Below are 57,671 nucleotides of genomic sequence, written 5' to 3' on the forward strand. Positions count from 1 at the left end.
ATCGGCGGTGGATTGGTTTCAAGTTAATTATGTGCAGGATATCTGCCAGGGTAATGTTATGGTCAATAACCTGAATATCAACCCGGTCGCCGTTTGATAATGGCGTTTCCCCCGGCACCTTCCGGCCGTTTAGTGTATAATTTACTTCCTTAACAGGAAAAGTGGTGATTTTTTCATTAACAGATATTTCAATGGTTCGAGGCCTGTGTTCCGTCAACGTGGAGACGGTGGGATAAGTGCCGTCATCGGTTATTTCCAGCACATCCCCGTCGGATACATCGCTTTGGGGAACAGCAGGCTTACCGTTTATACGAAGCACACGGGGGCCAAAGGGGATTTGTTTTTCCTTCTGGTTGACCGTCACCTGAATGGAACCACCGGAAAAACTCTCCGTCATGCCCAACTCCTCCAGCACCCAGGACAAGGGCATGGTTTTCAGCACCCGCACTTTATCCCGGTCGCCCAGTTCAGTCTCAGGAGTTAGCCGCTCCTGGCCACGGAAAACAGGGGGCTGCAGCCTGTGCTGCGTGCCGTTGACCGTTACACTAAAGGGTGAGCTCCGAGCCAAAAGTGAAGCTACAGTGGCCCTTGCATCTTCACCTGCTTTAGCGGCAACAAAGGTAATGCGGTCGCCTTCTTCAATCTGAGCCTCCAGGCTTACCGTTTCACCGTTGACCCGGATTTCTGCCATCTCCCCCATGTCTCCGGCAATTACCGTAACCTGTCCGTTTACTTCCACACTTAACCCTTTACCCGGCGGCCCCACCAGTTCCCTGGAGCCAATGCCGGCGGCAAGCAGAGCATCGGAGACACGGCTGCAGCCTAAATCCATGACATCCACAGGCTGCTTGTTAACTTCCACTCGGTAAAATTTCAATGCATCTCCGGAAATGGCGGTATGGGCAATGCCCAGCGGAGTTACCAGTTCCGGGCCCTGATATTTTTTGCTCTTATTCGGTAACAGGCCCAGCATTTCTTTGCCCTTTATAGCTACTCTGGCCGAATCCATAGCTAATTTTTCGGCCAATGCATCGGTGAGTTCCGGGGTAAGGCTTCCACCCCCTACACAAAATACGGCCTGCGGTGCTCCACCGTTATTATTGAGAATTGCCCGGGAAATTTTTTCGACAAGCATTTCCACCGCCGGTTTTGCCACTGAGCGCAGTTCGATAGCGGGTTGCGTCACCTTTTCACCCAGAATGTTTTTATAAGCTACCTGGCCTTTTTTGTTTAGTTTTCTTTTAACATCTTCTGCGGTCATAAAATCCAGCAGCAGCTGCTCGGTTAAAGCCTCTGAAATTTCGTCTCCGGCCACCGGGACCATATCGTAGGCAACAATTGTGCCGTCACGGGTAATGGCAATGTCTGAGGTGCCTGCCCCAATATCCACAAGGGCCACGTTTAGACGGCGCATACTTTCCGGCACCACCATACGTAATGCGGCAATGGGCTCCAGGGTCAGGGACTGTAATTTTAACCCAGCCAGCTCCAGAACACCGCGCAGCGAGTCCACCACCACCCGGGGCAAAAAGGTAGCAATCACTTCACAGGAAACCGTACTGCCGCGCTGCCCCACCGGATTTCCGATGGCGGATCCGTCCAACTCGTAGTGCACCACGCTGTAGCCAACACAATTATACTGCTCGGCAAAACGGGCCCGCCCTGCGGGACCGGAAAGCAGACGCTGCTGCGCCTGATGTACTGCGGCATATTCCAGGCGAAGCACACTTTCCTTTGTTATCCGCTGCGAAGAGAAAAGCGGAATCTGTGAGCTTCCCCGGTATGTACATAACGACCGCCCCGCCGCAGCCACTGCGGCACTATGGATTTTGCACTCCGTTTTTTCTTCCAGGCTGCGGCGCACCTCGCTGACAACCTCAGCCACTTTGGGAATATCATGTATTTGTCCGTCCAGCATGGCTCTGGTCCGGTGCTCCATGGTTTCCGCGGCGCAAACGGTATAGCCGTTTTCAGATTGCTCCAACAGAATACCGGTTACCTTACGCGTACCCACATCAAGAGCCAGTAAATGCTTATGTTCTTTCATCATTTCACCCCGCCTGCCTATTGTCTACATTATTCGACTTGCAGGCAACGTTTTCCTTTTTTGACTAGAGCGTATACTGCTTGTCTGCCACAGCCAGTTCTGTGTTTGCAAAAATTTCCCTGGCTTCCTGCAGCGAGTGCTCCTGATTGCGGTCCGGGTGGTGATGGGTAAGAACCAAACGCTTTACCTCTCCTTCCAGGGCGGCGTTGGCCGCCTGATATGCTGCCAGATGATTCACATGTCCTTTTTGGATATCCTCCCGGAGATAATTTGCTTCGCACAAAAACAAATCAGCGCCTTTAATCCGCTGTGACATTTCCGGAAAATATTCCGTATCTCCGGAATAAACCAGTTTCTTTTCACCTGACTGGATGGTAATAAGATGTGACAAAACAGGATGAGCGCCTTTAGAGAAGGTAATCTCCATATTACCCAGCCTTAAACACGTATCTTCTGTAACCGGGTAGGTAGCGACAAAATCTTTATACGCGAGGCGGTCGTACTCAGATTGAGGATCAGCTGGAGCATAAACCTTAAGTGCAGGACCGGGTTCTTGATATCTCTTTACCATTATGGCATAGCGGATAATCATCATATCACTTACATGGTCGCTGTGTAAGTGGCTGAGGACCACCGCATCCAGGTTCCAGGGCTCAATGTAATAGCGCAGTCGGCTCAACACACCGTTTCCGCAGTCCAGCAAAACTGCAGAGTCACCCTCCTGCACCAAATAACCGGAGCAGCTCTGCCCGGCCCTTGGGTAAGGCCCAAAACAGCCCAAAACAGTTAATTGCAAAGATTTCCCCCCTTTACCTTATTGTCTTTTTTTATCTTACCTCATTTTCAATAAATCCATCTTAACCTGTTATTAAAAGGCACTCTTTTGTATAATTCCCAACTGCAAAAACAATACTAAAACAGCTAATTATACGAGGAGGGAAAGAAATGCATCATTTAACACAGCGGGAACTCATGTATCTGGAGGACTTTCTCAAGGCAGAACAACTGGCTTACAAGTCTATGAGTTTTATGGCGGAGCAGTGCACAGACCAGTCCATCAAGCAGCTTTGCCAGGATTGTGCCCAGTCCCACAAACAAAATTATCAGACCATGGTGAAACATCTTAACCATGGGAATCTACAGTAAGGAGGAAAACCCATGCAAAAGCTGACAGATCAGGATATCGCTCAATGCTTGTTAAAAGATGAGAAATTCAGCTGCAATTTGATTAACAGCTGCATACAGGAAGCAGCGGATAATAATTTGCGTCGTGACTGGCAAAACTGCCTGCAAAATTCCCAGCAAATGCAAAAGCAGGTTTTTGATGCCATGAACCAAAAAGGTTGGTATTCTCCGGCCAAAGCCGACATGCAGCAAATGAGCCAGGCGCAAAACCAGTTTTCCCAAAATCAGATGCAATAAATTTAAAGAAATGAATTATAACGCTTCGCAGATAGCGAAGCTGTTAATGGGAGCAGTACGGAAAAGCGCGCGCTGAGGAAACCGAAAGAGCGCGCTTTTTCTGTTACATTCTTTGTTTTAACATAACTACCAATGATTTTTTCGCAATTTTTTTCCCTGTCGGTTAATACTAAAAAAGCAACAGCGAATTTCAATCAAGGGGGTGTAATCAGAATGGCATTTTATCCTGAGCCCTGGAAAAAAGATTTAAATCAAGACGTTGAAATCGCAGAAGATATGTCCGCCATGGAAGCACTGGACCCACCTTATGAGCCGGAAGGGAACGCCCATACTTCATTATTCCGGCGTTATTGGGAAAAACTCCTCCGTCAAAACAGGTGAAGAAAATGCAAAATGTCTGCATAGCTGTTCATGATAGTATGCTGGCCGCAGCGCTTGCGGTACCCTCACAATTGCAACCGCTCAGCCCGCAGGATACCTTGCAGGCACAACACGAGAGGTACCAGGCCGGGAATAAAAACCTTTACCCCGCCTGGTATCTTTTCGGGTGCAAGGAAAAAAATGTGGAAGGTTTAGTAAGTGCTTACACCCGGCAAGGAGCAAAGGTCTTTCTTTGCCCTGAGAGCAAACTCTCTGTGTTACTGGATATGGATATTGTAGATACTCAGTTTTGCTCCGTGTCCGATGATTTATACAACAAGCTGGCATCCAGAAATATAAAAGTCATCGGGTTTCTTCCTGAAACGTTTTCTTCCAAGGCAGCTCTGGCTCAACTTCTGGCTCAAAATGGCGGCGAAACATTTCTCCCTATCCAAAAAAGCTATCATCGTGACTCACAACCACTGTTACCGCAAAGTTCAGGCACTGCCTGGATTGTTAAAACTCCTTACGGTTCAGCGGGAAAAAACAGCACCGGTGAGCCATATACCGTCTGGGATGATACACTTCTGCGTCAAAAATTGCCGTCGTTAGTGCAGGATTTAAAACACCACCAGCAAATTATCTGCAGCGAATTTATTACCACCTGTGATCCCTATGCCGCCGATGCGGATCATGTGGTTCACAAACTGCATTTTTTGGGGAAAGAGCCGCATGCAGGTGTTGAACCTTACGGCACAACCTGCCAACGATTCATCCATCGCTGTAACTGGCAACTTTTGCAGGCCCGCAAAATTATGCCGCTGCCGGATTTTATCGGTGAACCGGAGATTACAGTGGGTAATATAGAATCGGTGGACAGCTTATCCCATTTTATTAAGACCCTGGACTTTCACAGAGGCCGTATCATGTTATCCGTTGATTTCATGATACCCACCGACGGAAAACCGCGTTATCTGGAAAGCAATAAACTGGCAGCAACCTTTGCCGAACGCTTTGACCCCGGTCTTCCTCCCATAATTGACACATACGGTAATCTTCCACTTTGAAGTCAAAAATGGCCGGCCCTAAAAGGGCCGGCCGGTCTTAGGAAGTGCTGCCTTCCTCGGACTATTTATTTTGGTTCAGCTTCTTCTCCTTCTCCATATCCCGCAGCTCAATCCGGCGGATTTTACCGCTTACAGTCTTGGGCAGGCTTTCGACAAATTCGATTTCGCGCGGATATTTATATGGAGCAGTCAGATTCTTAACAAAGTTTTGCAGTTCCTTAACCAGTTCGGGCGTACCCTCATAGCCGGGGGCCAAAATAACAAAGGCCTTTACAATTTCTCCCCGCACTTCATCGGGGCTGGCAACCACCGCTGATTCAGCAACGGCATCGTGCTCAATTAAGGCACTTTCCACTTCAAATGGGCCGATACGGTAGCCGGAACTTAGGATAAGATCATCTGCCCGACCCACAAACCAGACATAGCCGTCCTCATCACGGATACCACGATCACCGGTTACATACCAGTCACCCCGTACTGTGGCTGCAGTACGCTCCGGCTCATTATAATATTCCTTAAAGAGGCCAACGGGACGCTCAGGCTTAATTCTTACGGCAATGTCACCTTCCTGGCCGGCGGGTACCTCTTTACCGTCCTCATCAATCATAGCCACATAGAAACCGGGTGAAGTTTTACCCATGGAACCCACCTTAACTTCATTACAGGGGAAGTTAGCTACCAATAACACCGTTTCTGTCTGGCCATACCCATCATAAATTGTAGTTCCTGTGGCTTCTTTCCAGACGTTAATAACTTCCGGATTTAGAGGTTCACCGGCGGCCACACAGTGACGCAGGCTCTTAAAATTATATTTACTCAGATCATCCTGAACAAATACCCTGTATGCTGTGGGCGGCCCGCAGAGAGTGGTAATGGGATAGTCGCTCAACATCTCAAGGATGCGTTTTCCGTCAAATTTACCGGTACTGTCATGTGCAAATATCGTCGCTCCGCAGTTCCACGGTCCAAAGAAGCTGCTCCAGGCAGCTTTTGCCCAACCTGTATCAGACAAGTTCCAGTGCACATCATTTTCTGTTAAGTCAAGCCAAAACTTTCCGGTAATACGATGGCCGATACCATAAGATGCATGGGTATGTACTGTCATTTTCGGCATGCCGGTAGTACCGGAGGTAAAGTATAAAATAGCGTTATCGTCCGCTTTAGTCTTAGTGGCTTCAAAGTTCCCGTCGGCACGGCTAATTTCATCATCAAAGGAAAGCCAGCCGTCACGCTTGCCCACCACGATTTTGGTTTTAAGTGTGGGGCAATCTGCGGCAACTGCATCTACCTTAGCCGCCATTTCCTCATCAACGATTATGGCCACCGCACCGGAGGCATCAAAACGGTACTGAATATCTTTGGCAGTTAACTGACCTGTACCGGGAGATACCACAACGCCGGAACGAAGAGAAGCCAACATAGTAACCCAGAATGATGGAATTTTACCCAAAATAGTAATAATCTTATCGCCTTCCTGAATATTGTTGGCACGGAAAACGTTTGCCAGTTTACAGGAAAGCTTAGTTAATTCTGCAAAAGTCAGCTTAGTTTCGTTACCGAAGTCGTCCACTACCCAAAGACCCAATTTATCCGGATCTTTTCCCCAACGGTCAAACTCGTCGGTGGCCCAGTTAAAATATTCCGGAACTTCCAGCTTAAAGTTTTGGTAGGTTTCTTCATAGTTTTTCATATTAGCCATTTTTCGGTCCCTCCTCATTGGTTTTGTCTATTCAGAATCAGGCTCCCCGCTTCCTGATTACTTCCTCACCTCCGAAGTTGTTCTCTTGGGTCAGGAAAGCCTTCAAAACAAATCAGATGCAACCGCGCATAATGTTGAAAATTATCTATGTTTGAAATTCTATAAATTTTCTAAAAATTAAAGCCCAAAAAAATTTTCGCTGCCAGTTTTTATAATATTTTACATGGAAATTATAACATATGGAAAATAAAAAAAGCAATACCGTTTAATATAACTATTCTCGGCTCTCCATAAAAATCCTTCCCTTAGAAAATAAAAGTGATGCATGAAATCATCTATATAACGCAAATTACTAAAAAGGATCTTACAAATGAACTCATTATCGGGAGGTGTATTCATGAGTGATGTTCGCAATCTTGTAGAGGATTCCATCAAGAAGTGTCAAAGCTCTGCGGCAGACTTGCGGTCTGCAGCGGAACAAGCACAAAACAACGCAGCTAAAAACTCATTTGAACAAGCCGCTAAAGAGCTGGAAAACTGTGTGCAAAAATGCCAGACAGCCTTAAATCAATTATATTAAAATAATCCCTGCGGATTACCGCAGGGATTATTATTTTGAGTCTTATAAACGTCTTACTGGTTCCAGGGCTCTGCTCCCACGAAAGTGGTTTTGCCTTGAGCTTCTAATTCATCTAAGCGCCAGGGCCAAATTGCCTGCCAGCCATCTTGCTCACTTTCATCTCCATCATCCTTCAGTACCCAAGTGTACTGCTCGGGAGACAAGCCGTATACTAAGCCGTCCTCGTTAAAGTTAAACAAATGCTGCTTAGTGCCTCCACGGCCGGCTTCTGTGCCCCAGGCGCCAAACGCTCCTGCTTCCCAACCGCGGGAACCGTCAAAAGCCTCGGCTGCATCGAAGTCATGACAATCGGTGCAGGACTGCACATCGTCTCTCAACCGCAGGTTGTCTGGATTTACGCCCACACCATGCGGAGTGTGGCAGTCAAAGCAAACCTGGTCGGCATGGTATCCCACACCCAGGAAACGGGAAAGTCTCATGTCCATATTCTGCTGGTGGCCACGGCGGCCTTTGCCGTCAAGGGAAACGTTCCGGCTGCCGGTTCCCCAGCTGGGGCTAATCTGTACACGGTAATCATCCAGATTTTGACCTACCACAAAACCACGGGCATCGTTGGCATCGGCGGATCTCATGCTTCTGGAGTTACGGTCATGACACTGTTCACAGGTCATCATTCTGTCTTCATAAGCTGTGAAGTTAGCAGGATTAATGATATCTTCTGCGGAACGGGTTTCGTTATGAACACTGCCGGGACCATGGCAGGCTTCACAACCCACGCGTAAATCGGCAACAAAGATATCCTTCAGGTCTTCGCGCTCTCCGGCCATAAAGTCCTCTTTGGCCTCATCCCAGGCATCGGCGTCAAATCCGGTGGTATGGCAGGCAATACAGCGTTCCTGCCAGGAACGGTGTTCACCGTACTTGTTAGGGTTTTCCGTTTCGTTGGGACGTGTCTCGATGAAGAGGAAATTGTAACCGGCACGTTCTTTGTTGCCGGCAAACTCAACGGTTTCATCGGTATTTAGCGTCCAGGAAATCCCGCCGTCTTCGGTGGTGGCCAAAAACGCTTCTCTGGGACCACCATCATAATAAGCAGTATAGCGCTGTTTGTACACTTGTCCCACAACATAAGCAACTTCTTCTACAGGAGTTCTTTCCGCGGCAACATAAAGGGTATTACTGTCAGCTTGGTCCAAAATCATGTACGTGGTAAGGTTATCCCAGTCATTACGGACCCACTCGTAAATGTTTGCTTCATTCTCGGCACCAAAGTACGGCCCCTCTAAAGCCTTTACTGTGTGCCAGCTGTCCTCCCACTCACCATAAATTCCACTGTGACAGCCTTTGCAGGAATCAGATCCCACAAACTCGGCCACTGCAGGAGAAACATCGTCTGCATCGTTGTCATTGTTTGGCTGATTATTGGCATCATTGTTGCCACAGCCGGCTGCAAGTACCAATACCAAGCCGAGTACCAGTACAAGCAAGACTTTTTTCGACATCTTTCTCTTCCCCCTAAAATGTTATCAGCTTGGGGCATGGCTGCTGCCGCGGTTGTGACCAGAGTCACATTAGCATCCAATGCCTTCTCTGTAGATTAAATATACACCCGGGATAAGAAAAAAGCTCTCATTCCTATGTACTATTTGCACAGGACATATGTCCCATTATTCAACCTTTCATCAAAGTTTTGTCAAAGTAAATACTTCACACCTAACGGCCATAATTATTCTACAACCGCTGAAATAGCTTATTTTCGTCAATAAACACAAAAAAAGACGCTCGAAAAGCGTCATTTTTTGTGGTCTGTCATTTTTTCGATCACGCTGCGTCTTGCCATAAAGGCAGCAGCCTGTGATCTGTTAGAAACACCAAGTTTATCGAGAATGCGGCTGACGTGGTTGCGAACCGTCTTTTCACTCAAGAAAAGTTCACGGCCGATTTCTTTATTGGTCTTCCCTTCTCCCACCAAATGCAAAATTTCTTCTTCCCGTTTACTCAGCCCGCTGATTTGCGACGCAGCTTTTTCTCCGCGAATCAGGCTCATAACCTGTTCTGTAATCTCCGGATCAATAAACGACTCTCCCTGCATCACAGCCTTAATAGCCTTAATAACATTGCCACTGGTAATATTTTTAAGGACGTATGCTGAAGCACCGGCAGTAAATGCGGCCTGGACTTCTTCCGGTTCGGCAAAAGATGACAGCATCACAACCTTGATGCCGGGCACGGCGGAAGTGATTAAGCGACAGGTATCCGCGCCGTGAATACCCTGGAGACGGACATCCAGAAGAACCACATCGGGCTTGATAACAGGTACAACCTGCACCGCTTCCTCACCGGAAGCAGCTTCGCCTACTATTTCCAGCTCCTCATATCTGGCAAACAAGCCTTGCAGCCCCAAGCGCACCACTTCGTGGTCATCAACTATAAATATTTTTATTTTTTCCATTATCTCACTTCCTCAATGATGTATGTATTGCAATGCCATTCTGTGAACAACAAATTATAATTATTCTACCATAAATTACGGAAAATTTCCAAAAACGACATAATATTTAAATGTGATATAATATTTAAGACTAAGGGGTGAAGCAATTGCAGATTATCAGCATTCCGGCAGAGGCCACAATTAAATACGGAGCCGCATGGGACGGTTTTTCCGACTCACTGTCCGGCCCCGGATCAATCCATTATAACAATAGTTTAATTTCAGACTCACCGGCCATACGCAGCGCCGTTTTAGACTATACAAAACACACTGTTATGCCGGCCCTGATAGATTGTCATGTCCATCTAAATCTTCCCACCAAAAACAATGATACACCTGTTAACAGGGCAAATAAATTCCTGCAATCAGGGATTGCCGCCGTTCGCGAAGCAGGTTCGCCGCCAGGCACAAAAGCGCCACTCTCTCCCTTAAAGGTAATTAACACCATCCAGGCAATCTACCGGTCCGGCTGCTACGGCTCCAATCTTGGAACTTCTGTAGAGGATGTCTCCGCTGCGCTGCATACCATAGACAGGCTGGCCGATTCCGGCGCCGGCCAGATAAAAATAATAGCTTCGGGAATCTTTAGCTTTACCAACTACGGAGAAACGGGAGCTGTACCTTTTACTACAAACGAGCTGACCCGCATGGTTACCCATGCCAAAGCAGCCGGGTTAAAAGTAATGGCCCATGCCACCGGGGATGAAGCTGTACAACGCTGCCTGGAAGCCGGCGTAGATACAATAGAACACGGATATTTTATATCTGAGGAAACTTTGCATAAAATGGCTGAGAATGATACAGCCTGGATTCCCACCCTCATCCCCGCAGCGATTCATCTGCTTGAGCCAAAGCTGTCAAAGAACTTATCTGCGCACCAGCGTGAAACCCTCAGACGTACCCTGGAGCGCCACCGGCAGCTTGTAGCCAAAGCAGCCGGGCTTAATGTCTGTATCGGAGCAGGCACCGATGCGGGAGCTGTGGGGGTACCTCACGGACCCTCCCTCCTATGGGAAATAACACAGCTAATCAGCTGCGGACTTACAAACGTAGCCGCCTTAAAGAGTGCCACATCACACGCAGCCCGAATCTGTGGCTTTTCAGGATATGGCAAACTGACTCCGGGGCAAAGATCTCCGGTACTGGTCTTAGAGAAAAACCCTTTGAAGCAAATCACCACACTACAGGAGCCGGTTGCGTTGCTGATTCCTTCATAATAACAAGCTACCGGGAGAAAACTAAACGCAAAAAGAAAGCGGGTTTTTCTAAATGAAGCAAATCTGCCGGTACTGTAACGGCCTTGAAGCTCTGGAAATCTGCTGCCCGGCATGTGACGGACAGCTTCAGGACTGCGGCACACTGCAGGAAGCTTTGGGCCCGTATGCACCCTATGAAGAAAACAGCATGGTACACGCCCAGTTTGACTGCGCACATCAGGTTTATTGCCCCAACTGCAACATAGAATACCTCTATTCAGTCCCGGATTGAGCGGGGCTGTTTTCTTTTCGGTGGAATATGGCATATAGCAGCGGCACAATGACCAGGGTCAACATGGTGGAACTTAAGAGTCCCCCAATAACGGTCCTGGCCAGCGGGGCCTGCAGCTCGGCGCCGTCCCCCAAACTGGCCGCCAGAGGTAAAAGCCCCAGAATGGTTGTAAAAGCCGTCATCAATACCGGCCGTGTGCGTTGGTGAACCGCTTCTGTAACGGCTTCAGACATTGATGCTCCCTGCCGTCTTTTTCTTTGCATAAAATCCACCAGAACAATGCCGTTATTGACCACAATACCGCCCAATACAATCAGACCAATATAAGCGGTAATACCAAAGGAGGTGTTGGTTAAAAGCAGTGCCGCCACCACACCGATTACCGCCAGCGGGGCCGTAAACAAAATTACCAGAGGTGCTTTTAATGATTCAAACTGGGCTGCCATAACCAGATAGATTAACGCCAGAGACAGAATAAACGCTGTTTGCAGGGAAGCAAACCCTTCCTGCATCAACTGTGCCGTTCCCGCCGCCTGCACCTCATAACCTTCAGCCAAATCCAGTTCATCTGCCCGCTTTAGGGCATCTGCCAGAACAGAACCAATGTCCCTGTTTTCCACCTGCCCCGAAACGTCCACAGTAAGCTTTTGTTCTTCGCGAATAATGGCCGCAGGCCCAAAGCCTTCCTCTACAGCGGCAATTTCCTGCAAGGGAATCAGGCCATTTTGGGCCTGCAGAGGTATCTGACGGATAGCTTCTATTCCATCGGTATCTTCCCTTTGTAATCTGACCCGAACATTTAGCAAATCTTGTGTGCCGGGAATCCGACCAACAATCCGGCCCTGAATGGCAGCTCTTACTTCATCGCCTACATATTGGGGCACAAGCCCACTCCTTAAAGCAGCACCGTTATCCAGAACAACCCTAATCTCCGGCAGCCTGTCGTCTGCAGCACTCTCTGTTCCGGTCAGACCTTTTACATCGGCCAGCGAATCAACCAATTCCGCTGCATAAGAGCGCAGTTGAGCAAATTCAGGTCCGGTTAGAGTTAGTTGCAACAAATTAGCGCTGCTGCCCGGCGCAAAAAAGAGGGACGAGTGAAGGTTAAAGGCCAACTCTTCGTCATCGTTTTTCTGCTTCATGAACTTCTCACGCACATCATGCATTACAGCCAAGGTAGGAGGGGCATCTTCCTTAAGTGCCACTATCAATTGCCCTGAATTTTCCCGCGTACCCTGCAGTGCGGACCTGGCCCGGGAAAAACCTGCACCTCCGCCCACCAGAGCCGTAACCTGCCTGACTTCCGGCATGGCCAACAATTGCGCCTCAAACTCCCGAACCCGCTCTGCTGTTTGGTCTAGGGGTGTTTCCACCGGCAGCTGCAAATCCACCGTAAAAACCTGTTCATCCACAGCAGGCAAAAACTCAGTACCGATGCGGGATATCCCCAGGGTGGAAAGAGCCAACAGGAGAACAACCATTCCCAGCACCAGCCATTTATGCCGCAGGGAATAGTGCAGCAGACGACCAAAAAAAGACTCCCGCTTCTTAAAGCGCCTGCCCCCCTCGCCTGCAGAAAACTTACGCAACCATCTGGACGCCAACATGGGAATAACGGTCAGAGACACCACCAAAGAACTAAGCAAAGCAAAAGTTACGGTTAGCGCCAGTTCCTGAAACAAAGTCCCTGTCAATCCTCCCACAAAGATTACCGGCAAAAATACTACAATTGTAGTCAAAGTAGCTGCAGTAATAGCACCGGCCACTTCTCCGCTGCCGTCCCGGGCCGCTTCCGCCGGCCCTTTGTCTTCCTGCAAATGACGGTAAATATTTTCTATAACCACAATGGAATTGTCCACAAACATGCCAACGCCCAATGCCAGCCCACCCAGCGTCATGATATTTAGGCTCATGCCGCCGGCAAACATTAAAATGAAGGTGGCTATTATTGAAAAAGGAATGGCCACAGCAATAATCAAGGTACTAAGCAAGCTTCCCAAAAAGGCCAGCAGAACCGCCATGGCAAAAAAACCCCCGGCTATCAGACTGACTGCGCTGGACTGCAGCGATTCCTCAATAAAAAGGCCCTGATCCAGAGCCACCGCCAAATCCATGCCGCCATCCTCTTCCCTGATATCCTCCAACTCCTGCCGCACAGCCCGGGCAACCGCCGCAGTATTTCCTGTCCCGTCTTTTTGAATCTGTATTCCCACCGCCGGATTGGCATTTAAACGGGTTACAGACCCCCCTTCAACAAGCGTCTCTTCAACACGGCCTAACTGCTCCAGTTCAACCGGTTCACCAAGCCCCGCTTCGGAGGGCACAAAACTTACCGGCAGCTGCCGCAGCTGGTCAATATTGTTAAAGGCTGCCGGCAGACGAAGGTGTTTTCTGGCACCGCTGTCGGTAACCACCCCCAATGGCAGGGCCGTTGAACTTCCGGCTACCATTCCGGCAATCCTTGATACACCCAGCTGGTGGGCATACAATTGGTCAATGTCCAACTCTACCCGCACCTCACGGGAGATGCCGCCCACAATCCGCACTTCCGCCACACCGGGAACCGCTTCCAGACGCGGCTTAACATTTTGGGCCACATGTTCTGAGATATCCTCAATGGAGGTTTGGTCACCGGCGGTGGCAAAAACCTGCAAGAGCGGCATCTGGGTGGGATCAAAGCGGATAATCTGTGGCCGCCCCGCGTCTTCCGGCAAAGGTAACATATCCAGCTTCTCTGCCAGTTCCGTCCTAACCTCAGACAACTCCACATCCCAGTCAAACTGCAGGATTACAACAGAATTTCCTTCCCGGGAAATTGAGCGCAGGGTTTCAATTCCTGAGACGGTGGCCGCCACCCCTTCCAGCGGTTCGGTAATCAGGGTCAGCACTTCTTCGGCCGTAGCTCCCGGCAGCTCTGTAATCACTGTCATCACAGGTGGATTTATTTTAGGCAGTATGTCCAGTTGCAGGTTTGCCAGTGATACTGCACCCAGCATCATTACTGCCAGCATTAAAGTCAAAGTTGCCACAGGCCGGTTAATGGCCCAACGGGATAAAAACACGCAGTTTGGCCTCCACTACAGTTTATGGAAATTAAGAAAGGCACGCTTATTCAGTTCCCTTAACGCGTGCTTTTCGATACCGGGTTCCTTAGCAGCTTCGCAAACTGCGAAGCGTTATAATTTCCGGTATAAAAAAGACACCGACAAAATGCCGGTGCCTTTATGGTTCCCCATCTGAGGCAAACTTTACGCGCCTTTGCTTTTCTTTTTCTTGCGCAGAAATTCTTCATAAATATACATTAATTCTTTGTCAAACAGCGTCCTTTTCAGATCCACTGCAGCGGAACGCACCATGGACAGCATCTCGCTGGCTTCCGCATCGGTAAGCATAATACCGTACTCCTGAAACTTTAGCACAATGGAGCGACTGCCGGAGTGTTTACCCAAAATAATCTGGCGCTCCAGACCAACCTCTTCCGGATGGAATACTTCATAAGTGGCGGGATGTTTAATTACTCCGTCGGCATGAATCCCGGATTCATGGGCAAACATATTGCTGCCTACGATGGGCTTGCATACCGGCAGTGAACGGCCGGAGGCCAGCGCCACATATTCGGACAGCTCACGCAGTTCCCGCGGCTTTACATTGACATCAATGTTATATAAATACTTAAGAGCCATGGCCACTTCCGCCAGCACCGCGTTACCGGCCCTCTCACCCAAGCCGTTTACGGTAACACCAATCATGGTGGCTCCCGCTTTTACGCCGGCCAGGGAGTTGGCTGTGGCCATTCCGAAATCATTATGGGTGTGCATTTCCACATCCATGCCCGTTTCCCTGATTACCTGAGCAATGATATCAAAGGTCCTAAAGGGCTCAAGAATCCCCACCGTATCGCAGAAACGGACACGGTCAGCTCCACATTCCTTGGCGCGCAGAGCAAACTGAATCATAAACTCCAGGTCGCTTCTGGAAGCATCTTCAGCGTTCACCGAAACATACTTATCATGCTTTTTAGCAAACTCCACCGCTTTGGACATGTTATCCAGAACCCATTCCCGGGAAGTCTGCAATTTATGAGTAATATGGATATCGGATGTGGAGATGGAAATAGCCAAAGCATCCACGCCGCAGTCCAGCGATTCCTGAATATCGGCAATGTTGGCCCGGTTCCAGGCCATAATGCTGGCATCCAAGTCCAAATCAACAATACCGCGGATGGCATCCTTCTCATCGCCTCCCATTACCGGAATACCCACTTCCAATTGGTGTACTCCCAATGAGTCCAGCATCTGAGCAATACGAATTTTTTCTTTGTTTGAAAATACAACACCGGCGGTTTGCTCTCCGTCACGCAGGGTGGTGTCCACCAGCATAACTTGCTTGTCTTTTAGCCCATCATAAAACCTTTTCATTCTAGCCCTCCTCCTCATAATCAGGTTAAAAAGAACTCTGCCATAAAGGTAGAGTTCAAAAATCTTCTTTTTATTCCAAGGCAGCTTTTTTCTTTTTCTCGTTCTATAATTTTACACCAGAAACAGGAAATATGTCAACCAGTCCGACCTAACGGATCTGGCCGTCTCCATTGATAATGAACTTGGTGGAAGTTAATGCGGTAAGACCCATGGGTCCTCTGGCATGCAGCTTTTGTGTGGAAATACCCATCTCCGCACCCAAGCCAAATTCTCCGCCGTCGGTAAAACGGGTAGATGCATTTACATAAACGGCAGCCGCATCCACATGTGACTGAAATACCCGGGCATTATGGTACTCAGAAGTTACTATAGCTTCCGAATGCTTTGACCCATATTTATTGATATGCAAAATGGCCTCATCCAATGAGTCCACCACCCTAATTGCCAAAACCATATCCAGGTACTCGGTGTACCAGTCCTCTTCTGTGGCCGCCACCACGTTATCCGCAGAGCGCTGCGTTTTTTCACAACCCCGCACTTCCACTCCCGCAACAGTCAGCCTTTCCACCATACCGGGCAGAAAATCTTCCGCCACATCCTGATGCACCAACAGAGTTTCCATGGCGTTGCATACACCGGGACGATGGGTCTTGGCGTTAAAAGCTATCTCTTCTGCCATCTGCAAATCAGCACTCCGGTCCACAAAGGTATGACAGTTGCCTGTACCTGTCTCAATAACCGGTACACTGGCATTTTCCACCACAGATTTGATAAGCGAAGCTCCACCGCGGGGGATCAGCACATCCAGATAAGTATTAAGACGCATCATTTCCATAACCGCACTGCGGTCTGTTTCTTCCACCAGTGTAATGGTTCCTGCCGGCAGGCCCACAGCAGCTACTGCCTGTCGCAGCACTTTAACCAGCGCTTTATTGGAATTAATGGCTTCAGAACTACCCCGCAACAATACAGCATTGCCGGCTTTAAGAGCCAGTCCCGAAGCATCTGCCGTTACATTGGGTCTGGCCTCATAAATAATACCCACCACACCCAAAGGCACCCGTACCCGGCCAACCTGCAGCCCGTTTGGACGCGTCTGCATACCCATCACTTCACCAATGGGGTCCGGAAGCCCCACCAATTCGCGCAAACCTTCCACCATACCCAGAACCCGGTCACCGGTGAGCTTAAGGCGATCGTAAAACGCCTTATTATACCCTTCCTTCTTGGTTAGGTTGTCTAAATCAATGGCATTTGCTGCCAGGATTTCTTCCTGGTTGTTCTGTAAGGCCTCAGCCATAGACAGCAGTGCATCATTTTTTTGCTTAGTGGAAGCGGTGGCCAGCATCACCGACGCCTCTTTGGCCTCCGCCGCTTTCTTAATTACTTCGCTCATACAAACCTCCCTTTCCCGGCCCGCTTTTAGGAATTAACAACCATATTATTTCTGTGTACCGCCTCACTGCAGGTTCTCTGCAGCACCTCAGCAGCTTTTTCCGTCCGCAGCCCCTTAATCCTTTGCAATTCACCGGAGTTGTAATTAACCAGTCCCCGTGCAAATTCGTTACCGCAATGGTCCTCAATGGCCACCATTTCTCCCTGCTCAAAATCCCCCATTACCTCCAGGATCCCACTGGGGAGCAAACTCTTGCCGTATTCCAATAGCGCCTTTTTCGCCCCACTATCCACAATCAGGCGACCGTGTGCCGTCTGCCCATATGCAATCCAGCGTTTACGGCTCTCCAGGCATTTGTCCCGGGCACAAAACAGCGTCCCCACATCTTCCCCGTCCAGAATCCGCGGCAAGACATCTGCCTCAGAGCCGTTGGCAATAACCATGGGGATGCCGGACTTTGCCGCCATCTCCCCGGCCATCAGCTTGGTAACCATACCACCGGTGGCCAGTGACTCACATGTCTCCCCGGCCAACTGGCGTATTTCCGGAGTAATTTGCTCCACCACACTTAAACGCTGTGCATTATCATCCAGCTTGGGATTTGCCGAGTACAAACCACCGGTATCGGTTAACAGCACCAGCAGGTCCGCACCAATAATACTGGCCACCAGCGCCGACAAACTGTCATTATCCCCAAACTCAATCTCTTCCACAGCCACCGTGTCATTTTCATTAATTACAGGCACCACGCCAAACTTCAGCAAGGCCAGCAAAGCGTTGCGCGAGTTCAGATAACGCTTGCGGTCATTAAAATCATCCCGCGTCAGAAGCACCTGAGCCACCACAAGCCCATATTCGGCAAACAGCTTCTCATACATCTGAATTAAAAGGCCTTGCCCCACAGCGGCCACAGCCTGCTTTTCCGGAATACTCTGCGGCTTTTGCTCCAACCCCAGCTTGCCGATTCCCGCACCCACAGCGCCGGAGGAGACCAGCACCACATGCCGGCCCTGGTTGGCCAAATCGGCCAACTCCCGCACCAGCTTTTCCATATAACGCAGATTAAGCTTGCCCGTGGCATGGGTCAAGGTACGGGTTCCCACCTTCACCACCACGGTCTGCGCTTTCTTTAAACTCTCCCGCTGGTCCATTTACTTTCCCAGCTCCTTCGACTTTTGGGCCGCAGCGCTGACAGCTTTCTGCACCGCAGCGGGGAAGCCGTTATCTTCCAGGGTAAACAAAGCTTGCGCGGTGGTCCCGCCGGGAGAGGTAACCATCTCCCGCAGAACAGCCGGATGCTCACCCGTCTCCATCACCATTCTGGCCGCACCTAAAACGGTCTGTGCCGCCAATTCCAAAGCCATGGCCCTGGGCAGCCCGTTTAGCACTCCACCATCAGCCAAAGCTTCAATCATTAAGTACACATATGCAGGACCGCTGCCGCTCACACCGGTGACGGCATCCATCAACTTCTCCGGCACAGTCCGGACAATACCCAAAGTCTCCAACCAGGAGACCACCATATGTAAATCATCATCACTTACATACTTACCACCGCTGGCCGCCATGGCTCCTTCACCCACCAAACACGGTGTATTAGGCATCACCCGGATAACGCCCACTTCCCGGTCGAAGCGCTTCTCAATATCATGAATGGAAACGCCGGCCGCCACAGACACCACAACCTGTCCGTCCTTCATCACCGGCGCAATCTCTTTTAATAATGTCTTCATATCCTGAGGCTTCACCGCTACAAAAATCACTCTGGCTGCCTCAGCCACACTGCGGACATCAGGCATGGCTTTTAAGCCGTGTTTTTCTGCCGCTTCCCTAAGCTTTGTCTCCAATGTATCGGAAGCCACAATCCGTTCCGGCTCCACGCCACCCGCCAGCAATCCCTCAAGCAGCGCACCACCCATGGCTCCCAGTCCAATAAATCCAATCTTGTCCTGCATTTGCCTCACCTCCGGCATTCCTCTTAAATAGATATATTATCTATTCTATTATACCCCCTACCCTTTTTCAAGAAAAAAGCTACGCCCTGTAAATCCATACTCGAAAAGCCTGCATTTTTTGCCAGATCTGCCATAGAGAAATGTTTGACAAACCGCTTTAGATAAGCTACAATAGACTATGCAGCGCAGGGGAGTAGCTCAATTGGTAGAGTAGTGGACTCCAAATCCATTGGTTGCGGGTTCAAGTCCTGTCTCCCCTGCCAATTACAAAAATCAGTGAATCACCGTTTTATCTATGTGATAAGACGGTGATTTTTTTTATGGAATAAATATCCGGCGATATACTATGGTTATAGGGGAATAGGGAGTGGAGAGCAGAATTTTTCTAATTTTTAGATAATTTAATTATTAAGGGTCCCAATGCCTTGACAGTGGGCTACAGGCATCCTAAGATAAAGTTAAGAAGAGTTTGTGAATATCGTCACCTTTTAAGGTTCTAGGCTGTTTTGGTGGTTCGTATAGATTTACTAAATGGAGGTGAAAATTGTGAAAGTCGAGGAGATTAACACTGACAGGGACCGGTTGTTTGACGACCAGGAAATCATTATTGTATCAGGCAATGCAGATAGTGTTCATCGTGTCAAAAGCTACATTGTTAACGGCGGAGCATACGATGGGCTATTATATCATAAATTCTACTATATCAGCGGCAATCCTGTAACAAATTACGGGGATGATGAATACAGGCAGCTATCCAGGTATATTAACATCTGTGATGAAGATGCGGAAATATTTTTTGTAGAACCCACCGGAGTAATCATCAACGTCAACAAAGCTTGGAGATTGGCAAGTTGTGTAAGATAACAAAAAGGGAAGCGAAATCGCTTCCCTTTTTGCTTTAGCGGCGTATTCAGTTGTTATGCAGGAACTGTAGCCGTTTCACGGCTCCAGACCTTAACAGGAACGATATTGTGAGAGGAAATGACACTGCCGTAATTTATTTTTTGCTCAATATCTCTTTGATCCACTAACTGTACATCCAGCATACATTTTATCGGTAGCTCATCATCAGCCAAGAGTATTTTGTAGCTGATGCGCAGGAAAGAGTCCAGGATTTCAAAGGCCCGGCGGGTTTTTCCGTTTTTGGACTTAACTTTAACTATTAAGTCTATATCGGAGCTAAAGCCTGCATTGTCGTTCATGGTGGAGCCATAAACGTACACACTTTCCAGGTTATCGTCCATACTGCCCAGATACCTGGAGATCCCTTTGGCCAAAGCATACCGCAGCCTACTGTGCGCATTAACATCTCCGGTCAGGAGTTTTTTTAGAAACTGCTCTTCTGCAAGCTGTTCCTTGCGACAGCCAAACCGTACGGCTTCAGCCATGATTTCCATGATGTTGGCCTGATGATCCATTCTTTCCATAAGGAACCCTCCCTGCGAAAATCATTCTTCAGAGGGCAATGTCTGCTATTTTGAACTGGCGGGACGTTTGTATTGTTCAAAGGAGTAAGTTTCTGCACTGGAGCTGCGGCTTAGGATTCTGTCGGCTTCTTCATTGTCCGCATCCATTATAAAGGGAATGCCGCTCACATCCGCTGCTTCCCGGGTCAGACAGACCAGGTCATCCCGTGTTATATATTCCAGGGCAAACTTACGGGAGCCGCACATCAACTGCTGCATGCCGGTTTGCAGACGATCAAAGTAGGTGTAAAGGCCCAACGCGCCGGCGGGGATTTTATTGATGTCGTTGCCATAGATACCTTTAAGTTTGTGCAGGGAATTAAACACCTGTTCACGGCTGGTACCGTACTTTTTGGCCACGTCTGCCGGAACTTTACCGTCGTCACAGGCTGAACACATGGTTTTACCCACCATCACTGCAGTCAATGGCGCACGGGCCATCCCGATGGCATTGACATATGGTGCGGCCAGGGCAAATCCTTTGTAGATGTGATCTTCCAGGCTAAAGCCCCCTGCCACGCAGATATTAGGAATAAACTCACCCTGCTTCCTGATGCGCTCCAGGTAATTATAGAGCAGGGACTGAAGATAAACGGTGGGAACACCCCATTCATTCATCATGCGCCAGGGGCTCATTCCTGTACCGCCGCCGGCACCATCGATGGTAAGCATATCAATTCTGGCTTTGGAAGAATACTTTACGGCCCGGGCCAAGTCGGCGGGACGATAAGCTCCTGTTTTCAGGAATACATATTCCGCACCTAAATTACGCAGCTCGTCAACCCTGGCCAAGAAGGATTCTTCGGTAACCATGCCTACGCGGGAATGACGTTCGAACTCTTTGAAGGAACCGGCCTTAAACAGCTCCTGGACATAGAGGTCTTCCGGATCGGGATAGACCACATACCCGCGCTTTTTCAGAGTTAGAGCTTCCTCCAGTGTGCGGACCTTTACTTCGCCCCCGATGTTTTTGGCGCCCTGGCCCCATTTCAGTTCCACAGCCTTAACGCCCAACTCACCAATGGCGTACTCCAGCACACCCAGCTTGGTATCTTCCACATTGGACTGGACTACAATTTCACCATAGCCATCCTGCCAGTCCCGGAAGTTTTGCACTCTTTTTTTCAGATTGGGAGAATGGACAACTTTGCCGTTTTTAAAGACACTTTCCGGATCCATACCACAGACGTTTTCACCGATGGTAAGAATTGCTCCGGAGATTGCACAACCGGCGGCCAGGTCCTCCCAGTTATCGGCGGCAACCTTGGTGGAGCCCAAACCCGGAACTACAAAGGGGACCTTCAATTTAATGGGATTTTCCACACCCACTTTACTCTCCACACTTGCAGCCGGGAAAATCGCTTTATCACTGTCGGCTTCAATACCCTGTGCCCCCACGGCGGTTCCCATGATATTAAAGTGTGAAAAATCTACGGGATAATCTTTCTCCGATGCGAATGTGGTTGTGCCATAGGGTTGGGGGTAGAGAACCTCCCTGCCGCGAAAGGCTGATTTACCCACCTCGCACAGTCCGGGACACCCTTCCAGACATGTGGTACATAAACCGCTGAAAGGCGACACACTATCCGGTGTTCTGTTCTTTGTGAAAGTCGCTTTACTGGCGTTTAATCCTCTACTGAAGCTCATAAAATCTCCTCCCAAATCAACTTATTTCGGAACTCTTTTCCACCAAATAAAGCACAAATGATGCTTTTTGGCCCGCAGTGATTCCACATTGCGGTTTTTATTTCCGTTTTGCTTGTATTCTTATTATAACAGCGCCTTCTTTTTTCTGTCAATGGAATATGATTTCACTATGCGGAATTTTGTGCTTCATTTCAGGCTAAAGTTGTTGTTTTGCCATAAAATAAGCGTTAATTTGGAAATGGTTTTCGTTTTTTTCGCACAAAAAAAAGACCCGGCGTTGTGCCTGAGTCTCTCTTTTGCCTGTCCAACATGCAATTAGAGCGTTTTGCCGTCCCAACTTAAAGACATGGAAAGTTTTTCTGCCACATCCTGTACAATTTCAATTAGTTCGTTGTTTAGGTAATAGGAGGTGATTCTGCTGCTGGGCCCGGAAACACTTATGGCGGCAATAACTTCTCCGTCATGCTTTCTGACGGGAGCGGCAACACAGCGCATTTCCCGTTCACGCTCCCCCATGTCCAGGGCATAACCCTGCTTGCGAACCCTCTCCAGTTCTTTTCTTAGTATTTCCACATCGGTGATGGTTTCGTTGGTGTACCGTTTCAACTCCATGGTTGCCAGTGTTTTTTCCAGCTCATTGGCGGGAAGGTGTGCCAGCATTACTTTGCCGGATCCGGTGCAGTGAGCCTGCCGGCGACTGCCGATGGTGGAAAACATTTTTACAATAACAATATTGGTGGACTCCACCTGGTCAATATAGACCACTTCACCACCGTCGAGAATACTAAGGTTAGCCGTTTCGTTGCAGCGCTTAACCAACTCTTCCAGATAAGGACGCGCCTTGGAGCGCAAGTCCAATGGATACACTGATGACTGACCGATACTCATCAGTTTCAGGCTCAGTTTATATTTGGCCGTTTCCGGCTCTTTTTCCACATACCCTTTATAAATCAGCGTTCCTAACAAGCGATGCACCGTGCTTATTTTTAGGTTTACTTTTTCTGCAATATCGGTAATGGCCATGGGCGCTCCCTCATCTGCCAGGATTTCCAGCAGGGTGAGAGCCCGCTCCACCGATTGAACTATATTTCCATCCGCCTGACTCTTATCTACACCCACTTGTTCCATGGTAACCTCCTAAAAGACATGGTTATATAACCATGACACATATACCAACTATTTTTCCTCTTCTTCCCATTTTATAAACCAAAACATGCCCATACTTTCGCCCATCTCTTCATCAAAGTTTTCCCCGTACTGCAGGCGCAGAGGGGTTTCACAATGTGCACAGTAAATAGGGCCTTTATCCAGGTTATCTGTTTCGGCTTTATGGCTCATGTCTTTATTGCATTCCGGACAGTCTACATAGTAAAACATAATCTGTTCTCCCTTCTCGTTGCCTCGTGCTGAGATTCTTTCTAAGATTTCGCCATAAACTGCTATTTTCCTTTTTTAGAGTTTATCCAGCACCGACAGCTGCTCTTTCACATCCAAATAGTTCATATCAACGGCAGAAACTTTCTGCCACTGGGCGGCTGCTCTTTTATCATCGCCATTTTCCTTATAGGCCATCCCCAGGGTGTAGAAAAACAGGAGTAAATCATCATCCAACTTCCTTTTACGGGTAGGTCCCTGCCGCAATACATTGAGAGCCGTTTCCGGCTGCCCCGCATCCAGAAAAAAGGTGCCCAGCATGGTAATAATTTGCACATGCTCTTTCATTTCCGACGGCAACCCCTGTAGAACGGTAATGGCCTCCTCAGGCCTCTTTTCTGCGGCCAGCGCTATGGCATACCGGGGCTTAACTGAATGGTCGTTTGGGTTATGCTGCAGATATTTATGGTAGGCCGTGACAGCCTGGGAGAAATCTTCGGCATCATAATAAAGATCGGCAATTCGCTGATACAGGCTACCGGCGGCAGGTTTTAGCTCCAGGGCCGCTTTATAATTCTGAGCCGCCTCCTGGGGCAGGCCTTTTTTCAGGGCCGCCTCAGCAGCGGCCACCAGCTGAAAACCCTGGTATTCCGGCGTTTTCTTTAAATTTACCCAGGTTATAATATAAATAATTAGCCCCAGAACTCCCAGCGGCGGGAACAAAAACAATAGTATTAAGGATAAAACGAGAATGGCTGCCGGGTATTTGGGCAGGGAAAACTCGCTTGGCACCGGCGCCTTTTGCACAGTTGCCACCGCTTGCTTCGGTCTGGCCCCGGCACTTTTCTGCTTCTTTTTACCGATATAATCAAAGGCATAGATGCCGGTGCCGGGAATACCCAGGGAACGATAAGCGCCTCTGGGACCCACACCGATTCTGGCTCCCTTTACACCGCCGCTGATTCCTACACCGCTTTTGCTTACATTAAGCCTGACACCTTTGGCAATCCTCACACTTCTGCGAAAACGAATTCCCATCAATATCCCCCTTAAAACAGGACTTATCCTTATCAGTATACAATACTTCAGCGTGGCTGTGGAATCCTTTTTTGCAGGAAATATGTACGCCGCCAAGAAATATAAATGAATAAAAAGTTTGGAAAGGCAGGCAAAATAAGTGACAAACGCTTTTGTAAATGGAAAATACATGGCCGCTGAAGATGCATGTCTGAATATTGAAGATCGCGGCACATTGTTTGGTGACGGGGTTTATGAGTTTTTTAAGGTACATAACGGCAAAGTGCTTATGACGCAGGAGCATTTGGATCGACTGCGCTATAGTGCGTCGGAACTGGAATTGACGGTTCCGTACTCCGATGAAAAGATAGGGGCAATAATTGATAAGTTAATAGATACCAATGGGCTGCAGTACGGCGGGATTTACCTGCAGCTGACCCGGGGGGCTGCACACCGCATCCACCAGTTTCCTGATGACTGCACCCCAAACTTTTTTATTGTGGCGCGGGAAATGCCTCCGGTTCCCCAGTCGTTATATGAAGAGGGTATGGCGGTACTGCTTTTGCCCGACGAGCGCTGGAAGCGCTGCGACATTAAGTCCCTAAATCTCCTGGCCAATATTCTGGCCAAACAGAAAGCCATTAAAGCCGGTGTGGATGACGCCATTCTCTACAGTGAACGGGGTATTACCGAATCCACCAGCAGCAGCGTTCTCACAGTTATTGACGGTGTGCTCACCACCACACCCCTTGGACCGTGGATTCTACCGGGAATAACCCGCCAGGCTGTTTTAGAGCTTGCACTAAAGGATAACATTCCGGTGGCGGAGAGGTTTATCTCCAAAGAAGAATTAACAGCGGCGGATGAAGTGATCATCACCAATACCCGCTCCGATGTAACACCGGTAACCACAGTTGACGGCCAGCCGGTGGGCAACGGGAAACCGGGTAAGATTACCCGGCGCTTAATGGACCTGTTTGCAGACTTATTAAAATAACAGTTAACATGAAAAGTGCCTTCCAGTGAAGGCACTTTTCATGTTATATAGGCAGATAGTCCTTATCGGGATTGGGAACATCCTGGGGAATTGCGGGGGCATCGGGGTGCATATTGTAGATACGGTTAATTTCAACCGTCTCATCATCCACGGTAACACTAAGCAGGACCGCCATTCTGTAGAGGAACTCATCTTCTTCATTATACCAGAGATATAGTCGCAGTTTGTTGAGTTGGGCGTCTTCGTTATCAAAGCGTGTCAACAAGTGCAGCTCCGGTGGTGGAACCTCCACAAAGTAGGTCTGGCATTCAACATTATCCACCATGCGCCTGGGTCCTTCTTCAACTACAACATCTTCTGCAACCAGAAGCGTTTCCAAAAGCTCCAGGGGCTCATGGACAACAGCGGATAAAGCGCCCAGTTCGGCCTCGCCCATCTCTTCCCATTCCTCAAACAGATCCTCGCCACGGACAAAATATTTATTTTGGTCTGAGAAAATTTCCAGATCATAGGCGGCAATGTTACCATATACGTTACCTTCTGCCACCTGGCCGGTGAAGCGCAGGGAGTAACCCGGGCCGCTTTCTTCCACCACCAGGCTGTAAGTGTTTTTTTCCGCCGCCAGTGACATTTTTGTTACCAACAATTCCTCCAATGTCAGAGGCACTTCCTTTTCCGGCGCGGACACAACAAAAATCAACGCCACAACCACCAATACAGCGGCCAATACCAGTATCGGCATTGGTTGCAAGAAGAACTGATATTTTTCCCGGAAACCTAATGGAGCCTGTCTCATTGTCACCATCCCCGTCTAAGCATTTCTGTTCATCTTATGTGTGGGATGTTGACAATAGAACCTGATTACCTTATTTTCTCAGAAAGCAGTTCGCCGCCGACGCCGACATCTTCCTTATCTGCTTCACGCAGGTAAATTACAAAAGCTTGCTCCGGCAGGCCGGTGGCCCGGCTGGCACTCTCGGTAAACGATTTAATCAGTTCTTTTTTCTTATCCTTCTCCAGTTTGGGACCATAGAAAAAAATTGTGGGCATCTGCTTACCTCCTGTCCTGTAGTTCAGTAATAATCTTTACAGCGGAGCTGGTTCCCAGACGGGTGGCTCCGGCGGCCAATAAGAGCAGGGCAAATTCAGCATCGCGGATTCCACCCGATGCCTTTATACCCAGGTGCGGAGCAACTTCTTTTAACAGGGCCACATCATCTTCTGTGGCGCCGCCAAAAAAACCGGTGGAAGTCTTTAGCATATCAGCGCCGCAGTCTGCAGCGATACGTGCGGCCAGTCGTTTCTCCTCCGCTTCCAAAAGCGCTGTTTCCAAAATAACTTTTAAATACGCACCCTCTATAGAGGCACGTACCCGACTTATTTCTTCACCCACCATGCGGGCGCGTCCCTCTTTTAAGGCGGCAACATTGATGACCAAATCAACTTCCCGGGCGCCGTTTTGCACCGCCTCCCCCGCTTCAAATGCCTTGGTGGCCGTTGTGGTTGCTCCCAGAGGGAACCCGGCAACCACCGCCACTTTTACCGTGGATTCTTCCAGCAGGCGGGCGGCATAGGGCACATGCCAGGGATTGATGCAAACAGCTGCAAAGCGGTGCTTATCTGCTTCAGCACAGAGCATGGCTATATCATCCCGGGTGGCTTCCGGCTTAAGGTTAGTATGGTCTATTGTGGCTGCAAAGCTGGTTACTTCCATCATCTAGTCGTCCCCCTGACCCTTGATTACCGCCAGCGGCTGCAGGCGGGCTGTTATTTTTGTCAGACCGATATCGGCCAAAGTATCCACCACATCGTTTATGTTTTTATACGCCGGCGGCGCTTCATCCAAAAGCTGTTTATAGTTGCGGGTATTTAGCAGCACATCACCCACCGAAGACATAAATTGTTCCCGGCTGATATGTTTTTTTGCGGCGCTGCGGGACATTACCCGGCCGGCGCCGTGGTTTACGGAACAGAATGACTCTTTTGCCGCTTCTGTGCCTGTGAGTACATATGAGGGCGAGTTCATGCTGCCGGGAACAATGGCGGGATGGCCCGTTGCAACGTAACAGACCGGATTTTCCCCATGTCCCGGCGGTAGTGCCCTGGTGGCACCTTTGCGATGTACTAACAGTTTTTCTCCAAAATGCTCTTCAAATTTGGCAATGTTATGGGCCACATCATAGACCACGGCCAGGTCGGTTTCACCCAGCACCTCCTGAAATGCTTCCCGGATATCAAAGGTGATTAGCTGCCGGTTGGCAAAGGCAAAGTTAACCGCACAGGCCATGGCGGCCAGATAATTGCTGCCTTCCGGTGAGTCTGTGGGACAGGCGGCCAGGCCTTTGCCGGGCAGATGAATTCCATAGTTTTTTGCTGCCTTAAACATTATCTCAGTATAATCGGTACAGATTTGATGTCCGAAACCGCGGCTTCCGGTATGGATTAAAACGGTGAGCATGCCTTTTTCCAGGCCAAAGGTGTTGGCCGCTGATTCATCTTCTATTATTTCCACGATTCCCATTTCCAAAAAGTGATTGCCGCCGCCCAGGGTAGAAAGCTGTGCGGCCCGCTGTAATGCTTTGGCAGACACTGCAGCAGTTTGGGCACCGGACAGGCAACCGCTTTCTTCGCAGCGGTCCAGGTCCGCCCTAATGCCGTATCCCTTGGATACCAAACCGCGGGCTCCGTGGGTAAGCGCGTCCTCCAAACCTTCCCTGCACAGCCGGTGGTGCCGGGACTTGCCGCCCACTCCGGCGGGAATACGCTTTTCTATGGCCTGCATCAGGGCGCGAAGCGTGGGCTTGTCCAGAATATCTGCCGGAATCTTGGTGGCCAAGAGGCGGACTCCGCAATTGATGTCCATACCCACCGCACCGGCTGAAACCACGCCGCCGTGGGCCCGGGTAGCCATGATACCGCCGATGGGCAGGCCAAAGCCGGCATGAATGTCGGGCATTCCCACCACCGGCCCAAATACCCCGGGCAAAGCAGCGGCATCACAAAGCTGCTGCAGTTCCACGGAGTTTTCTGCCAGTTGACTGCGCAAGGCGTCGTTTAAAAAAAGCAGGGCATCCACCTGCATTGCGCCTGTTCTTGGCAGCAAATATCGGTTGTGCCCCGTTTTGGTCAGTTTTGGCATGGTACCACCCCATTAAAGTTCAAAGCTCCATTCCCGCAGGTTATCAATCAAGGCATAATTAGTCAGGTCATGCTGAATGGGAGTAATGGAAATTTTACAGGCATTGATTGCGGCCACATCGGTGTCTTTTTCGTGTTCAACATCCACCAGCTGGCCGGCCAGCCAGTAATAGGTCCGCCCCCGGGGATCCGTACGTTTTTCAAAAGCGTTTTTGTACTGACGTACGCCCAGCTTGGTTACGGCCACGCCCTGCATCTTCTCCCGGTCACAGCCGGGAACATTTACATTCAACAGTGTGTCGCTGCCGGCACCATGTGCAGTGACCACCTTGGCCAGGCGGGCAATAAATTCCGCCGCGTACTCATAGCGGGGATTTTTGTATTCGGCAAGACTTACGGCAATGGCCGGAATACCCAAAATTACCCCTTCAATGGCGGCAGACACCGTACCTGAATAGAGCACGTCTGTTCCCAGATTGGCGCCGCGGTTGATTCCCGAAATAACCAAGTCGGGTCGGTGGGGCAAAATCGCCTCCACGGCAAGCTTGACGCAGTCGGCCGGGGTGCCGTTTACCGCGTAGGTGGGCAGCTCCGGCGAATGTAAATATTTAACGCGCTCCGCCCGGATTGGACGGTGCATGGTAATGGCATGTCCTGTGGCACTCTGCTCATGATCCGGTGCCACCACAGAAGTTTCGGCAATTTTTTCAATTTCTCTGGCCAAAACTTGCAGACCTTCGGCAAAAATGCCGTCATCATTAGTAAGTAGAATTCGCACGTTTTTGTCCCTCCACTGGTTAAACCTTCCTATTTGATTATAGTTTATGCAGGAAACGGTGTCAATTTAAGCCATGAACCCAAGAGTATAAAAACTCTCCTTACTCAAAAACTATAGCCAACAAGGAGGTGAAATTATGAAAAGTAAACGTCTGTTAATCTTACTTAGTATTCTCCTGGCTATGTCGCTGATACTCAGCGGTTGCCCGCCATTTCAGCGTCCCGCACCGGAGCCCAGACCCGCCCCGGACCAACAACCGCCACCGGAGACCCGGCAGGACCCACAGGATATCCGGCGGCCCAATCAAGACCCAACGCGTCCCCAACCGGACCAACCGGGCCCTGATGCTATGGATCTGGCCAACCGCGTAGCAGACATTGCCACCGATGTGGAAGGCGTGGACGACGCTGTGGTAGTTGTCATTTCCAACCTGGCCATGGTGGGGATTACCCTGGAAGATGGTGCAGAAGGCCGCGAAGTGGAAATAAAGCAGGAGGTATCCAGTACCATTGAAGATCGGGAGCCCGGCATTGTTAATGCCTATGTTTCCGCCGATCCGGATATTATCCGCCAGCTGGAGGAGATCTCCGCCGGCATCCAGCGCGGTGAGCCTATTTCCACCTTCTTTGACCAGATCACCGAAGTGCTGCAGCGGATGCGTGCTGAAACCAACGAAAACTAAAACCGATGATATAAAGCCTGGCAGAAGCCAGGCTTTTACTATTAATCGTCCTCTTTTTCCTCAACTAAATGCAGAGCCCGCTGCTGAGCCTGGAAAAGAATTTTTTCTTCATCCATGGTGGTTAGGTTACCGTCCTCCATAAGAATCCGGCCGTTTACCATCACCAATGTTATATCCGACGGTTGAGCCGCATATACCAGATGGGCCACCAAATCATGTTGGGGAGTCAGATGGGGTTTTTGCAGGTCCATCATTATCAGATCTGCCTTCATGCCTGCTTCAATGGTCCCCACATCTTCTAAAAACAGGGCCTGTGCGCTCTCCCTTGTCCCCATGGCCAAAGCTTGTCGGGCGGTAATGGCGGTGGGATCCATGCGGCTGCCCTTATGCAGAAGCGCCGCCAGGCGCATTTCCTCCATCATGTCCAGGTTGTTGTTACTGGCCGCTCCATCGGTGCCCAGACCCACGGTAATACCGCGCTTAAGCAAATCCGGCACCGGAGAAATGCCGCTGCCCAGCTTCAGATTGCTGCCTGGGTTGTGGGCCACGCGCACATCAAACTCCCGTAAAATATCAATATCATCAACGGTGAGATGCACACAATGGGCTGCTATTACAGGTGCCTGAAACAGGCCGGTGTCTCTTACCAATTCCACCGGTGTGACGCCATGCTCTTTTTGGATACGGTCCACCTCGTCCCGGGTTTCGCATAAGTGAATCTGAACGGGAACATCCAGTTTCTCCTGCAGAGCCAGCACCCTTTTTAAGTAATCCGGAGGACAGGTATAAGGGGCATGGGGGCCAAGCATGGTGGAGATTCGCCCGTCGGCTCCTCCCTGCCAGTTCTCCACAAACTGTTGGCTTTCTTCCAGACCCTGCTCCGACATATGGCCGATACCCACCAGTCCTCTGGCCAGCACTGCACGGATACCCGTTTCTTCTGTGGCTTCAGCCACCTGGTCCATAAAGAAGTACATATCGGTAAAGGTGGTGGTGCCGCCTTTAATCATCTCCAAAATGGCCAGCATGGTTCCCCAATAAACGTCTTCCCTCTTTAGTTTTGCTTCCACCGGCCAGATTCTTTTTTCCAGCCAGTACATCAGCGGCACATCGTCGGCCAGGGAACGCAATAGCGACATGGCGGCGTGGCCGTGGGCATTGACAAAACCGGGGGCAACCAACTTGCCGCGGCCATTGATAACTTTAGCAAAATCTTCTACCCATTCTTTTTTTGGGCCCACGTACGAAATAATATTATTATCAACCACCACATCCGCATCGGGTATGATGGTATCCTGTTCGTTGGCGGTAACAACGGTGGCCCCGCGTATTAATGTTTTCATTCTATTTCCTCCTCCCGTTTTTCCGGTCCGTACGATGTGAGATAAAAACTGCGCATGGCGGAAATATCTTCATCGCTTAGTTCATGAACCGGACCCAGCAGGCGGGCCAGTAGTGCCGCCTGTGCCGTCTTCTCCACAATCTGGCAGACCTTCAGTGCCTCCGGCAGGGTGCGAGCCACGCCCACCAGCCCATGGCTTGCCAAAAGCACGGCACTTTTGCTGCCCAAAGCCTGCAGAGCGTTTTGGGCCAACTCTTCTGTGCCCGGCATGGTATAGGCGGCCACATCCACGCTACCTCCGGCAACCTGCACCAGATCTTCCACCACCGCCGGGACAGGCATGCGGGCCACGGCAAAGGCGGTGGCATGGACACTGTGAGTATGAACAATGGCGCCGATATCTTCTCTGCCCTGAAAAAGGGCAGCATGCAGGCGCCATTCAGAAGAGGGTTTCCAGCGACCGTCGGCGCTACCGCCAAAATCCATGCGGACCAGATCTTCTGCTGTAAGCTGACTATACTCCATGCCGCTGGGAGTAATGAGGAAATGATTCTCGCCGTCTCGAACCGAGACATTACCCCAGGTACCCAGCACCAGATTATCGCGGCACATCTGTTGGATTGTGGCCAGCATTTCCCCTCTAAGCTTCATGACCGGCCTCCGCAAAAAACTGCCTGACCCGTTCTTCATCGGGCTTTTCAATAACACCAAACTCGGTAATAATGGCTGTAATCAAATTAGCTGGTGTAACATCAAAGGACGGGTTATAGCAGCCGATGCCCTCCGGCGCAATGCGCCTGCCGGCGAAGTGGGTAATTTCCGTTTCACATCGTTCTTCAATGGGAATCTGCTCACCGCTTTTTATGGCAAGGTCAAAGGTGGAGTACGGCGCCGCCACGTAAAAGGGAATATTATGGGCGGCGGCCAAAACCGCCACCGAGTAGGTACCGATTTTATTAGCCACATCACCATTGGCCGCAATTCGGTCCGCTCCCACGATGACAACGTCGATCTTTCCCTGCTTCATTAAGAAACCTGCCATATTGTCGGCGATGACGGTAACGGGAATTTCATCGCGGTGCAGCTCCCAGGCCGTTAAACGGGCGCCCTGCAGATAGGGGCGGGTTTCATCGGCAAATACGTGCACCTCTTTGCCGTGGGCCACGGCTCTGCGGATAACTCCCAGGGCGGTACCATAGCCCACCGTAGCCAGTGCTCCCGCATTACAGTGGGTGAGAATGCGGGCTTTATCATTAATCAGCCCGGCGCCGAAATCCCCTATTTTTTTGTTAACGGCAATATCTTCTTGGGCAATCCGCCTGGCTTCCGCATCGAGAATGTCTGCGATTTCCCGGGGCGCCACTCCCCTTTGCGTCCTGGCCACATTAAGCATTCTCTCCACCGCCCAGGCCAGATTTACAGCGGTGGGACGGGTGGCCTTCAACCCTTTGGCCGCTTCTTCCAGTCCGGCAAAAAAGCGCTCACTGTCCACCGAGGACCACTGTTTAGCCGCCAGCGCCATGCCAAAAGCCGCGGAGGCTCCAATGGCCGGAGCGCCGCGTACCACCATATCCCTGATGCCGGCAGCCACTTCCTGCCAGCTTTTACATTCCATATATTTAACTTCCACCGGCAGCAGCCGCTGATCCAACAAAAAAACAACGCCGTATTCAAAACGTATTGGGTCCATAATTTCTCCTATAGCAGAATTTCACTGCCCAGCTTCTCACAATCACAATCTCTGTGGTCAGCCAGGTTAGGTATTAACTCCATCAGAAGGCGCCTTACTTTTTCCACATTCTCTGCCATCACTTCCAGAACTTCCTCATGAGTAAGGACGGTAGGTGAAATCCCTGCACCAAAGTTGGTGGATAAAGCAACGGTGCTGTAACAGAGGCCCGCTTCCCGGGCCAGCACCACTTCCGGCACATTGGTCATTCCCACCAAATCTCCGCCCAGTTTCTGATACATGCGAATCTCCGCCGCCGATTCGAACCGGGGGCCTTCGGTACAGACATATACTCCGTCCTGCAAAAGTTCCAGTCCTGCCTGATTTGCAGCGGCCAGCAGATTGCCGTTTAACTGCGGGCAGTATGGAGCTGTAAAATCTGTATGTACCACGCCGGCTTCGCCGCCGTCAAAGAATGTTGCTTCCCGCGCCTTGGTAAAGTCCAGAAACTGACCTAAAAGAATCATGGCACCGGGAGGCATTTTTTCATTCAGGGAGCCCACCGCAGCGGTGGCCACCACCCGTTTGACGCCCAGCTTCACCAACGCAGCAATATTGGCCCGGTAATTAACATTATGGGGCGGAGTACCGTGCTTTGTGCCGTGGCGGGCCAAAAAGACAACTTCCCTGCCTTGATATTTACCCTGGGTCAACAGTGCCCTGCCGTAGCGGGTATCTATTTCCAACGTCTGTACATCTTCCAGCAGCTTGGGGTCATAGACTCCGGTGCCGCCGATAATTGCCAGTTCAATACTCATCATTCTACCCCCTATTCGGCCTTCCAGCTGGTCAGATAGCATTCCTGCGCTTTAGACAAGGTATCGATGGAAACACCCATGGCCGCCAGTTTGCGCCGGGCCACTTTATCATCCACCGCCTGCGGCAGGGTCAGCACATCGTTGGGCAGCTTGCCGTGATTACTGTTTAAGTAATGCAGCGCTTCCACCTGAAGAGCAAAACTCATATCCATAATTTCCGCCGGGTGGCCATCCGCCGCCGCCAGGTTTACCAGGCGGCCTTCGGCGATGAGATAAATGGTTTTACCGTTAAACTCATAAGCTTCCACATTTTTGCGCGCCAGCCGCTTGTTTTCGGCCAACTCTTCCAAGGGGCGCTTATCGATTTCCAGATCAAAATGGCCGGCATTGCACAAAATGGCGCCGTCCTTCATATTTTCATAATGCTCCTTGGTGATGGCATCACGACAGCCTGTTACGGTGACAAAAATGTCTCCTTCCGCCGCCGCATCCAGCATGGGCATCACTGAATTGCCGTCCATAATGGCTTCCACCGCTTTAACCGGATCCACCTCACAGACAATTACCCGTGCACCCAGGCCGCGGGCACGCATGGCTACACCTTTTCCGCACCAGCCATAGCCGATTACCACCACAGTTTTGCCCGCCACCACCAGGTTGGTGGCCCGCATAATGCCGTCCCAGACAGACTGGCCGGTACCATAGCGGTTATCAAAGAGATATTTACAGAAGGCATCGTTTACAGCCATCATGGGAATCTTTAGTTCACCGTCAGCCGCCATGGCCCTCAGGCGAATCAGCCCGGTGGTGGTCTCCTCGGCACCGCCCCGCACATTCTCAATCATCTGAGGATACTGGGAGTGGAGCATGGCCACCAGGTCACCGCCGTCATCAATAATCAGATGCGGCTCACTCTGCATGGTTTTATGTAAGTGATCTTCATACTCCTCATCTGTAGCATTGTACCAGGAATGAACGGTGAGGCCGTCTTCCACCAGGGCCGCTGCCACATCATCCTGAGTAGACAAAGGGTTACTGCCGGTAATGGTTACCTGTGCACCGCTTTCCTGCACCACTTTAGCCATATAAGCAGTCTTGGCTTCCAAATGCAGGCAGATAGCCACCCGCAGTCCGGCAAAGGGTTTTGTCTCACGAAATTCTCTGGCCAGCTCATTTAGCACCGGCATATGCTCTTTTACCCAGTTGATTTTCAATTTCCCCTCGGGAGCCAGGCTTTGATTACGGATAGTACTCAATGAATGTAGCGCCTCCTTTTGTACTGCAGCAAATTAAACACTTTGCATTGGCAGAAGTGTTATCCCAAAATTACACTTTCTGCAATCCGGCTTAATTTTCCTGCAGTGGATATGAATTAATTATCTACCGGCATTTCCCTGCCTTCCAGTTCCTGGTAGAGACGTCGGGCGCGGTAGTAACACTCCAGCGCTTTGCGGGTTTCACCCAATTTATCATAAAGCAGTCCCAGCTCAAAAGCCACAAAGGGTTCCTGATGAGCCAAGTGTGAAGATTTGAGCAGATTGACCAGCGCCTGCTCCTCATTGCCCAGCTTTTTAAAAGCTTTGCCCAGGTAGAAATAGAGCTCCCAGTCCCGGGGGAATTTATCCTTTACCGCCTCAAAGGCAGCCACACTGTTTTGGTATTGTTTTAAATTATAATAAACCGCACCCAGGTTAAAATAGGCTACGCTGAATTCCGGATCCAACTCCACAACTTTTTTAAACTCTTCCAGCGCCAGTTGATACTCTTCCCGGTCGGCATAGATATTGCCCATGGCATTATGGATAATGGCGCCGGTTTGGGGATCATCGGTAAGGGCCTGCACCAGGCGAAGCTCCCGCATAGCCTCATCTCCCATCCCCCGTTCCGCATAGGCCACACCCAGGCACAGGTGCGGAAGCATCAAATCAGGTTCCTGACTGATAACCGCCCTAAATTCCTTAATTGCTTCGTCCATCATGGCCAACTCCAAAAAGCCCAGGCCACGACGGAACGAGCGTATGCACGCTTCATTATCTGCCTGTAACAGCAATGGTTTAACTCCCCTCTTTTCTCTGCCAATTTCTTCTGAAGTAAGTTTTTCTTCATAATCCTCTTTTGAGGGCATGATATTGTCAAAGGCATGCAGAAACGATTCCGGCAATTCATCGGGTAAAAAGAAATCATAGCGTTCCTGCAGGTCGTTAATCTTTTCTTCAAACAACAGCCAGTACTCCACATAACGGTCCATACGTTTGCGCAACTCCAGCAACCTGTCGTAGCACATCTGGCGTTTTTCCTTATTGTTGCCCACAGTTTTCAGTTCTTTCTCCACACGCTCCAGGTCTGCAATAATCTTGGTGAATTCACTTTCCTTCATAAATATTAAATGCCTCCTTAAGCCAGTCTACTTCCCTAGGATTTCACAATTTACAGGAAAAACATACATATCAAAATTCGCTTGTCGAAGTGTTGACTTGCCCCAAAAAATATGTTAGACTATGTATTGTCGCTGACGGCGATGCCGGCGTAGCTCAATTGGCAGAGCAACTGACTTGTAATCAGTAGGTTGCGGGTTCGAGTCCCATCGCCGGCTCCAAATTCAATACTTTTTGTGGAGAGGTACCCAAGTTGGCCAAAGGGGGCAGACTGTAAATCTGTTGTCTCAGACTTCACAGGTTCGAATCCTGTCCTCTCCACCACTATACTGGGGCGTAGCCAAGTCGGTAAGGCACGGGACTTTGACTCCCGCATGCGTAGGTTCGAGTCCTGCCGCCCCAGCCACTTACCAAATCAGGTGGCCAAGCCACCTTTCTTTTATCGGAGCCATTAGCTCAGTTGGTAGAGCACCTGACTTTTAATCAGGGTGTCGATGGTTCGAGCCCATCATGGCTCACCACTTATGCGAGAGTGGTGGAACGGCAGACACGCTAGATTCAGGATCTAGTGCGCATTACGCGTGTGGGGGTTCAAATCCCCCCTCTCGCACCATGTCAATTAAACCGAGGTTAATAACCTCGGTTTTTTGCTTTTCTTATACTGGTTGAAATTATAACGCGAGCTTTTCTTATCTTCTCCAACAAACAGGCAAAAAAACAACCCAATCAGAAATTGGGCAGTTCAGGAATGCTCTCTATTATCTCCTGCATGGTAAACGAGATGCAGGGAATTTGTTTAGACACAACAGGTTCATCTTCAAAATAAACTTCCTGTAACGTATACTGTTCTTTTGTCAGTACATATAGCTCCAGCAACTCATTATTTACATCTACTATCCAGTACTCCGGAATTGCATACTTTGCATAAGCATGCAACTTTTGCTGCCTATCACGCTTGGCAGAAAACGGTGATAACACTTCCACCACCAAATCAGGCGGACCTTCAATACCCCGTTTGGTGATTATGGACAGCCTGTCGCGGCGAATCATCACAATATCTGGCTGTCTTACCTCTGTCTCGGACAGGATAACATCAATGGGAGACGAAATTACAATAAAATCACTGGCACATTTTTGAAGCATGCGATGCTCTATTTGCTGCACAACAAACTGATGCACCGCATTGGGCCCCGGCGTCATAGCTTCCAGCCGCCCGTTATTTATTTCGTAACGGATGCCGTCATCGGGCAGACGGGCATAATCATCGTATGTCACCGGTTGTTCTTTAATTCTGTTATCTGGCTTGGAAGGTTTGTCCTTAGTCATGGCCACCACTCCCTGTCAGATTTTTTCTTCATTATACCATAATAAAGTAACTGCTTCCTATATTGGGTTTTTGCAAACTTGATGTATAATACAGGCGAGGTGTTTTCTGTGACCAATAAACCCTGGGGCCGCATGGTAGGTGTCAGGCCCGCAAAACAACTACATACTCTGCTTGATAAAGGCTTTGACTATGAAGCCGCATTTGAATATATGCACAGCAAGCATGGAATCAGCAAAGAAAAGTTCGACCTGTTGTGGCGGGTGGCGGAGGTGGAGCGGCCCATCCTGTCAGAAAGCTCCCGCCCCGGTTTGTTTAGCGTTTATGTGGGCATTCCATTTTGTCCGACACGCTGCTTGTACTGCTCCTTTCCCTCCCACTCTTTAAAAGAACTGGGAAAACTGCGGGGCCAATTTGTGGACACCCTGTTGTGGGAAATTGAAGAAACCGCCAAAATGGCGGCTAAGTATAAATTGAATCCCTACACTGTTTATGTAGGCGGCGGCACACCTACCGCTCTCTCCCCTACGGATTTAAAGCGGGTATTGTCGGCGCTGCGGGAAGCATTTCCCGGCGTCTTGCGGGAATTCACGGTGGAGGCCGGCAGAGCCGACACCCTGACCGATGAACACTTGGCGGTTTTAAGCCACCATCAGGTGAGCCGGGTTAGCGTTAATCCGCAGACCATGCATGGTAAAACTCTGGAGTTAATTGGCCGCTGCCACAGTGCAGAGGATGTGGACCGGGCTGCAAGAAAGGTTAAACAGGCAAAAATCCCGGTGCTGAATATGGATTTAATTGTGGGGCTTCCCGGCGAGGATGCCCTGATGGTAAGAGAAAGCATGGAGCAAATCATGGCCCTTGCTCCGGAAAACATTACCCTGCATGTCTTCTCACCTAAGCGGGCCTCCCGCTTCAGTGAAGACCGTCGGCAATTTACGTTGCCCGCTGATGCTGAAGTGGCGGCTATCCACCGCATGGCCACAGAGATGCTGGAAAAAAAATATAAGCCGTATTACCTGTACCGCCAACGGGACATCCTTGGCGGACAGGAGAATATCGGCTTTTGCCTACCGGGATATGAATGTGTCTATAATATCGTCATGATTGAAGAGCGCCACCACATCTTCGGTCTGGGCGGCGGCGCCACAAGCAAAATCATCCGGTCCGACGGCACGTTCATGAACCTTTCCAACCCCAAAGACGTCCGCATCTACATAGAACGGGTTAAAGATATGGTCATCGGCCGCCAGGCTGAACTGCCGGGCTAATTAGTTTTTCATTTGCGTCATGATGCTGGCCTGGATTTCATTGTAGAGTTCTTGCTGATTGGGAGCGGAGAGAAAGACATCTCGCTGCTTTCCTCCCTGGTTAATGTCCCCTTCCATCACCAAAAGGGAGCCGTCTGAGAGCAAATAGGCCCGGAACACCTTACCCTGGCGGTCACGGAAACGCATTTCGGTGGCTTCCAGAAGTTGGCCCTGCATAACAATTTGGTTTGACTCTTCCACCGTCAGCTTGTTAACTTCCACTTCATTTAAAACAGCCATCACATTTTGAATACTGTCTTTGTCTTTTACCGTCACTGACAAATTATCTTCAAGAAAGAACTGCATGGATGTGGGACTGCTTACATACCCCGCCGCATTTTTATCAAAGGATCGGCTGCAGCCGGCCGCAAACAGTACTAAAATGAGGGATAAAAAGGCAAGCTTTTTCATTGCTGTCTTCCTCCGTCTTATCTGGAATAATATCAGTATAACACAAAAGCGCCGGAGACCGGCGCTTTTTTTTACTGCTTGGAAATTATAAGCTTCGCAGATAGCGAAGCTGCTAAGGTAAGCAGTGCTGAAAGGCGCGCGCTGAGGAAACCGAAAGAGAGCACCTTTCTTGTTATCTATTTGCCGTACAGCCAAAAGTCTGTAGCTTTTTTGTAATCCACCAGCTCTTCGGGGGAGAAGAACAGGTTAATCTCACGCTCCGCACTTTCGGGGGAGTCGGAGCCGTGTACCACGTTGTTACCCATAAATACGGCATAATCGCCACGGATGGTTCCCGGTGCCGCTTCGGCAGGATTGGTCTTACCCATCATATTACGGATTACAGAAACAACGTTTTGGCCCTGCCAGACCATGGCCACAACGGGGCCGGAGGTGATAAAGTCGATGAGCTCACCATAGAAGGGTTTTCCTTCATGCTCACCATAATGCTTGCCGGCCAACTCCGGTGTAATCTGCATCAGTTTCAGGCCTACCAGTTGAAAACCTTTTTTCTCAAAGCGGCTGATGATTTCACCAGCCAGATTACGCTGCACCCCATCGGGTTTAACCATAACATATGTTCTTTCCATTTTAACACTCCTCGTAGTTTAGTATGTAATTAACGGCCGGTCATCGGCGATAATTCTTTTTTCCTCGTTTTTTGCAGTCCGCACATCCTTGGGAACCGCAAACATGGAAATGTGTGTTTCACCGTCATAGTATTTAAGTTCTGTGATCTTTCTGTCACTGAGACGCTTGTCCACCTCTTCTGCAGAGATGGCCAGGGGATTCAGGCTTTTTGCCGCCACAGCAAAACCCCAGGTCGCATCGTATGATGGGATAAAGGAAGCGTAGGAGCAAACAACGGGAAAGGCTGTGGCCAAAGTATTGCATACCGCTGCATGGCACTCCAGAAGACGGGGATTAAACGAACCGGCCTGCAGGGCAATAACCCCGTTATCTGTAAGCCGCTTTGAAACCACCTGGTAAAACTCTTGGGTAAACAAAAGATATGCCGGGCCGTCATCTAAAGGTTCCGGCAAGTCCATATAGATAACATCGAAGGTTTCAGCGGTATCTTCCAGGTACTTGCGGGCATCCATGAAGCGCACCTCCACTTTAGGGTTCTTAAAAGCTCCCTGGCTCCACTCAGGCAGATACTCTTTACAGAGCTCCACCACTTCCTGGTCAATATCCACCATTAAAATTCTCTCCACACTGGGATGGCGGAGGATTTCACGCAGCACCGCACCCTCTCCGCCGCCAACAATCATCACGCTTTTAGGTTCGGGATGGAGAGTGAGGGCCGGATGAATTAAGGTTTCGTGATAGATATATTCATCGTACTCTGATGATTGAATCTTGCCGTCTAACACCAGGCATCTGCCGTAAAAATCGGTATCAATAATCTCAACCACCTGGTACTTGGTCTTTCCGCTGTAAATGAACTGCTCCACACCATGCATGTGCGCCTGGGTTGGATGGGTGTACTCAATGAACCATTTCCAGGTTGGAGTAGTCAAACAAAAAACCCTCCTTTATATTAGAAGTGTCCACAGACATCAAATTAAATTTTAACAAATACAACACAAAAGTCAATGTTTTTTGCAAAAAAAAGAAAAGCAGCCATGTATATCAAACACGGCTGCTTAGTAGTAACAGTATTCTGTTAAGCTCCCTCAGCGGCTTGTTCTTCCACCTCTTGTGCCCTTTCTTTAATGAAAGGCAATTTATGTGAGAGCAACACCAGTACCATCAAGCCGATACCCAGAGCATCGAAAATCTCGTTAGGCGAAACAAGACTAAATGCTGCCCCTAGGAGCAGGATTCGCTGGATAAAGACCAGGTGACCGAAGAAGTAGCTCTGTACCATGGACGATAGGGCCAAAATACCCAATAGCGCCGTGGTAGTCCGCAGAGCAATCATGGCAGGTTCACCAATCCCCAGGATTTCCGGAGCAAAGAAGAACATATAGGGTACAATATAGGAGGCAATCCCTAGTCTGAATGACATCACACCGGTGCGCATGGGATCACTGCCCGATATACCCGCCCCGGCGTAGGCCGCCAGCGCCACCGGCGGGGTAATCGCCGACACACAGGCAAAGTAGAAGACAAACATATGCGGCATTAAGCGAATGATATCACTGGGAATATGGGCAAACATGGGATGGTTAATGGTAATGCTAACCAAGCCGGGAGCCATAACCGAGGCCGCAACAGCATAAGCAGCGGTGGTGGGCATCCCCATCCCCAGCAGGATACATACAACCATGGTAAAGAACAAAGCCAAAAGCAGGTTGGTATCAGCAATGGCCAGCAATACGTTAGCAAAGCGAGCGCCAATACCGGTGAGAGCGATAACCCCCATAATAATACCGGCAGCAGCACAAACAGACATCAGCTGAACTGAACCGCGGGCACCTTTCTCCAATGCTTCAAAGATCTGTTTCGGGCCCATTCTGGTTTCCTTGGCAATCAGGCTGACCAGGAAACTGGAAATAATTCCCCAGAAACCGGCACGGATAATGGAGTACCCCGAAAGCAGTGAATAGATTAGTACAATTACAGGAATGAACAGATATGCCCTTTTAAGCGTCTTGGAAATACTGGGCAGCAGATGACGGGGCACACCATGCAGCTTCAGCTTAATGGCTTCATAATCCACCATCATATAAGCGGAGAAGAAATAAAGAAGCGCAGGCAAAATACCGGCCACCATAATCCGTTCATAAGCGATGCCGGTGATCTCCGCCATGATAAACACACCGGCTCCCATAATCGGCGGCATAATCTGTCCGCCCGTGGAGGCCACAGCCTCGGTGGCGGCAGCAAAGGTTGACGTATAACCAACTTTTTTCATCAGTGGAATAGACAAACTTCCGGTAGCCACAACGTTTCCGGCGGATGTACCGTTCATCATCCCCATCAGGGCACTGGACAGAACGGCAACTTTAGCCGGACCGCCACGGGCAAAACCACTGATAGCAAAAGCAAATTCCACAAAATAAGTGCCTACACCTGATACGGTCAGGAACGCACTAAAGATAATGAACAAAACAATATAGCGTGAGGAAATGGCCAGAGGAGCGCTAAAAACACCATTTGTAGTGTAAAGATAGGTTAAGATACGCTCCGTTGAATACGCCGGCGTCTCAAATATACCCGGCAAATACTGTCCTACAAAAGGATAAATTAAAAAAATTAAGGCGAGAATAGGCAGCGAATTCCCACTTGTGCGACGTGCCAACTCAAAAACCAGGAGAATACCCAGAAGGGACATCAACATATCCATGGTTGTGACGCGTCCTGTTCCAAAGACAAACTGAATACGGTCGAAATTTTGAACTAAATAGGCTGAGACAGCAATAAGACCGGCCATCCCCAGATAGTCGGACCAATGGATTTTGGCTTTGGCCTTAGCCCAGCCGGGAAAAAATGCAAAACCCAGAATACCCAATAAAAGCAGGTGATAGTTTCTGAACAATAGCTGCTCCATGGGTCGGAAATTTAGGATATAAATGTGAAACAGAGATACAAAGGCGGCGTAAAAAAAGAGAAGCTTTCCGCCAATCCCTCCAACTACCCTCTGATTAGAAGACTCTGCTTCGGTATCCGGTGCCAATTCCATGGGAAGTTCCGTGTCTGGTGCTTTTTCGTCTAGTTTATTATCCAGATCTTTCTCGAAGTCCTTGGTCATCAAAAGCCTCCTTTCCCTTCCTGCCGCCCGCAATTGGGCGGCAGGGAAGGAAATTGTAACTTACTTATTAGCCATCCAGTGGAAATAGGTGTTGTACATGGGGAACAGGGAACGAACGTCAGTATGCTCAATGCCACCGGTCCATGCTTCCAGGCCATACCATGCTTCATAGGCGGGGCCCATGGTGGTCATACCCAACATGAAGTCGCCGTCTTGAATGTTCATCAGGTTGTGGTTCGGACCGTCGGTCTGTTCTACTGATACACCGAAACCAAGAGCACTCTGAGCAACGTTAGCCCAGCCCTGACCATACAGGTAGTAAGTGCCGCCAACTGAGGCAGTACCAATGGTCAAAGTAGAGGGAGAAACGTATTCTACGTCTGAGTCATCAGGTCTCAGCTCATCGGGAATGGTGAAGCCTTCTTCTTCAAAGTAACGGATCGCACCTGGATGCAGGGGAATAATACTCATATGCTCGATGTTTTCAGGCACTGTTTCAATAGCTGCTGCGTGGGCATCCAGCATTGCATCATTGTTTTCCATAACAGCCTTAACCATATCGTATACGATGTCCGCATCCAGAGTCTTATGACTGATGGCTACGTTCCAAACGCCAACAGTTTCCAAATCTGCATCCAGCGCATCATAAGTGTCGGCGGGAATTACAGCTCTGGCAAAGAAAGGCCACTCTTCCAGAATGGCATCGCGGTCTGCACCATCCAGTCCGATAAAGACAACGTTATCTGCTCCCTGGGTCACTTCGTACTCACGGAAAGCAGATACCGGGATACCGGCTGCAAAACCATTAGCTTCAAGCAGGCCGTCCGCCTGGGCTTCAACCAGGTCACCGATACCACCATGCTCGATACTTGCGTCGATACCCAATACTTCAAAGAAACGGGGACCGAAAGTTCCGATTGTTCCGGCGGCAGGACCGCTACCTACTCTCATGCCTTCCAGGTCACGAAGGGATGTGGGATAATCCGCACCGGGCTCACCGGTATTGTTGTTATTGTTATCATTATTGTTATTATCACCACAACCAACCAATGCCACTGCAAAAACCAACATCGCTACAACAAGTAACATCCATAATGATTTTTTTCTCATCTTCAAAAAACCCCTCCTCAGTTTTGTTTGAGTTTAACTGGCTTATCTAAGCTAATTCCGGGTGTCTCCCTCCTTTCTCTTGTTCTCACCGGACTCCGGTGGTAAAATCTAAATTGTCACAAAATTTATACTATTAATATTAAACTAAATAAAAATATCGGACAAGTTTTTGTTCATATTGTTCATAGATATTTGTTTTTTTCTTTACTAACACGAACCCGGTATATCAATTGATATATACTAATTTATATAAAAAGTATTCGCGCAATGGTGCGCGAATACCTGTTGTTAATGTTTGTTAGTGCCGGATTACAGCCACAAAGTCCGGGAGGACTTTAAACCGGGCCGTGTCCCCTGCTTTAATTTTTATTTCTGGATGAAAGTGCACCAATAAATTATACGTTTTACCGTCCGGCAGTAGTACTTCAATATAGGAGTCAATGGTGCTGCCGGTATAAACGGTGTTCATCACCCGTCCCTCCAGCGGGCCGTCTTTACACATTTCCAGGCTCTCGGCACGAACCGAGATGTGCACCTCAGTTCCCGGCGTCAGGTCGTGGGTATGGCGGCAGGGGATGTTGCCCAGCGGAGTATCCACAGAGTGGCCGTCTTTACCGATAACCCCTTCCATAATGTTTGTCTGGCCCACAAAGGTGGCCACAAAGACATTTTCGGGAAACTGATAAATTTCCCTGGGTGTACCGTCCTGCTGAATCTCGCCGTCCTTCATCACCACCACCCGGTCGGAAATGGCCAGTGCATCCTTTTGGTCGTGGGAAACAAACACTGCGGTGGCTCCCGCTTCCTTAATAATGCGTCGCACATCCATACGCATCTGCACCCGCAGGTCCGCATCCAGGTTACTGAAGGGCTCGTCTAAGAGCACCACAACGGGCCTGCGGGTCAGGGCCCGGGCCAGGGCAACCCTTTGCTGCTGGCCGCCGGACAACTCGTTGGGGTAGCGTTTTTCAAACCCCTGCAGGCTGACCAGTTCCAGCACTTCTTTAATTCTCTCGTTGCGGTCCTTTTCTTTATAACCAAAACCCACATTCTCAAAAACAGTAAGGTGGGGAAACAGCGCATAGTCCTGGAAAACCATCCCTACTCCCCTCTTCTCAGGAGGAGTCCAGCAGCCCCCATCACTTACAGTCTTTCCGGCCAGTACTATTTTTCCTTCCTCCGCCTGTTCAAAACCGGCTATTAAACGCAGAGTTGTTGACTTGCCGCAGCCGCTGGGGCCAAGCAGGGTAACAATTGAGCCTCTTTCTAAACTCAGGGTGAGGTTCTTAACAGCGGCCTCGGAGGAACCGGCATAAGTTTTTGTTATTCCTTTTAACTCTATATCATACATTGTCGTTACCACCTTTAATATTTGCTCAGCATATAGCGCAGAGGGATAATTGAGACGAGAATAATCAGCAAAGCCGCAGGTGCCGCCAAGTGATAAATACCATCTTGAGCTTCAAAGTAAATCCGTACCGCCAGGGTATCAAATCCTGCCGGCCTAAGCATCAGGCTCACAGGCAGTTCTTTTAGGGAGCTGACAAAAACCAGCGCACCGCCCGCCAATACTCCCGGCAGCATGTTAGGGAGAATCACTTTCAGCATTACCTTCCAGGGAGGATACCCCAGGCTTCGCGCCGCCTCATCAATGCGGGGGGAAACAAGGCTTAAAGAGGCTTCCCCGGACTGCATAGCCTGAGGCAAAAAGCGAACCACAAAAGCCAGCGCCAGCATATAGATGGTGCGGTAAAGCACGGGAATATGATTGTTGAAGATGAAAATAAAGCCCAGGGCAACGATTACTCCGGGCAGAGCATACCCGGCATAGCTAAAGCGGTCAATTAAACCGGAAATCAGTGAAGGGTACCGTGATTTCAGATAAACCACCGGCATGGCAAAAAGTATACAGATTGCAGCGGCAATACCTGAAACCTGGAGACTGTTTAGCACAAAACCAAGGAATCTGCCGTCAAGTGCTCCCGCACGAATGCCGATGTTGGACCAGTAAATAAGCACGCTAATGGGCAGCAGCACTGAAATCACAAAGATAATGCTGACAAAACCCAGTGCATAGGGCTTCCATTTACCCAGTTCCAAAATAGCAGGCTCCCGGTAACTGTTGGATGTTTGATAATACTTGTTTTTCTTTGTTGTTCCTGATTCCAGCCAAAGGATAACCACCGTAACCAGGATCAGCACCAGACTCAAGACCGCTGCCGAAGCGGTATCCATCCCTTGTCTCTGAACATAGATGGCTGCGGTGAAGGTAACGTAGCGCAGCATGGAAACCGCACCAAAGTCGGACAACACATAAAGGGCTACCAAAATAGCACCTGCACCGATGGCCGGCCTTAAAAGGGGCAGATTAACCTTCCGGAAAATTTCAGAAGTGGACAACCCCAGAGCACGGGCCGCATCCTCATAGTTACGGTTCATTTTACGCAGGGATGCGCCGGCAATTAAAAATACATAGGGATAGGTAAACATGGTCAGCACAAAAAAGACGCCCCAGAAAGAGAAAATATCCAGAGGATAATCGCCAAAGAGATTTACCAGCCAGGAAGTGTTTTGCCAGATGTCTCTAGCCCAACCACTGCGGCCCAAAACGATAATATATGTTACCGCCCCCACATAGGGAGGTATAACCAGGGGTAGTGCCAACAACCAGCGCCATACTCTTCTCCCCGGCAGGTTGGTGCGGACCACAATCCAGGCACTGGAGATGCCTATGATTACCGCAGAAAAGGTGACAGCCACCGTCAGGGATAAGGTGTTCCACATCAGTTGGGGAATGCGCTCATCCAAGAGGCGCAACCAACGCTGGGTTCCGGCAAAAACCGATTGCCAAACCACATAGACAATGGGAATTAACATGATTAGCGCCACGCACAAACCAAATATAAGCAGCGCCGGCCCCGGCGGATTCCCCTTCCAGATACTCAGCCATTTCCTTTTTATGAAATGGAGAAGGGTTGGGGAACTTTGCTCCCCAACCTCTGCATTTTGTTTGGTATTTAATTGTGAATTAGTATTGTTAGTCATTACTGCCATCTCCTAGTTGCCTGCATTATCGTAAGTCAAGGTCCAACCCGGAAGTTTCAATGAGCGCTCTGGTATCTTCGAAGTAGTTTCCTAACTCCTTAACCGGCATATCCTGCATTTTTAAATCATTGAAGTCTACGATATAGGGTTCTACTTCCGGGGGATACTGGGCACCGTATTCTGAGTTTATCAAAAGTTCCAGGGATTCTCCCACAAAAGCCGCCTGATTTTCCGGCTCAAGCAGCCACTCCAGGAAAATCAGAGCATTTTCCTGATTAGGTCCGTTGTTAACCAAACCTACTCCGGCGGCATTAGCCACCGCTCCCATTTCATTTTCACCCTGGTCGATATAAATAAAGCCTACGTTATTGTTGGTGGGCTCCAATAGCTGCTGGTGGAAGTAATAGTTATTAACCAGGCCAAAAGCATGTTCACCGGCACCAACCGCTCTGCGGATATCTCCGTGACCCTCAAAAATACCTCCGGCATTTTCCCGGATTGCCGCAATCCAATCAGCAGTCTTCTCATCACCCCACTGGTACCGGAGGGCGGAAACGTGCCCGATCATACCACTGTTGCCGCCACGGGTAATGGCATAACCGTTTTCCACTCCAGCCCACTTGGGATCGAATAAATCTTCAATGCTTTTGGGCATTTCTTCTTCGGTGATCATGTCCTTGTTGTAAATAAAGCCGCGAGCCCTGACCGAAATTGCAAAATACGCATTATTATCGGCACGAAAGCCGGCAGGTATGGTATCTATCCCCTCAGGTTCCGATCCTTGCAGCAAACCCTGCTGATCCAGGTACCCCAAAGCGCCCAGATCATTGGAGATAAAAACATCGGCCTGGACATTTCCTCTTTCCTCTACAATCTGCAGCGCGTTTGCGCCGTGCAGGGCCACAACCTGAATGCCGGTTTCTTCAGTAAACTTGTCCAGAAGTTCCTGAACAAATCTTTCGTTGCGACCGGAGTAGACCACCAATTGCTCCTCAGCGGAGCCACATCCGGAAAATGCCAATATACTGACTGCCAATAAAATACCTGTAAGTATAACGGAAAACTTTTTCATTATTTTTTATTCCCCCCTGTGTACAGCTGTTTCTAAGTATTTTGAAGCTAGGATTCTTGCTTACTGCTTTCATTGATAATCATTTTCATCTGATTCTTGTTTTCATTATATTGCTAATCTATAACATGGGCAAACACTGAGAACAGCAATCAGTGGTGATTACAGCAAGATAGCATAGTAAACCTATCAATAACTTCATATTTCACGCTTTGCCGAAGATTGGAATAAAAAAGCACGCTTATTTCAGTTTCCTCAACGCGTGCTTTTGATACCGGTTTCCTTAGCAGCTTCGCAAACTGCGAAGCGTTATAGTTTCCGGTATAAAAAAAGCAGGGGCGCCCCCTGCTTAAATGTATTGTGGGAAATTTATTAAATTAATCTGTCAGTTGAGTTACCACAAACCGGATCCATTCCGTTTGTGCCAGCGTTTCTTTTACGCCGGTGTAAGTATTGTGTAGCTGGCAGTGGCTGTTCTCCTCGCCACCGTCACTTTGTACAAACTCCAGATAGAACAATTCTATCCCCCCTCTTGCTTTTCCGCTTAATTCAACGCCGGGGGAATGAACTCCTCTAGATTTCTATTGGTACTTTCTTACAGTCACGTGCTTGCATCATTTCAATAAAGGCTTCCACCAGTTTAGGGTCAAACTGCCGGCCGGCAAAGTCACGCAGTTCACGAAAAGCTTCTTCGGAAGACAGGGGCTGACGGTACGGCCGCTTGCTGGTTAAGGCATCATAGGCGTCCACAATGGCCAAAAGCCGACATTCCAGCGGTATATCCTTTCCCTTCAGACCCAGAGGATAGCCGCTGCCGTCCCACCATTCATGATGCTTTAATATCCATTCGGCCAAATGGGCAATATCCGGAGCAGACAAAGCAATACGATGGCCGATTTCTGAATGCCGACGGACTTCTTCCAGTTCGCCTCCACCCAGAATTTCAGGCTTCATCAAAAGACTCTCGGAGATACCCACCTTGCCGATATCATGGTACCTGGCAAACATGCGAATATCATCTAAGCGGCTTTCGGGAATCTTTACCGACTGCGCAAAGTCCGTCACCATATCTTCCATACGCTCTCCATGTCCGTCCCCGATAAAATCTCTTGTGGTAAGAGCTTTTAATAAGATATGAGTCGTGGCATTGCGAACATTTTCATTCCGACGCAGTTTTTCAGCATACATATTATTGTCCGCTTCCTTAAACAGTTCGGCTATCTTTACCGGTTCCTCACTGACGGCAAAACCGATGGACATGCTCAGATACAGCTTTCCGTTCTCTTCATTGTAACGGGCTATACCTTTACCGATCCTCTCACAGGCATTTTCCACCGCATTAAGGTCTGTATCCGGCAAAAGCACAGCAAATTCATCACCGCCAATCCGGGCCACCACGTCACTTTCCCGGAAGCAGGACTTAATGATCTGAGCCGCTGCCTGCAGAAGGCTATCACCCACATCGTGCCCCAGGCTGTCATTGTAGAGTTTTAGCCCATCTAAATCGCAAACAATCATACCTACCCGGGGAAAACGTCCCGACTCCAGGCGCCGCATTTCCTGCTCAAAGTAAGTGCGGTTGTAAATGCCGGTAAGGGCATCGTGCAGACTGAGAAACCTTAACTGTTCTTCCTTTTGCTTTTGTTCTGTAATATCGGCAATAAATGAGACAAAACCTGTCACTTCCCCCTGCTCATTGTGAACCGCTGCAGTGGATAAACTCACTTCGCATAATGAACCGTCTTTACGCTGACGCCTTACCTCTGCTCCTGAGACGGAGCCGCCCTTTTTAACCTGAGCCTGCAGCTGGCGAAACTCCAGCACTTTGTCTTCCGGCACTATGGGATTAAGATGGCCCAGTACTTCATGTTCCTTCCAGCCAAACATAGTTTCCGCCGCTGGATTCCAGCTCATTACCCGGCCATCTTTGTCCAGAGTAATGATGGCCAATGGTGAGGCTTCAATCAGAGCACTTAATTTATTATTTGATGATAAAAGCTGCTGTTCATTGTGCAGCCGGATGTTAAGGGAACGGGATAACTCCCAAAAAAGCAGCAATCCTGTCAGGGATACAAAAAACAAGCCTTTATATGTTTGCAAGTCGTTTTGCAAGTCCGGATCCACCACCATCAAGGCCAGCAGGCGGTCGGAGAAAAAAATCCACAGCCCCGCAATAAGGACATAATATGCAGTTATTCGCAGCGCATAAGGATTGATCCGCTTTTTCAATAATTGCACTCCTGACAGTAAGATATTGGATACTGTATGTTTTCGCTTTATTTTTGTCTTTCCCTGCCACGTTCTTTTAATTTCTTTAATTTGCGCTTTATATTGGCTTCTTCCTGCAACACCGGAGGCAATTCCCCGGTTCTTCTGTAATATTTTTTGATTTCTTTAAACAGGTGGACAAGCGAAGAGCGACTGATAAATTCAGCACGGGTTTTAGGTAGCTCCATCTCTTTGAAATCTGCTTCAAGATTAATAATTAAAGTATCCAGCAAATCTTTATGGGTAGGCCTGCCGGTAAGCCGACGGATCTGGACACGGCGCAATAAACGCAACAGGCGCGCAATGGGCCGGGCCTGGGGCACATCATCCTCCATTCGGATTGCCAGGTTATGCATCTCCACCAACCGTTCCGCCTGTGAGGAGAATTTACGCAGGGCGTCGCGGTAGCGGTCGGCCTGGGTCTCCTTGGTGAGAGAGAATTTCTGCTCTTCCTGAAACAGTTTGGATAACTCCAGCCCTACTTTTATCTCCCGCTTGATATCTGCGGCCCGCAGTTCAAAATCCTCAGCGGCCTTCCCGGTATTGAGCATTTCCCGGGCCACATCGTTCATCATCACCGATAAAGACAATTCTATTTCCTGCAACTTTGTTTTCACATCATCCTGATGATGGGGGGCAAACAGAAAGTTTATGCCAAGCGCAACCACGGCACCGATTAAAGCACTTAAGAATTGCTCCACAGAGTACATGGGCAGGCTGGCCGCTTCGCTGGACATAATCCCGATGGCTACCACCGCAGTAATTAAGATATTATCCTGCCAGTTAAGGCGCAGGCAGCTAAGAATCACGAATATGGTGACCACGCCAAAGGCCAAAGGTGAATTGCCCAGCATCAAGCCAAACAGGGTGCCCAGCACCGCACCCAGTAAAACACTGCCCAATCTGGCTGCACTTCTGACAATGGATCTGTAAAAAGTCCGTTGTGTGGTAACCATGGCCACAATAGCAGCCAGGGTTACCCGTTCAAAACCCAGACTTTGCACTATGAAAATGGAAAGACCAACGGCAAGTGCTGTTTTAATAATCCTGCCGCCGACATAAAACTTATTTGGCATACATATCGCTCCCATACTGCTGTAGACAATAAACCCCCGTTAGTCGGGGGTTAGTTACGCAAACTATGAATTGGGGCAGGAATTCGACCACCGCGCCGGACAAAATCGCTGGAAGAAAACGAATTTACCGCCATTATCGGTGCACGGCCCAGCAAGCCGCCAAACTCCACCGAATCGCCCACGTCTTTACCGGGAGCAGGGATAATCCTCACCGCAGTAGTTTTCTGGTTAATCATACCGATGGCTGCTTCATCGGCAATGATTGCGGCAATGGTTTCCGCAGTGGTGCTGCCGGGGACCGCAATCATATCCAAGCCCACAGAACATACACAGGTCATAGCCTCCAGCTTATCCACACTCAAAGCTCCGTCTTCCACCGCACGGATCATGCCGGCGTCTTCACTGACGGGAATAAAGGCACCTGACAAACCGCCCACATAAGACGAAGCCATGGCTCCCCCTTTTTTTACGGCATCATTAAGAAGTGCCAGTGCCGCAGTGGTACCATGGGTACCGCAACGCTCCAACCCCATGGCTTCCAGTATTTCGGCCACACTGTCGCCCACCGCCGGAGTAGGCGCCAGGGATACATCCACAATGCCAAAGGGCACACCTAAACGCTCAGCTGCCGCACGTCCCACCAACTCCCCCATGCGGGTAATCTTAAAAGAGGTCTTTTTCACTGTTTCGGAGAGGGTGCCAAAATCGGTGCCCTGCACTTTTTCCACTGCCCGTTTAACCACGCCGGGACCGCTGACGCCGGTGTTAATTACACTTTCAGGCTCCCCTACACCATGAAATGCTCCGGCCATAAAAGGATTGTCTTCCGGCACGTTGGCAAATACCACCAACTTGGCGCAGCCCAGGCCATCCCGGTCTGCGGTAAGCTCTGCCGCCTCTTTTATGATGCTGCCCATACGATAGACCGCATCCATATTAATACCGCTTTTGGTGCTGGCCACATTAACCGAGGCACAAACCCGCTCCGTTTCCGCCAAAGCCTGCGGGATGGCATCCAACAGTTTGCTGTCGCCAACGGTTAAGCCTTTATGTACCAGTGCTGAAAACCCGCCAATGAAATTTACTCCCACCGCTTCTGCGGCGCGATCCAGTGTCCGGGCAAAATCCACATAACTGTCGGTATCGGTAGATTCAGCCACCATGGCCATGGGAGTGACAGAAATGCGCTTATTTACTATGGGAATGCCAAATTCCCTCTCCAGCTGTTCCCCCACCGGTACCAGGTCACTGGCCAACCGGGTAATTTTGTCATAAATCTTCTTACACGCCACTTTAACATCCGGATGGCTGCAATCACGCAGGCTGATACCCATGGTGATTGTTCTGATGTCCAGATGCTCTTTCTGAACCATCTCTATCGTTTCAACAATTTCCTGGATTGTTAACATAAACAGTATCCCTTCTTCCCGGCAAGCTAGATTCGGTGCATATAACGGAAGATATCTTCGTGCTGGGCATCGATACGCAACCCCAGCTCTTCACCTTTATTGGCCAGCAACTCCTTTAATGTGGCCAAATCGATCTTACTGTTTTCCATATCCGCAATGAGAATCATGGAGAAAAACCCCTGCATGATTGTCTGGCTGATATCCAGTATATTAATGTTGCTTTCCGATAAAATATTGGCCACCGCTGCAATAATACCCACCTTATCATGGCCCAGCACACTGACAATAATTCTGCTGCCGCCTGGCGTCTCTGGTCTCTGCATCTTTTTTTCTGCCCTCCTTTGTTATTTTGTAACTTCCACCGATGCGTCCGGATTAAACGGATTGGTCCGCATGGCAAAGGAAAATAAAAACGGATAATCGGAACGCAAATGTTCCATATACGAAAGCCATTGCCGGGTTAAAGCTGAGTACACCCGGTTAACATCACCCATTAAATGTTCAAAATCTGACTCCGGCACGGACGCTAGATCACCGCGGGCTGCCAATTCCTCCGTCAAATGAAACACAGCCCAAAGCAGCTCGGTAAATTCATCGTGCTCCAACAGATTGGGATTTTCCAAAAGGCGTAGGAGAAAGTCCCGTTTCTTTAGCAAAAAGCTGCGCAGCTCCTCCAGTTCTTTACGGGTACAGTGAAACTGATATGTTGCACTGTTTAACTGCCGGCAAACCCGGTCAAAATCAGCGTCAGTCCACGTATCATCAAGGAGCAGCTGATCTGTTATCTGGCACGCCCCCCGATCAAAGGAAGAAAGCATCTGCAGAATGCTTGTCCCCGCCTCACTGAAAAACGCCCCAATTACCATATTGAGTTTCTTCAGCAGCGCATTTTTCTCCCGCTCTTCCAAAAGCTTCTGTAAAATTAATGTAACCAGCAGAACCTGAATAAAAACAAAAGCTATATCACCAATGAGGTAGAGAAAAATATGGTGAACATCCCGAAATATCAGATAATGGATATAATATACCAGAGCCGAAACAACCAATAAAGCCAGTATAAAGTATGTACGCCAATTAAGCAGTTTCATAAAAACCTCCCATTACGGAAACAAAATGACCACATGCGTGGCCACAACAAATAATCGTGAAATTTATCCCTTGAAGGATATCATACCATAGCGGTGAAAATGTGACAAGAAACAGTATGGAAAAAAATTACCCGCCACAAAGCGGGTAATTTCTTGCAACGATCAACCGGCATACTTTTCAAAGTCCTCTTTTTCAGCTCCGCAATCCGGACATCTCCAGTCATCCGGCAGAGCCTCAAAGGCTGTACCAGGTGCGACATCATTATCCGGGTCCCCTGCTGCAGGATCATAAATATAACCACAATATGTGCAAACCCACTTCTCCATGCTTTTGCCCCCTTCTTGTGCTTGAGTTAAATTCATTCTACCACAATGCCTAGGGGGGAAAATAAACGAATTATTAATTGCTTATCGGTTGCGGACAATGGAGTAAGCCGCCAGCGCAATGGAGGCCATCTTACCGGAGGAGGGTTCGTTACGGGAAGTTAGGATCACCGGCTTTTTTGCCCCCAGCACCAAGCCCGCCATCTTGCCGGAAGCAAAATAAATAATGGCTTTGCCCAGCAAATTGCCGGCTTCGATGTTTGGCACAATCAACAAGTCTGCACGGCCGGCCACCGGGCTTTCCAACCCTTTATGAACAGCTGCATCCTGACTAATGGCCACATCCAGTGCCATGGGACCGTCCACCACCACGCCGTGAATTTCCCCTGCCGCCGCCTTTTGCTTTAGCTCCCAGGCATCCACGGTGGACTGGACCTTGGGGTTAACCTTTTCATTGGCGGTGAGAATGGCGGCCCGGGGTTTTTCCAACCCCAGGGCCTGCAAGAACTCTACGGCGTTTTCCAAAATGGCCTGCTTTTGCCCTAAATCAGGCTCCACATTTAGTCCACCGTCGGACATATAAATTAACCGGTAATAGCCGGGAATCTCATAAACCGCCAGATGAGAGAGAATCCTGTCTGTGCGCAGGCCCCCTTCCGGGCTTAATACAGCACGCAGAAAATCTGCACTGTTTACCATGCCTTTCATCAGAATATCGGCCTTGCCTTTTGAAGTTAGCTCCACAGCATGGGCCGCCGCTTCCACCGGGTCTTTAATATTTATAATTTCCATTCCCTGCAGGTTAAGGCTGGCGGTCATAGCCAGACGCCAGATCCGCTCTTCATCCCCCACCAGCACAAAATCCACCAAATCGGCTTTTTTTGCTTCCCGCACGGCCTGCAGCACCGTATCATCGGCAGCACCGGCAATACACATGCGGCATTTATCATAATCCTGTAAAGCGGCAATCACCTGATGATAATTTTCAAAACTCAATTTCATCGCCTCCCGCTTCAATCTCGCCCATAAATCCGGGGTTTCTCTTCGCCCCGCAAAGCACGCAGCGCACCCTCTGCCAACGCAGTAAGCTCCTCCTCACCGGCAAAAACCTCCACCCGGCCCAGAAAGCCCACCCGTGCTTCAATCATCTTCACAAGGATCTCAGAATATGCCATTCCTCCGGTCAGTGCCACCGCATCTACATCGCCATGTAAAACTGCTGCCATGGCACCGATTTCCTTACCCACCTGATAAGCCATGGCCTCCATAACTTCCCTGGCTTCGCTGTCACCGGCTGCAGCACGTTCTGTAACTTCCTTAAAATCTTTTGTCTGCAGATAGGAATATATTCCGCCCTTTGCAGTGACCAGCTCCCGCATTTCTTCCCTGGATTTCTCACCGTTAAAACACATATCAATCAGGGCCAGCGCAGGCAGTGTGCCGGTGCGCTCCAGCGAAAAAGGGCCTTCGTTGTTGGCATTGTTCACATCAATCATTCTGCCGCGCTGGTGGGCAGAAACTGAAATGCCGCTGCCCAGATGGGCAATCACCAGGTTCACATCCCCGTAGCCTTTTCCCAGTCTCCCGGCACACCTGCGGGCCACAGCTTTGGTATTTAAAGCATGGGACATGCTTTGGCGCCGGATTTCCTTTAACCCGGAGTAGCGCGCCAAAGGGGCAAATTCATCCACAGTCACCGGATCCACGGTATACACCGGAATGCCCAGCTTTTGTCCCCAGGGAAATGCCATCACCGCTCCCAGATTGGAGGCATGCGCACCGAAACGGCATCGCAGCAGGTCATCCCTCATCTGTTCATCAACCAGCCACACCCCGCCGGAAACAGGGCGCAACAAACCGCCGCGCACCACAATGGCTGCCAATGACTCCAGTGCCACGCCGTGCTCTTTTAAAAAATATGTAATGGCCCCACAACGGTATTCAACCTGATCCATCACCGCAGAAAAACTCTCCAGTTCCTCCCGCGGGTGGCGGATTGCCTCCTGGAGTACACAATGCTCCCCGTCAAACAAACCTATTTTTGTGGATGTGGAACCGGGATTAATGGCCAACACTTTTTCCATCTTCTCACCTCACCCCTCATGTCACAAACCGGATAAGACTTCAATAATATCTTCCCATATTCAGTATGATATAATATGGGCCATGAATCAATACTTTCCAAGAGGTGAAATCAATGAATGAAACAAATTTTCAGCAGCATGTGGAAACATTCGTTATGTGGCATGCAGAACGCTCCCCCACCAGTGCCACCAATATGGGGATACATACCTGGGATCATAAGTTGGCCGACTGCAGGCTGGAGGCTATAGAAGCCGAAGCAGCGGGGCTGGAAAAATTTCTGCAGGAATTTCAGGCCTGCCAAAGCGCCAACTACACCAATGACGGGCAGGTAGACCATACCCTGGTGGTACAGCTAATAAAAAGTATGCTGCGCAACCATAATGAAATGTCACACCATCGTCGCAACCCGGGTTACTATCTTAGCGAAATTCTAAATGGGGTGTTCTCCCTGATCCTCAAAGATTTTGCCCCCTGGCAGCAGCGCCAGGAGAGCCTGGCCGCCAGGATTGCCGCAGCCCCCGCGGTATTGAAGGAAGCAAAAAACAATCTGGAACCCGACTCCGTGCCCCGGGTCTGGGCCGAGGTGGCCCTGGAACAAGCCCGGATGGGTCCCGGACTCTTTTTGCAGATGCTGCCGGCCATGGCAGACTCTCCGGAAGCGGCAGAAAGGTTAAAAGAAGCGGGCAGGGAAACTGCCGCAGCCATGGATGATTTTGCCCGCTGGTTAAGTGAAGTTGTACTTCCTCAGGCAGCCGGAGATTTTGCGGTACAGACCCCGCTTTTTGACCAACTGCTGAAAGAAAATCACATGGTGGACTATGACAGTGAAGAACTGCTGGCCACCGGCTGGAAGCTTTTTGAGGAAACAAAGACACAGATGGAGACACTGGCACAGCAAATTGACCCGCATAAGACGGTGGAAGAAATCATTGAAGATGCAAAAAACAACCATCCCACCGCAGATGGGCTCTTAGATGCGGTCCGGCAGGCAATGGAAGCGGCACGCAGCTTTGTTATGGAAAATAATATTGCCACCATTCCTGAGGGGGAACAGCTGGATATCATTGAAACCCCGTTGTTTTTGCGCCCCCTCATTCCCTTTGCCGCCTACATTCCCCCCGGCATTTACGACAAATCACTCACCGGTGTATACATGACCACACCGCCTAATCCCGATGACTCCCCGG

The 57,671-nt window shown here is 49.5% G+C and carries 56 protein-coding genes and 6 tRNA genes (1 of these 62 running past the window's edge); 18 read left to right on the forward strand and 44 right to left on the reverse strand.

The genetic code is table 11. From position 1 onward, the window contains the following. Together DEALDRAFT_RS09930 and DEALDRAFT_RS09935 are read right to left on the reverse strand one after the other, a co-directional pair. Window positions 1-2,050, reverse strand: a 2,050-nt coding sequence (locus DEALDRAFT_RS09930; RefSeq protein WP_008517122.1) for a cell division FtsA domain-containing protein, incomplete at its 3' end; no start/stop codon positions are given. Between the two features lie 61 nt (window positions 2,051-2,111). Further along, on the reverse strand, window positions 2,112-2,843 hold the full coding sequence (locus tag DEALDRAFT_RS09935; RefSeq protein ID WP_008517124.1) for an MBL fold metallo-hydrolase: 732 nt from the start codon (window positions 2,841-2,843) through the stop codon (window positions 2,112-2,114). Window positions 2,844-2,992: 149 nt separating this feature from the next. Here DEALDRAFT_RS09935 and DEALDRAFT_RS09940 point away from each other — a divergent pair, with 149 nt between their 5' ends. From DEALDRAFT_RS09940 to DEALDRAFT_RS09950, 4 genes are all read left to right on the forward strand, one after another. Further along, on the forward strand, window positions 2,993-3,193 hold the full coding sequence (locus DEALDRAFT_RS09940; protein ID WP_008517126.1) for a hypothetical protein: 201 nt from the start codon (window positions 2,993-2,995) through the stop codon (window positions 3,191-3,193). 12 nt (window positions 3,194-3,205) lie between these two features. After that, window positions 3,206-3,469 carry a spore coat protein gene (locus tag DEALDRAFT_RS09945; RefSeq protein ID WP_008517128.1) on the forward strand — a complete coding sequence of 88 codons (264 nt, stop codon included), beginning with the start codon at window positions 3,206-3,208 and terminating at the stop codon, window positions 3,467-3,469. 213 nt (window positions 3,470-3,682) lie between these two features. Then, window positions 3,683-3,850: a hypothetical protein gene (locus DEALDRAFT_RS16915; RefSeq protein ID WP_008517130.1), complete on the forward strand. Its 168-nt coding sequence runs from the start codon at window positions 3,683-3,685 to the stop codon at window positions 3,848-3,850. Window positions 3,851-3,855: 5 nt separating this feature from the next. Next, window positions 3,856-4,896: a hypothetical protein gene (locus DEALDRAFT_RS09950; protein ID WP_008517132.1), complete on the forward strand. Its 1,041-nt coding sequence runs from the start codon at window positions 3,856-3,858 to the stop codon at window positions 4,894-4,896. A 61-nt stretch (window positions 4,897-4,957) separates the two neighbouring features. On the opposite strand, the gene DEALDRAFT_RS09955 is transcribed toward DEALDRAFT_RS09950, so the two are convergent. Then, on the reverse strand, window positions 4,958-6,595 hold the full coding sequence (locus DEALDRAFT_RS09955; RefSeq protein WP_008517134.1) for an AMP-binding protein: 1,638 nt from the start codon (window positions 6,593-6,595) through the stop codon (window positions 4,958-4,960). Between the two features lie 397 nt (window positions 6,596-6,992). Between DEALDRAFT_RS09955 and DEALDRAFT_RS09960 the strand changes: the two genes are divergently transcribed. Next, window positions 6,993-7,175 carry a DUF1657 domain-containing protein gene (locus DEALDRAFT_RS09960; protein WP_008517136.1) on the forward strand — a complete coding sequence of 61 codons (183 nt, stop codon included), beginning with the start codon at window positions 6,993-6,995 and terminating at the stop codon, window positions 7,173-7,175. Between the two features lie 53 nt (window positions 7,176-7,228). Here DEALDRAFT_RS09960 and DEALDRAFT_RS09965 read toward each other — a convergent pair whose 3' ends face one another. Together DEALDRAFT_RS09965 and DEALDRAFT_RS09970 are read right to left on the reverse strand one after the other, a co-directional pair. Next, a complete protein-coding gene (locus tag DEALDRAFT_RS09965; protein ID WP_008517138.1) occupies window positions 7,229-8,677 on the reverse strand; it encodes a multiheme c-type cytochrome in 1,449 nt (482 codons plus the stop codon). A 290-nt stretch (window positions 8,678-8,967) separates the two neighbouring features. Beyond that, the gene (locus DEALDRAFT_RS09970) at window positions 8,968-9,627 is read right to left on the reverse strand and encodes a response regulator (protein WP_008517147.1); all 660 of its coding nucleotides are present in this window, start codon (window positions 9,625-9,627) and stop codon (window positions 8,968-8,970) included. 146 nt (window positions 9,628-9,773) lie between these two features. Between DEALDRAFT_RS09970 and DEALDRAFT_RS16085 the strand changes: the two genes are divergently transcribed. Further along, the gene (locus DEALDRAFT_RS16085; protein ID WP_008517149.1) at window positions 9,774-10,883 is read left to right on the forward strand and encodes an amidohydrolase family protein; all 1,110 of its coding nucleotides are present in this window, start codon (window positions 9,774-9,776) and stop codon (window positions 10,881-10,883) included. Between the two features lie 52 nt (window positions 10,884-10,935). After that, window positions 10,936-11,154, forward strand: a complete 219-nt coding sequence (locus DEALDRAFT_RS09980; protein WP_040378881.1) for a hypothetical protein — start codon at window positions 10,936-10,938, stop codon at window positions 11,152-11,154. Here the strand turns inward: DEALDRAFT_RS09980 and DEALDRAFT_RS09985 are convergent. The 5 genes from DEALDRAFT_RS09985 to proC all read right to left on the reverse strand — a co-directional run bounded on the left by DEALDRAFT_RS09985 (window position 11,136) and on the right by proC (window position 18,923). Continuing rightward, window positions 11,136-14,216: an efflux RND transporter permease subunit gene (locus tag DEALDRAFT_RS09985; protein ID WP_008517150.1), complete on the reverse strand. Its 3,081-nt coding sequence runs from the start codon at window positions 14,214-14,216 to the stop codon at window positions 11,136-11,138. The genes DEALDRAFT_RS09980 and DEALDRAFT_RS09985 overlap by 19 nt on opposite strands. Window positions 14,217-14,402: 186 nt before the next feature. After that, complete coding sequence (gene nifV / locus DEALDRAFT_RS09990) at window positions 14,403-15,572, reverse strand: homocitrate synthase (RefSeq protein WP_008517152.1); 1,170 nt, start codon at window positions 15,570-15,572, stop codon at window positions 14,403-14,405. 148 nt (window positions 15,573-15,720) lie between these two features. Next, entirely contained in the window at window positions 15,721-16,968 is a 1,248-nt protein-coding gene (locus DEALDRAFT_RS09995) for a glutamate-5-semialdehyde dehydrogenase (RefSeq protein WP_008517154.1), read from the reverse strand. Window positions 16,969-16,994: 26 nt separating this feature from the next. Beyond that, window positions 16,995-18,119 carry a glutamate 5-kinase gene (proB, locus tag DEALDRAFT_RS10000; RefSeq protein ID WP_008517156.1) on the reverse strand — a complete coding sequence of 375 codons (1,125 nt, stop codon included), beginning with the start codon at window positions 18,117-18,119 and terminating at the stop codon, window positions 16,995-16,997. Then, entirely contained in the window at window positions 18,120-18,923 is an 804-nt protein-coding gene (gene proC / locus DEALDRAFT_RS10005) for a pyrroline-5-carboxylate reductase (protein ID WP_008517158.1), read from the reverse strand. A 187-nt stretch (window positions 18,924-19,110) separates the two neighbouring features. Between proC and DEALDRAFT_RS10010 the strand changes: the two genes are divergently transcribed. Together DEALDRAFT_RS10010 and DEALDRAFT_RS10015 are read left to right on the forward strand one after the other, a co-directional pair. Beyond that, a tRNA-Trp gene (locus DEALDRAFT_RS10010) sits at window positions 19,111-19,186 on the forward strand. A 283-nt stretch (window positions 19,187-19,469) separates the two neighbouring features. Beyond that, the gene (locus DEALDRAFT_RS10015) at window positions 19,470-19,787 is read left to right on the forward strand and encodes a hypothetical protein (RefSeq protein ID WP_008517159.1); all 318 of its coding nucleotides are present in this window, start codon (window positions 19,470-19,472) and stop codon (window positions 19,785-19,787) included. 53 nt (window positions 19,788-19,840) lie between these two features. Here the strand turns inward: DEALDRAFT_RS10015 and DEALDRAFT_RS10020 are convergent, their stop codons facing one another. From DEALDRAFT_RS10020 to DEALDRAFT_RS16090, 5 genes are all read right to left on the reverse strand, one after another. Continuing rightward, entirely contained in the window at window positions 19,841-20,350 is a 510-nt protein-coding gene (locus DEALDRAFT_RS10020) for a nucleotidyltransferase domain-containing protein (protein WP_008517161.1), read from the reverse strand. 45 nt (window positions 20,351-20,395) lie between these two features. Further along, on the reverse strand, window positions 20,396-22,036 hold the full coding sequence (locus DEALDRAFT_RS10025) for an FMN-binding glutamate synthase family protein (protein WP_008517163.1): 1,641 nt from the start codon (window positions 22,034-22,036) through the stop codon (window positions 20,396-20,398). 315 nt (window positions 22,037-22,351) lie between these two features. Beyond that, window positions 22,352-23,164: an IclR family transcriptional regulator gene (locus tag DEALDRAFT_RS10030; protein ID WP_008517164.1), complete on the reverse strand. Its 813-nt coding sequence runs from the start codon at window positions 23,162-23,164 to the stop codon at window positions 22,352-22,354. Window positions 23,165-23,212: 48 nt separating this feature from the next. Further along, window positions 23,213-23,413 (reverse strand): hypothetical protein, encoded by a 201-nt coding sequence (locus DEALDRAFT_RS10035; protein WP_008517166.1) that lies wholly within the window; start codon window positions 23,411-23,413, stop codon window positions 23,213-23,215. A gap of 75 nt (window positions 23,414-23,488) precedes the next feature. Beyond that, window positions 23,489-24,448, reverse strand: a complete 960-nt coding sequence (locus DEALDRAFT_RS16090; RefSeq protein ID WP_008517169.1) for a DUF4236 domain-containing protein — start codon at window positions 24,446-24,448, stop codon at window positions 23,489-23,491. A gap of 139 nt (window positions 24,449-24,587) precedes the next feature. On the opposite strand from DEALDRAFT_RS16090, the gene dat reads away from it, so the two are divergent. After that, on the forward strand, window positions 24,588-25,424 hold the full coding sequence (dat, locus tag DEALDRAFT_RS10045; RefSeq protein WP_040378884.1) for a D-amino-acid transaminase: 837 nt from the start codon (window positions 24,588-24,590) through the stop codon (window positions 25,422-25,424). A gap of 43 nt (window positions 25,425-25,467) precedes the next feature. Here the strand turns inward: dat and DEALDRAFT_RS10050 are convergent, their stop codons facing one another. The 5 genes from DEALDRAFT_RS10050 to surE all read right to left on the reverse strand — a co-directional run bounded on the left by DEALDRAFT_RS10050 (window position 25,468) and on the right by surE (window position 29,340). Next, on the reverse strand, window positions 25,468-26,220 hold the full coding sequence (locus DEALDRAFT_RS10050) for a hypothetical protein (RefSeq protein WP_008517172.1): 753 nt from the start codon (window positions 26,218-26,220) through the stop codon (window positions 25,468-25,470). A 65-nt stretch (window positions 26,221-26,285) separates the two neighbouring features. Beyond that, entirely contained in the window at window positions 26,286-26,474 is a 189-nt protein-coding gene (dmpI, locus tag DEALDRAFT_RS10055) for a 4-oxalocrotonate tautomerase DmpI (protein WP_008517175.1), read from the reverse strand. A 4-nt stretch (window positions 26,475-26,478) separates the two neighbouring features. Then, window positions 26,479-27,141: a deoxyribose-phosphate aldolase gene (deoC, locus tag DEALDRAFT_RS10060; RefSeq protein WP_008517177.1), complete on the reverse strand. Its 663-nt coding sequence runs from the start codon at window positions 27,139-27,141 to the stop codon at window positions 26,479-26,481. Beyond that, on the reverse strand, window positions 27,142-28,563 hold the full coding sequence (locus DEALDRAFT_RS10065; protein ID WP_008517178.1) for an RtcB family protein: 1,422 nt from the start codon (window positions 28,561-28,563) through the stop codon (window positions 27,142-27,144). Window positions 28,564-28,575: 12 nt separating this feature from the next. Next, window positions 28,576-29,340 (reverse strand): 5'/3'-nucleotidase SurE, encoded by a 765-nt coding sequence (surE, locus tag DEALDRAFT_RS10070; protein WP_008517180.1) that lies wholly within the window; start codon window positions 29,338-29,340, stop codon window positions 28,576-28,578. Window positions 29,341-29,476: 136 nt separating this feature from the next. Between surE and DEALDRAFT_RS10075 the strand changes: the two genes are divergently transcribed. Then, on the forward strand, window positions 29,477-30,022 hold the full coding sequence (locus DEALDRAFT_RS10075) for a YhcN/YlaJ family sporulation lipoprotein (RefSeq protein ID WP_008517181.1): 546 nt from the start codon (window positions 29,477-29,479) through the stop codon (window positions 30,020-30,022). 41 nt (window positions 30,023-30,063) lie between these two features. On the opposite strand, the gene DEALDRAFT_RS10080 is transcribed toward DEALDRAFT_RS10075, so the two are convergent. The 6 genes from DEALDRAFT_RS10080 to DEALDRAFT_RS16095 all read right to left on the reverse strand — a co-directional run bounded on the left by DEALDRAFT_RS10080 (window position 30,064) and on the right by DEALDRAFT_RS16095 (window position 36,228). Then, complete coding sequence (locus DEALDRAFT_RS10080; protein ID WP_008517183.1) at window positions 30,064-31,365, reverse strand: amidohydrolase; 1,302 nt, start codon at window positions 31,363-31,365, stop codon at window positions 30,064-30,066. Then, window positions 31,362-32,015, reverse strand: a complete 654-nt coding sequence (locus DEALDRAFT_RS10085) for a class II aldolase/adducin family protein (RefSeq protein ID WP_008517184.1) — start codon at window positions 32,013-32,015, stop codon at window positions 31,362-31,364. The genes DEALDRAFT_RS10080 and DEALDRAFT_RS10085 overlap by 4 nt, the downstream gene beginning before the upstream one ends. Next, window positions 32,005-33,054 (reverse strand): S-methyl-5-thioribose-1-phosphate isomerase, encoded by a 1,050-nt coding sequence (gene mtnA / locus DEALDRAFT_RS10090; RefSeq protein ID WP_008517185.1) that lies wholly within the window; start codon window positions 33,052-33,054, stop codon window positions 32,005-32,007. The genes DEALDRAFT_RS10085 and mtnA overlap by 11 nt, the downstream gene beginning before the upstream one ends. Window positions 33,055-33,062: 8 nt before the next feature. Further along, window positions 33,063-33,851: an S-methyl-5'-thioadenosine phosphorylase gene (gene mtnP / locus DEALDRAFT_RS10095; RefSeq protein WP_008517189.1), complete on the reverse strand. Its 789-nt coding sequence runs from the start codon at window positions 33,849-33,851 to the stop codon at window positions 33,063-33,065. Between the two features lie 11 nt (window positions 33,852-33,862). Beyond that, window positions 33,863-35,107 carry an adenosylhomocysteinase gene (locus tag DEALDRAFT_RS10100; RefSeq protein WP_008517190.1) on the reverse strand — a complete coding sequence of 415 codons (1,245 nt, stop codon included), beginning with the start codon at window positions 35,105-35,107 and terminating at the stop codon, window positions 33,863-33,865. A 116-nt stretch (window positions 35,108-35,223) separates the two neighbouring features. Continuing rightward, window positions 35,224-36,228, reverse strand: coding sequence for a tetratricopeptide repeat protein (locus tag DEALDRAFT_RS16095; RefSeq protein WP_008517191.1), 1,005 nt, complete (start codon window positions 36,226-36,228; stop codon window positions 35,224-35,226). 143 nt (window positions 36,229-36,371) lie between these two features. On the opposite strand from DEALDRAFT_RS16095, the gene DEALDRAFT_RS10110 reads away from it, so the two are divergent. The 5 genes from DEALDRAFT_RS10110 (at window position 36,372) to DEALDRAFT_RS10130 (ending at window position 36,839) form a co-directional block, all read left to right on the forward strand. Next, window positions 36,372-36,447 (forward strand) — tRNA-Thr (locus tag DEALDRAFT_RS10110). Between the two features lie 17 nt (window positions 36,448-36,464). Beyond that, window positions 36,465-36,550: transfer RNA gene (locus DEALDRAFT_RS10115), tRNA-Tyr, on the forward strand. Window positions 36,551-36,556: 6 nt separating this feature from the next. Next, window positions 36,557-36,632 (forward strand) — tRNA-Gln (locus DEALDRAFT_RS10120). A 39-nt stretch (window positions 36,633-36,671) separates the two neighbouring features. Next, window positions 36,672-36,747: transfer RNA gene (locus DEALDRAFT_RS10125), tRNA-Lys, on the forward strand. 5 nt (window positions 36,748-36,752) lie between these two features. Further along, window positions 36,753-36,839, forward strand: a tRNA-Leu gene (locus DEALDRAFT_RS10130). 113 nt (window positions 36,840-36,952) lie between these two features. Here the strand turns inward: DEALDRAFT_RS10130 and DEALDRAFT_RS10135 are convergent. After that, window positions 36,953-37,552, reverse strand: coding sequence for a Uma2 family endonuclease (locus tag DEALDRAFT_RS10135; protein ID WP_008517192.1), 600 nt, complete (start codon window positions 37,550-37,552; stop codon window positions 36,953-36,955). A gap of 81 nt (window positions 37,553-37,633) precedes the next feature. Here DEALDRAFT_RS10135 and hemZ point away from each other — a divergent pair, with 81 nt between their 5' ends. Further along, window positions 37,634-38,821 carry a coproporphyrinogen dehydrogenase HemZ gene (gene hemZ, locus DEALDRAFT_RS10140; protein WP_083798739.1) on the forward strand — a complete coding sequence of 396 codons (1,188 nt, stop codon included), beginning with the start codon at window positions 37,634-37,636 and terminating at the stop codon, window positions 38,819-38,821. Here the strand turns inward: hemZ and DEALDRAFT_RS10145 are convergent, their stop codons facing one another. From DEALDRAFT_RS10145 to buk, 17 genes are all read right to left on the reverse strand, one after another. After that, on the reverse strand, window positions 38,822-39,271 hold the full coding sequence (locus tag DEALDRAFT_RS10145) for a hypothetical protein (RefSeq protein WP_008517194.1): 450 nt from the start codon (window positions 39,269-39,271) through the stop codon (window positions 38,822-38,824). It abuts the gene before it with no gap. 176 nt (window positions 39,272-39,447) lie between these two features. After that, on the reverse strand, window positions 39,448-39,900 hold the full coding sequence (gene ndk, locus DEALDRAFT_RS10150) for a nucleoside-diphosphate kinase (protein WP_008517195.1): 453 nt from the start codon (window positions 39,898-39,900) through the stop codon (window positions 39,448-39,450). An 18-nt stretch (window positions 39,901-39,918) separates the two neighbouring features. Next, complete coding sequence (gene speE, locus DEALDRAFT_RS10155) at window positions 39,919-40,833, reverse strand: polyamine aminopropyltransferase (protein WP_008517196.1); 915 nt, start codon at window positions 40,831-40,833, stop codon at window positions 39,919-39,921. Between the two features lie 146 nt (window positions 40,834-40,979). Continuing rightward, window positions 40,980-43,010: a TRAP transporter permease gene (locus tag DEALDRAFT_RS10160; protein ID WP_008517197.1), complete on the reverse strand. Its 2,031-nt coding sequence runs from the start codon at window positions 43,008-43,010 to the stop codon at window positions 40,980-40,982. Window positions 43,011-43,070: 60 nt separating this feature from the next. Continuing rightward, window positions 43,071-44,120: a TAXI family TRAP transporter solute-binding subunit gene (locus DEALDRAFT_RS16100; protein WP_008517198.1), complete on the reverse strand. Its 1,050-nt coding sequence runs from the start codon at window positions 44,118-44,120 to the stop codon at window positions 43,071-43,073. A 298-nt stretch (window positions 44,121-44,418) separates the two neighbouring features. Then, window positions 44,419-45,471, reverse strand: coding sequence for an ABC transporter ATP-binding protein (locus DEALDRAFT_RS10170; protein WP_008517199.1), 1,053 nt, complete (start codon window positions 45,469-45,471; stop codon window positions 44,419-44,421). Between the two features lie 14 nt (window positions 45,472-45,485). Beyond that, a complete protein-coding gene (locus DEALDRAFT_RS10175) occupies window positions 45,486-47,165 on the reverse strand; it encodes an ABC transporter permease (protein ID WP_008517200.1) in 1,680 nt (559 codons plus the stop codon). A gap of 25 nt (window positions 47,166-47,190) precedes the next feature. After that, window positions 47,191-48,237, reverse strand: a complete 1,047-nt coding sequence (locus tag DEALDRAFT_RS10180; protein WP_008517201.1) for an extracellular solute-binding protein — start codon at window positions 48,235-48,237, stop codon at window positions 47,191-47,193. A 374-nt stretch (window positions 48,238-48,611) separates the two neighbouring features. Continuing rightward, the gene (locus DEALDRAFT_RS16920; RefSeq protein WP_008517202.1) at window positions 48,612-48,752 is read right to left on the reverse strand and encodes a hypothetical protein; all 141 of its coding nucleotides are present in this window, start codon (window positions 48,750-48,752) and stop codon (window positions 48,612-48,614) included. A gap of 55 nt (window positions 48,753-48,807) precedes the next feature. Then, the gene (locus DEALDRAFT_RS10185; RefSeq protein ID WP_008517204.1) at window positions 48,808-50,463 is read right to left on the reverse strand and encodes a diguanylate cyclase domain-containing protein; all 1,656 of its coding nucleotides are present in this window, start codon (window positions 50,461-50,463) and stop codon (window positions 48,808-48,810) included. Between the two features lie 47 nt (window positions 50,464-50,510). Then, window positions 50,511-51,578 (reverse strand): aromatic acid exporter family protein, encoded by a 1,068-nt coding sequence (locus DEALDRAFT_RS10190; RefSeq protein ID WP_008517205.1) that lies wholly within the window; start codon window positions 51,576-51,578, stop codon window positions 50,511-50,513. Window positions 51,579-51,628: 50 nt separating this feature from the next. Then, window positions 51,629-52,987, reverse strand: coding sequence for a PFL family protein (locus DEALDRAFT_RS10195; RefSeq protein ID WP_008517206.1), 1,359 nt, complete (start codon window positions 52,985-52,987; stop codon window positions 51,629-51,631). Window positions 52,988-53,013: 26 nt separating this feature from the next. Further along, the gene (locus DEALDRAFT_RS10200) at window positions 53,014-53,310 is read right to left on the reverse strand and encodes an ACT domain-containing protein (RefSeq protein WP_008517207.1); all 297 of its coding nucleotides are present in this window, start codon (window positions 53,308-53,310) and stop codon (window positions 53,014-53,016) included. Window positions 53,311-53,331: 21 nt separating this feature from the next. Then, window positions 53,332-54,075: a hypothetical protein gene (locus DEALDRAFT_RS10205; protein WP_008517208.1), complete on the reverse strand. Its 744-nt coding sequence runs from the start codon at window positions 54,073-54,075 to the stop codon at window positions 53,332-53,334. A gap of 162 nt (window positions 54,076-54,237) precedes the next feature. Continuing rightward, entirely contained in the window at window positions 54,238-54,402 is a 165-nt protein-coding gene (rd, locus tag DEALDRAFT_RS10210) for a rubredoxin (RefSeq protein ID WP_008517209.1), read from the reverse strand. Between the two features lie 81 nt (window positions 54,403-54,483). Next, the gene (locus DEALDRAFT_RS10215) at window positions 54,484-55,395 is read right to left on the reverse strand and encodes a bifunctional enoyl-CoA hydratase/phosphate acetyltransferase (RefSeq protein ID WP_008517210.1); all 912 of its coding nucleotides are present in this window, start codon (window positions 55,393-55,395) and stop codon (window positions 54,484-54,486) included. A 17-nt stretch (window positions 55,396-55,412) separates the two neighbouring features. Then, window positions 55,413-56,483, reverse strand: coding sequence for a butyrate kinase (gene buk / locus DEALDRAFT_RS10220; protein WP_008517211.1), 1,071 nt, complete (start codon window positions 56,481-56,483; stop codon window positions 55,413-55,415). Window positions 56,484-56,596: 113 nt separating this feature from the next. Here buk and DEALDRAFT_RS10225 point away from each other — a divergent pair, with 113 nt between their 5' ends. Beyond that, window positions 56,597-57,671 carry the 5' portion of a DUF885 domain-containing protein gene (locus DEALDRAFT_RS10225; RefSeq protein ID WP_008517213.1) on the forward strand. Its footprint extends 560 nt past the window's final position, so the window shows 1,075 of its 1,635 coding nt (coding positions 1-1,075); it begins with the start codon at window positions 56,597-56,599; the stop codon falls past the right edge of the window.

The organism is Dethiobacter alkaliphilus AHT 1 (genome assembly GCF_000174415.1).
Classification (GTDB): Bacteria; Bacillota; Dethiobacteria; order Dethiobacterales; family Dethiobacteraceae; genus Dethiobacter; species Dethiobacter alkaliphilus.

Coding starts and splice junctions, on each gene's coding strand:
- nifV (WP_008517152.1), bottom strand. CDS start 15,572: ATGAAAAGGTTTTATGATGGGCTAAAAGACAAGCAAGTTATGCTGGTG.
- DEALDRAFT_RS10170 (WP_008517199.1), bottom strand. CDS start 45,471: ATGTATGATATAGAGTTAAAAGGAATAACAAAAACTTATGCCGGTTCC.
- dmpI (WP_008517175.1), bottom strand. CDS start 26,474: ATGCCCACAATTTTTTTCTATGGTCCCAAACTGGAGAAGGATAAGAAA.
- DEALDRAFT_RS10190 (WP_008517205.1), bottom strand. CDS start 51,578: ATGCCAAATAAGTTTTATGTCGGCGGCAGGATTATTAAAACAGCACTT.
- DEALDRAFT_RS10025 (WP_008517163.1), bottom strand. CDS start 22,036: ATGAGCTTCAGTAGAGGATTAAACGCCAGTAAAGCGACTTTCACAAAG.
- deoC (WP_008517177.1), bottom strand. CDS start 27,141: ATGATGGAAGTAACCAGCTTTGCAGCCACAATAGACCATACTAACCTT.
- DEALDRAFT_RS10035 (WP_008517166.1), bottom strand. CDS start 23,413: ATGTTTTACTATGTAGACTGTCCGGAATGCAATAAAGACATGAGCCAT.
- DEALDRAFT_RS16095 (WP_008517191.1), bottom strand. CDS start 36,228: ATGAAGGAAAGTGAATTCACCAAGATTATTGCAGACCTGGAGCGTGTG.
- DEALDRAFT_RS10200 (WP_008517207.1), bottom strand. CDS start 53,310: ATGCAGAGACCAGAGACGCCAGGCGGCAGCAGAATTATTGTCAGTGTG.
- DEALDRAFT_RS09950 (WP_008517132.1), top strand. CDS start 3,856: ATGCAAAATGTCTGCATAGCTGTTCATGATAGTATGCTGGCCGCAGCG.
- DEALDRAFT_RS10075 (WP_008517181.1), top strand. CDS start 29,477: ATGAAAAGTAAACGTCTGTTAATCTTACTTAGTATTCTCCTGGCTATG.
- DEALDRAFT_RS10135 (WP_008517192.1), bottom strand. CDS start 37,552: ATGACTAAGGACAAACCTTCCAAGCCAGATAACAGAATTAAAGAACAA.
- mtnA (WP_008517185.1), bottom strand. CDS start 33,054: ATGGACCCAATACGTTTTGAATACGGCGTTGTTTTTTTGTTGGATCAG.
- DEALDRAFT_RS10065 (WP_008517178.1), bottom strand. CDS start 28,563: ATGCCAAAACTGACCAAAACGGGGCACAACCGATATTTGCTGCCAAGA.
- DEALDRAFT_RS09960 (WP_008517136.1), top strand. CDS start 6,993: ATGAGTGATGTTCGCAATCTTGTAGAGGATTCCATCAAGAAGTGTCAA.
- mtnP (WP_008517189.1), bottom strand. CDS start 33,851: ATGAGTATTGAACTGGCAATTATCGGCGGCACCGGAGTCTATGACCCC.
- DEALDRAFT_RS16100 (WP_008517198.1), bottom strand. CDS start 44,120: ATGAGAAAAAAATCATTATGGATGTTACTTGTTGTAGCGATGTTGGTT.
- DEALDRAFT_RS10030 (WP_008517164.1), bottom strand. CDS start 23,164: ATGGAACAAGTGGGTGTAGATAAGAGTCAGGCGGATGGAAATATAGTT.
- proB (WP_008517156.1), bottom strand. CDS start 18,119: ATGGACCAGCGGGAGAGTTTAAAGAAAGCGCAGACCGTGGTGGTGAAG.
- DEALDRAFT_RS10145 (WP_008517194.1), bottom strand. CDS start 39,271: ATGAAAAAGCTTGCCTTTTTATCCCTCATTTTAGTACTGTTTGCGGCC.
- DEALDRAFT_RS09955 (WP_008517134.1), bottom strand. CDS start 6,595: ATGGCTAATATGAAAAACTATGAAGAAACCTACCAAAACTTTAAGCTG.
- ndk (WP_008517195.1), bottom strand. CDS start 39,900: ATGGAAAGAACATATGTTATGGTTAAACCCGATGGGGTGCAGCGTAAT.
- DEALDRAFT_RS10020 (WP_008517161.1), bottom strand. CDS start 20,350: ATGGAAAGAATGGATCATCAGGCCAACATCATGGAAATCATGGCTGAA.
- DEALDRAFT_RS10180 (WP_008517201.1), bottom strand. CDS start 48,237: ATGAAAAAGTTTTCCGTTATACTTACAGGTATTTTATTGGCAGTCAGT.
- DEALDRAFT_RS16915 (WP_008517130.1), top strand. CDS start 3,683: ATGGCATTTTATCCTGAGCCCTGGAAAAAAGATTTAAATCAAGACGTT.
- DEALDRAFT_RS10085 (WP_008517184.1), bottom strand. CDS start 32,015: ATGAAGCTTAGAGGGGAAATGCTGGCCACAATCCAACAGATGTGCCGC.
- DEALDRAFT_RS16090 (WP_008517169.1), bottom strand. CDS start 24,448: ATGGGAATTCGTTTTCGCAGAAGTGTGAGGATTGCCAAAGGTGTCAGG.
- hemZ (WP_083798739.1), top strand. CDS start 37,634: ATGTATAATACAGGCGAGGTGTTTTCTGTGACCAATAAACCCTGGGGC.
- DEALDRAFT_RS09970 (WP_008517147.1), bottom strand. CDS start 9,627: ATGGAAAAAATAAAAATATTTATAGTTGATGACCACGAAGTGGTGCGC.
- proC (WP_008517158.1), bottom strand. CDS start 18,923: ATGCAGGACAAGATTGGATTTATTGGACTGGGAGCCATGGGTGGTGCG.
- DEALDRAFT_RS10160 (WP_008517197.1), bottom strand. CDS start 43,010: ATGACCAAGGACTTCGAGAAAGATCTGGATAATAAACTAGACGAAAAA.
- DEALDRAFT_RS10050 (WP_008517172.1), bottom strand. CDS start 26,220: ATGAGACAGGCTCCATTAGGTTTCCGGGAAAAATATCAGTTCTTCTTG.
- DEALDRAFT_RS09980 (WP_040378881.1), top strand. CDS start 10,936: ATGAAGCAAATCTGCCGGTACTGTAACGGCCTTGAAGCTCTGGAAATC.
- DEALDRAFT_RS10205 (WP_008517208.1), bottom strand. CDS start 54,075: ATGAAACTGCTTAATTGGCGTACATACTTTATACTGGCTTTATTGGTT.
- rd (WP_008517209.1), bottom strand. CDS start 54,402: ATGGAGAAGTGGGTTTGCACATATTGTGGTTATATTTATGATCCTGCA.
- DEALDRAFT_RS10175 (WP_008517200.1), bottom strand. CDS start 47,165: ATGACTAACAATACTAATTCACAATTAAATACCAAACAAAATGCAGAG.
- DEALDRAFT_RS09965 (WP_008517138.1), bottom strand. CDS start 8,677: ATGTCGAAAAAAGTCTTGCTTGTACTGGTACTCGGCTTGGTATTGGTA.
- DEALDRAFT_RS09940 (WP_008517126.1), top strand. CDS start 2,993: ATGCATCATTTAACACAGCGGGAACTCATGTATCTGGAGGACTTTCTC.
- DEALDRAFT_RS10080 (WP_008517183.1), bottom strand. CDS start 31,365: ATGAAAACATTAATACGCGGGGCCACCGTTGTTACCGCCAACGAACAG.
- buk (WP_008517211.1), bottom strand. CDS start 56,483: ATGGAAAAAGTGTTGGCCATTAATCCCGGTTCCACATCCACAAAAATA.
- DEALDRAFT_RS10195 (WP_008517206.1), bottom strand. CDS start 52,987: ATGTTAACAATCCAGGAAATTGTTGAAACGATAGAGATGGTTCAGAAA.
- DEALDRAFT_RS09945 (WP_008517128.1), top strand. CDS start 3,206: ATGCAAAAGCTGACAGATCAGGATATCGCTCAATGCTTGTTAAAAGAT.
- DEALDRAFT_RS09995 (WP_008517154.1), bottom strand. CDS start 16,968: ATGAGCGAAGTAATTAAGAAAGCGGCGGAGGCCAAAGAGGCGTCGGTG.